At 34.6% G+C, this 42,225-nt stretch carries 43 protein-coding genes, 2 pseudogenes and 1 riboswitch; of the genes and pseudogenes, 39 read left to right on the forward strand and 6 right to left on the reverse strand.

All coding sequences use genetic code 11. The annotated features are described in order from the left end of the window. Positions 1-73 precede the first annotated feature (73 nt). Positions 74-643 (forward strand): HAD-IA family hydrolase, encoded by a 570-nt coding sequence (locus BK137_RS06400; protein WP_038186719.1) that lies wholly within the window; start codon positions 74-76, stop codon positions 641-643. Between the two features lie 71 nt (positions 644-714). Continuing rightward, on the forward strand, positions 715-1,065 hold the full coding sequence (locus BK137_RS06405) for a hypothetical protein (protein WP_038186717.1): 351 nt from the start codon (positions 715-717) through the stop codon (positions 1,063-1,065). A gap of 27 nt (positions 1,066-1,092) precedes the next feature. Here the strand turns inward: BK137_RS06405 and BK137_RS06410 are convergent, their stop codons facing one another. Together BK137_RS06410 and BK137_RS06415 are read right to left on the reverse strand one after the other, a co-directional pair. Beyond that, entirely contained in the window at positions 1,093-1,488 is a 396-nt protein-coding gene (locus tag BK137_RS06410) for a DUF3139 domain-containing protein (RefSeq protein ID WP_038186714.1), read from the reverse strand. A gap of 112 nt (positions 1,489-1,600) precedes the next feature. Continuing rightward, positions 1,601-2,479 (reverse strand): DUF1385 domain-containing protein, encoded by an 879-nt coding sequence (locus BK137_RS06415; protein WP_051448794.1) that lies wholly within the window; start codon positions 2,477-2,479, stop codon positions 1,601-1,603. A gap of 181 nt (positions 2,480-2,660) precedes the next feature. On the opposite strand from BK137_RS06415, the gene BK137_RS06420 reads away from it, so the two are divergent. The 22 genes and pseudogenes from BK137_RS06420 to BK137_RS06515 all read left to right on the forward strand — a co-directional run bounded on the left by BK137_RS06420 (position 2,661) and on the right by BK137_RS06515 (position 25,033). Then, positions 2,661-3,110 carry a hypothetical protein gene (locus BK137_RS06420; protein ID WP_038186708.1) on the forward strand — a complete coding sequence of 150 codons (450 nt, stop codon included), beginning with the start codon at positions 2,661-2,663 and terminating at the stop codon, positions 3,108-3,110. Positions 3,111-3,137: 27 nt separating this feature from the next. Next, positions 3,138-3,566: a type II 3-dehydroquinate dehydratase gene (aroQ, locus tag BK137_RS06425; protein WP_038186705.1), complete on the forward strand. Its 429-nt coding sequence runs from the start codon at positions 3,138-3,140 to the stop codon at positions 3,564-3,566. Between the two features lie 18 nt (positions 3,567-3,584). Further along, positions 3,585-4,646 carry a M24 family metallopeptidase gene (locus tag BK137_RS06430; protein WP_038186704.1) on the forward strand — a complete coding sequence of 354 codons (1,062 nt, stop codon included), beginning with the start codon at positions 3,585-3,587 and terminating at the stop codon, positions 4,644-4,646. Between the two features lie 21 nt (positions 4,647-4,667). After that, positions 4,668-5,225 carry an elongation factor P gene (efp, locus tag BK137_RS06435; RefSeq protein WP_038186701.1) on the forward strand — a complete coding sequence of 186 codons (558 nt, stop codon included), beginning with the start codon at positions 4,668-4,670 and terminating at the stop codon, positions 5,223-5,225. Between the two features lie 105 nt (positions 5,226-5,330). Next, positions 5,331-5,573: a SpoIIIAC/SpoIIIAD family protein gene (locus tag BK137_RS06440; protein ID WP_051448760.1), complete on the forward strand. Its 243-nt coding sequence runs from the start codon at positions 5,331-5,333 to the stop codon at positions 5,571-5,573. Positions 5,574-5,577: 4 nt separating this feature from the next. Beyond that, positions 5,578-5,952 carry a hypothetical protein gene (locus tag BK137_RS06445; RefSeq protein ID WP_038186698.1) on the forward strand — a complete coding sequence of 125 codons (375 nt, stop codon included), beginning with the start codon at positions 5,578-5,580 and terminating at the stop codon, positions 5,950-5,952. A gap of 87 nt (positions 5,953-6,039) precedes the next feature. After that, positions 6,040-6,948, forward strand: a complete 909-nt coding sequence (locus tag BK137_RS06450) for a stage III sporulation protein AE (RefSeq protein WP_051448759.1) — start codon at positions 6,040-6,042, stop codon at positions 6,946-6,948. 10 nt (positions 6,949-6,958) lie between these two features. Beyond that, positions 6,959-7,108 (forward strand): hypothetical protein, encoded by a 150-nt coding sequence (locus tag BK137_RS22225; protein WP_155981195.1) that lies wholly within the window; start codon positions 6,959-6,961, stop codon positions 7,106-7,108. 91 nt (positions 7,109-7,199) lie between these two features. After that, the gene (locus tag BK137_RS06455) at positions 7,200-7,637 is read left to right on the forward strand and encodes a hypothetical protein (protein ID WP_038186695.1); all 438 of its coding nucleotides are present in this window, start codon (positions 7,200-7,202) and stop codon (positions 7,635-7,637) included. Beyond that, the gene (locus tag BK137_RS06460) at positions 7,634-8,182 is read left to right on the forward strand and encodes a SpoIIIAH-like family protein (protein WP_038186693.1); all 549 of its coding nucleotides are present in this window, start codon (positions 7,634-7,636) and stop codon (positions 8,180-8,182) included. Before BK137_RS06455 ends, BK137_RS06460 begins: the two co-directional genes overlap by 4 nt. A gap of 119 nt (positions 8,183-8,301) precedes the next feature. After that, entirely contained in the window at positions 8,302-8,793 is a 492-nt protein-coding gene (gene accB / locus BK137_RS06465; RefSeq protein ID WP_038186691.1) for an acetyl-CoA carboxylase biotin carboxyl carrier protein, read from the forward strand. A 15-nt stretch (positions 8,794-8,808) separates the two neighbouring features. Beyond that, the gene (gene accC, locus BK137_RS06470) at positions 8,809-10,164 is read left to right on the forward strand and encodes an acetyl-CoA carboxylase biotin carboxylase subunit (protein WP_038186680.1); all 1,356 of its coding nucleotides are present in this window, start codon (positions 8,809-8,811) and stop codon (positions 10,162-10,164) included. A gap of 16 nt (positions 10,165-10,180) precedes the next feature. Next, the gene (locus tag BK137_RS06475; protein WP_038186672.1) at positions 10,181-10,588 is read left to right on the forward strand and encodes an Asp23/Gls24 family envelope stress response protein; all 408 of its coding nucleotides are present in this window, start codon (positions 10,181-10,183) and stop codon (positions 10,586-10,588) included. 555 nt (positions 10,589-11,143) lie between these two features. Then, positions 11,144-11,228, forward strand: a riboswitch (cyclic di-GMP riboswitch). Positions 11,229-11,375: 147 nt separating this feature from the next. After that, on the forward strand, positions 11,376-17,195 hold the full coding sequence (locus tag BK137_RS06480; protein WP_051448758.1) for an NPCBM/NEW2 domain-containing protein: 5,820 nt from the start codon (positions 11,376-11,378) through the stop codon (positions 17,193-17,195). A 470-nt stretch (positions 17,196-17,665) separates the two neighbouring features. Further along, positions 17,666-18,358 carry an AIM24 family protein gene (locus tag BK137_RS06485; RefSeq protein WP_038186669.1) on the forward strand — a complete coding sequence of 231 codons (693 nt, stop codon included), beginning with the start codon at positions 17,666-17,668 and terminating at the stop codon, positions 18,356-18,358. 358 nt (positions 18,359-18,716) lie between these two features. Further along, on the forward strand, positions 18,717-19,847 hold the full coding sequence (gene dnaN, locus BK137_RS06490) for a DNA polymerase III subunit beta (protein ID WP_038186668.1): 1,131 nt from the start codon (positions 18,717-18,719) through the stop codon (positions 19,845-19,847). A 350-nt stretch (positions 19,848-20,197) separates the two neighbouring features. Then, positions 20,198-20,296, forward strand: a pseudogene (locus BK137_RS22870) (GNAT family N-acetyltransferase); the annotation flags it as partial. Between the two features lie 63 nt (positions 20,297-20,359). Continuing rightward, on the forward strand, positions 20,360-20,800 hold the full coding sequence (locus tag BK137_RS22875; protein ID WP_327192132.1) for a hypothetical protein: 441 nt from the start codon (positions 20,360-20,362) through the stop codon (positions 20,798-20,800). Between the two features lie 278 nt (positions 20,801-21,078). Further along, positions 21,079-22,263 (forward strand): sensor histidine kinase, encoded by a 1,185-nt coding sequence (locus BK137_RS06500; RefSeq protein WP_038186666.1) that lies wholly within the window; start codon positions 21,079-21,081, stop codon positions 22,261-22,263. Beyond that, positions 22,260-22,934, forward strand: a complete 675-nt coding sequence (locus BK137_RS06505) for a response regulator transcription factor (protein ID WP_038186664.1) — start codon at positions 22,260-22,262, stop codon at positions 22,932-22,934. Before BK137_RS06500 ends, BK137_RS06505 begins: the two co-directional genes overlap by 4 nt. Positions 22,935-23,404: 470 nt before the next feature. After that, the gene (locus tag BK137_RS06510; protein WP_038186663.1) at positions 23,405-24,436 is read left to right on the forward strand and encodes an alpha/beta fold hydrolase; all 1,032 of its coding nucleotides are present in this window, start codon (positions 23,405-23,407) and stop codon (positions 24,434-24,436) included. A 249-nt stretch (positions 24,437-24,685) separates the two neighbouring features. Continuing rightward, positions 24,686-25,033 carry a VOC family protein gene (locus tag BK137_RS06515; protein WP_038186661.1) on the forward strand — a complete coding sequence of 116 codons (348 nt, stop codon included), beginning with the start codon at positions 24,686-24,688 and terminating at the stop codon, positions 25,031-25,033. Between the two features lie 254 nt (positions 25,034-25,287). Here BK137_RS06515 and BK137_RS06520 read toward each other — a convergent pair whose 3' ends face one another. Further along, positions 25,288-26,031 carry an alpha/beta fold hydrolase gene (locus BK137_RS06520; RefSeq protein WP_235175753.1) on the reverse strand — a complete coding sequence of 248 codons (744 nt, stop codon included), beginning with the start codon at positions 26,029-26,031 and terminating at the stop codon, positions 25,288-25,290. 545 nt (positions 26,032-26,576) lie between these two features. Here BK137_RS06520 and BK137_RS06525 point away from each other — a divergent pair. The 5 genes from BK137_RS06525 to BK137_RS06545 all read left to right on the forward strand — a co-directional run bounded on the left by BK137_RS06525 (position 26,577) and on the right by BK137_RS06545 (position 30,537). Continuing rightward, positions 26,577-27,230, forward strand: a complete 654-nt coding sequence (locus tag BK137_RS06525; RefSeq protein WP_038186657.1) for a nitrous oxide reductase accessory protein NosL — start codon at positions 26,577-26,579, stop codon at positions 27,228-27,230. Positions 27,231-27,291: 61 nt separating this feature from the next. Next, entirely contained in the window at positions 27,292-28,581 is a 1,290-nt protein-coding gene (locus tag BK137_RS06530; protein ID WP_038186655.1) for a right-handed parallel beta-helix repeat-containing protein, read from the forward strand. After that, the gene (locus tag BK137_RS06535; protein ID WP_038186652.1) at positions 28,578-29,033 is read left to right on the forward strand and encodes a nitrous oxide reductase accessory protein NosL; all 456 of its coding nucleotides are present in this window, start codon (positions 28,578-28,580) and stop codon (positions 29,031-29,033) included. The genes BK137_RS06530 and BK137_RS06535 overlap by 4 nt, the downstream gene beginning before the upstream one ends. Continuing rightward, positions 29,030-29,845 (forward strand): ABC transporter permease, encoded by an 816-nt coding sequence (locus tag BK137_RS06540; protein ID WP_235175752.1) that lies wholly within the window; start codon positions 29,030-29,032, stop codon positions 29,843-29,845. The genes BK137_RS06535 and BK137_RS06540 overlap by 4 nt, the downstream gene beginning before the upstream one ends. Further along, on the forward strand, positions 29,842-30,537 hold the full coding sequence (locus BK137_RS06545) for an ABC transporter ATP-binding protein (protein WP_051448756.1): 696 nt from the start codon (positions 29,842-29,844) through the stop codon (positions 30,535-30,537). Before BK137_RS06540 ends, BK137_RS06545 begins: the two co-directional genes overlap by 4 nt. 101 nt (positions 30,538-30,638) lie before the next feature. Here the strand turns inward: BK137_RS06545 and BK137_RS06550 are convergent, their stop codons facing one another. After that, complete coding sequence (locus BK137_RS06550) at positions 30,639-30,947, reverse strand: hypothetical protein (RefSeq protein ID WP_143691000.1); 309 nt, start codon at positions 30,945-30,947, stop codon at positions 30,639-30,641. A gap of 609 nt (positions 30,948-31,556) precedes the next feature. Beyond that, positions 31,557-33,119: an alkaline phosphatase family protein gene (locus tag BK137_RS06555; protein ID WP_038186649.1), complete on the reverse strand. Its 1,563-nt coding sequence runs from the start codon at positions 33,117-33,119 to the stop codon at positions 31,557-31,559. A 359-nt stretch (positions 33,120-33,478) separates the two neighbouring features. Here BK137_RS06555 and BK137_RS06560 point away from each other — a divergent pair, with 359 nt between their 5' ends. Next, a complete protein-coding gene (locus BK137_RS06560; RefSeq protein ID WP_051448755.1) occupies positions 33,479-33,754 on the forward strand; it encodes a hypothetical protein in 276 nt (91 codons plus the stop codon). Positions 33,755-34,024: 270 nt separating this feature from the next. Beyond that, positions 34,025-34,339 carry a hypothetical protein gene (locus BK137_RS06565; RefSeq protein ID WP_038186647.1) on the forward strand — a complete coding sequence of 105 codons (315 nt, stop codon included), beginning with the start codon at positions 34,025-34,027 and terminating at the stop codon, positions 34,337-34,339. Positions 34,340-34,525: 186 nt separating this feature from the next. Here the strand turns inward: BK137_RS06565 and BK137_RS06570 are convergent, their stop codons facing one another. Beyond that, complete coding sequence (locus BK137_RS06570) at positions 34,526-34,705, reverse strand: small acid-soluble spore protein H (protein WP_038186645.1); 180 nt, start codon at positions 34,703-34,705, stop codon at positions 34,526-34,528. 357 nt (positions 34,706-35,062) lie between these two features. Between BK137_RS06570 and BK137_RS22590 the strand changes: the two are divergent. From BK137_RS22590 to BK137_RS06610, 8 genes and pseudogenes are all read left to right on the forward strand, one after another. Beyond that, a pseudogene (locus BK137_RS22590) lies at positions 35,063-35,161 on the forward strand (HD domain-containing protein); the annotation flags it as partial. Positions 35,162-35,317: 156 nt separating this feature from the next. Next, positions 35,318-36,100: an ABC transporter ATP-binding protein gene (locus BK137_RS06580; protein WP_038186643.1), complete on the forward strand. Its 783-nt coding sequence runs from the start codon at positions 35,318-35,320 to the stop codon at positions 36,098-36,100. Further along, positions 36,090-38,156: an FtsX-like permease family protein gene (locus BK137_RS06585; RefSeq protein WP_038186634.1), complete on the forward strand. Its 2,067-nt coding sequence runs from the start codon at positions 36,090-36,092 to the stop codon at positions 38,154-38,156. The genes BK137_RS06580 and BK137_RS06585 overlap by 11 nt, the downstream gene beginning before the upstream one ends. Before the next feature lie 10 nt (positions 38,157-38,166). Further along, positions 38,167-38,844 (forward strand): response regulator transcription factor, encoded by a 678-nt coding sequence (locus BK137_RS06590; protein WP_038186632.1) that lies wholly within the window; start codon positions 38,167-38,169, stop codon positions 38,842-38,844. Beyond that, on the forward strand, positions 38,841-39,863 hold the full coding sequence (locus BK137_RS06595; protein ID WP_038186630.1) for a sensor histidine kinase: 1,023 nt from the start codon (positions 38,841-38,843) through the stop codon (positions 39,861-39,863). The genes BK137_RS06590 and BK137_RS06595 overlap by 4 nt, the downstream gene beginning before the upstream one ends. A gap of 367 nt (positions 39,864-40,230) precedes the next feature. Next, the gene (locus BK137_RS06600) at positions 40,231-41,085 is read left to right on the forward strand and encodes an alpha/beta fold hydrolase (RefSeq protein WP_235175751.1); all 855 of its coding nucleotides are present in this window, start codon (positions 40,231-40,233) and stop codon (positions 41,083-41,085) included. Between the two features lie 391 nt (positions 41,086-41,476). Beyond that, positions 41,477-41,875 carry a hypothetical protein gene (locus tag BK137_RS06605; RefSeq protein WP_038186628.1) on the forward strand — a complete coding sequence of 133 codons (399 nt, stop codon included), beginning with the start codon at positions 41,477-41,479 and terminating at the stop codon, positions 41,873-41,875. Positions 41,876-41,887: 12 nt separating this feature from the next. Continuing rightward, positions 41,888-42,091 (forward strand): helix-turn-helix transcriptional regulator, encoded by a 204-nt coding sequence (locus tag BK137_RS06610; protein ID WP_038186627.1) that lies wholly within the window; start codon positions 41,888-41,890, stop codon positions 42,089-42,091. Positions 42,092-42,225 lie beyond the last annotated feature (134 nt).

The following is a 42,225-nucleotide window of genomic DNA, read 5'->3' on the forward strand; positions in this document are numbered from 1 at the left end:
ATACATTATGTGAAATTACAACAACTTTTACGAGGACATACTAAATAAATTTATAGAAATCAGGAGGGTTTATGTGAATATCTTATGGGATTTTGATGGTACTTTATTTGATACATATCCAGCATACACAGAAAATTTATATAAAGTACTAAATGGCACAGTTGCTCGAGAAGATATTTATCGTGAATTGAAGATTTCAGCGACACATGCATTTAATCATTTTAAATTAACAGATGAACAAATAAAAGAAGTTAAAAAGCTTAATCTAGAGTTACCACCAAGTAGGATAAAGCCGTTTCCTGATGTTGAGAAAATTTTGCGATTTGCAAACAAAAATGTCATTATGACACATAAGGAGAGACAACCGGTTCTGGATATTCTCCAATACTATGGTTTTGAAAAATACTTCGTTGAAATTGTGACTGTTGAAAATGGCTATCCACGCAAACCTCACCCAACTTCGTATCAATATTTACATGATAAATATGATTTAGATATCGCGATTGGAGATAGAGAACTCGATTTAATCCCGGCAAAGAAAATTGGACTGGTGAGTTGTATGTATCAGGGGAATTGTGAAGTGGCAGATTTTCAAATAAATGATTATGATGATTTTTTTAAAGTAGTAAAATTAAATAGATAAACGTAATTTTTTATTCCTCACCTATGTGAACATTCATGATAAAATGAAGACAATTTGTTAGGAGTGATCATGTGAGTAATAAAATTGCGGGTATTTTCTTCCCGGCGTTTGCGATGTTAGGTGTTATCGCGATGACATTGACAGGGGCTTTTGGAAATGATGAAGCAAATAAATCCTATTTTCTACTTAGCTTAGTCCTTATTTTCCCATTAACTTTTTTAGTGCAGGGAATTTCATGTGCTTTAAATAATATTAATCCATGGATTGCATTAGCAGTTTCTTATATTGCTTTTATCATTATCCTGTTTACGGTATTAAACAGCTCTGCATGGGGATATGGCTTATATTTTCTTGTATTTTGGATTATTGGTTACTTTGGAGCAAAAGGCATTCAAAAGCTTCGCGCTAATAAAAACAAATAAATCTGTGCAATTTCTGCACAGATTTTTTTAGTTTTTATAGGCATTTGCACAAATTTCTTCACTATGTTTCGCCTTTTTAAAGGTGCGTACAACTAACGGATTCTCTTCGCAAAATTGAATGATTGCTTTATTTTCTTTATGTAGTCCGTAATAATAAGTAATTTGCGGTTCATCTTTAAATCGTAATTGAAATAAGCCGCGATAATAATCTTTGTGTACTACTTGTTTAGGTTCTATGTAACCAGATTTATCGAGAATTAACATTTCTGTCGTAATGTCGTTTCTTTCCATATGTTTTTTTATATGATATTGAACTAAAAGCATCGTATAAGGATTGCCATTTTTAATAATATAAAAATATAAAAAAGACAGACTACTAATAAGTAACAAAAAAGCAGAAATAAGAAAAAGTCTCTTCTTCAATAGAAAGAACCTCCTTTATTAAAATATACCAATTAAAACCATTTGTGTAAATTATCGTTTTGGGAACAACAATAAAAACGCAGAAGAGCTCCTGAGTTCTTCTGCGTTTCTATTAGTTTACTGATATATTTTTTGGGTCTTTCTCGATTTCTAATAATTTATTAAACGAAGCGATAGCGACTTCTACTTGGTCGTCTTTGGGTTCTTTTGTTGTAAGTAATTGAAGCCATAAACCAGGATAACCTAAATAGCGCAGTACTGGTACATTCCGACAAGCATTAGTCCATTGCAATACTTCAAAAGCCACTCCAAGTACAACTGGGATTAATAAGATACGATCCACAATGCGTAACCAAAACGGATCTGTTGGTACTAAGAAGTAGATGAACATACCTACGATAACTGTAAATAACATAAAACTACTACCACATCTGTAGTGTAAACGTGATTGAGCTTGTACATTTTCTACTGTTAAAGGTAGACCGTTTTCATAACAATTTATAACCTTATGTTCAGAGCCGTGGTACTGGAAAACACGTTTAATAAGTGGAGTCAGTGATACAAAATAAATATAACTGAGTAGCAATATTAGTTTGAAACCACTCTCTAACAAAATTTGTGCAGTTTTTCCTGGAAGCCATGTATGGAAAAGCTGTGCCAAGAATACAGGAATCAATGTGAAAATAAATTTACCGAAAAGGAATGAAAGTACGCCAATTGCAGCTACTCCTAAAATCATTTGGAGCTTCGAACCTTCTTCAGTGGATTCTTCAACTTCTTCACCTGGATTGACATCATAGCGATCACCTGCAAATTGTAAATGCTTGGAGCCGTTTGCAGCTGATTCAATAATAGCAACTATCCCTCTAATAAAAGGGATCTTTTTCAGCCTTTGAAGCGCTGGCTTTTTTTCTTTTTTAACATAGAAATACTCTATTGAGTCATCATTACGGCGAATAGCGGATACAGTATGTTCTTTACCGCCCATCATTACGCCCTCAATCAATGCTTGCCCCCCATAAATTGGAGTCTGAGGTTGATCCTTCACTTGCCACACCGCTCTCTTTTTGTATATTCAACTGTTCTTATTGTACTAAAAATTATAAAAAAGCTCTAGGAAAAGAATAGCTTTTGAAAATGAGGCAATGCTTGTAAAAAAGGAGTGTTGTGTTTTGAAAATACATGTCTTGTTTTGGACATCCATTTTAAGTGCCGTGTCGTTCACGGTTTGTTTACGATTACTACAATTATTTTCAATCATTCATTGGAGTCCAATCGGGTGGTCTAAGAGATGGCATTTATTCAGTGGACATATGCCATTATTTAAATGGACAACATTAGCGGTCATGTTGTTTGTTTTAGCAATAGTGATTTATTATTTAAGTGAACTCTGCATTGCTATTCGTGCAGATATAGCGGCGATGGGATTGAGTGTTATTTTTCTATTTGGATTACAGTGGTGGATGTTCGGTACGGTAGAGTTAAAAAAAGTATCGATCCCTATCTTCGTTTTAATCGCCATGCATTTACGTTTTATAGTAGAAACTGCAATGTTCCATAAAAAAGCAGAAAGTTTAGACACCCGAAGTAAAATGCCTTATAATACTGATGTGGTAAAATAAATTCATTCAAATCGGAGGGGGAGAGATATGAAGTACTTATGTTTAAATGGGCCTAATTTAAATCGATTAGGTAAAAGAGAGCCAGGAATATATGGCTCGGAAACTCTTCAAGATATAGATAAAGCCCTTCAAAAGCTAGCTGGTGAGTTTGGTGCCACAATTGAATTAAAGCAGTCTAATCACGAAGGCCAGTTGATAGACTGGATTCATGACGCTGAAGACAATGAAATTGCTGGCATTGTCTTTAATCCAGGTGCATATACACATACAAGTGTTGCGATACGTGATGCTATCGCTTCCGTAAATGTACCTGTTATCGAGGTGCATATCTCGAATATACATAAACGTGAAGAATTCCGTCACCACTCATATTTAGCACCAGAGTGTGTGGGACAAATTTCTGGATTAGGGACTAAGGGGTACCAACTTGCATTACGCATGTTTTTAGAAAAATAACAGGGGGAATTGATTATTATGGAAAAGCTAAAAAAATTAAGAGCAGCATTACAAGAACAAGGGCTTGATGCAATGCTTATTACAAATGACTATAATCGTCGTTACATGACTGATTTTACTGGAACTTCTGGGGTAGCAATTGTTTCACAAAATGATGCAGTCTTTATTACAGATTTCCGTTATACAGAACAAGCTGCTAAGCAAGTGCAAAATTATCGAATTGTACAACACCAAGCTACAATCATTGAAGAAATAGCTAATCAAGTACAAGAAATGGGTATCAAAACATTAGCATTTGAGAAAGAAGATGTTAGTTATAGCACATTTGAAATATATTCGAAACATCTAAAAACTGATTTAGTCGGAGTTTCAGGTTTAGTAGAAAAAATCCGCTTGATTAAGACGGAACAAGAGATTAATATAATAAAGGTCGCTTGTGAAATAGCAGATGCTGCATTCGAGCATATACTAACATTTATTAAAGCTGGCAAAACAGAATTAGAAGTATCAAATGAATTGGAATTCTTCATGCGCAAACAAGGAGCAACTTCATCTTCTTTTGATACAATTGTTGCATCAGGTGTACGCTCGGCATTGCCACATGGCGTTGCAACTGATAAAATAATAGAAACTGGTGATTTTGTCACCTTAGATTTTGGTGCGCTCTATAACGGCTATATCTCTGATACAACACGTACAGTTGCAGTTGGAGAGCCTTCAGATCAATTGAAGGAAATTTACAACATTGTATTAAATGCTGAATTACTTGGATTAGAGCAGTTTAAACCAGGTATGACAGGTATTGAAGCTGATGCAGTAACACGTGATTATATTAAAGCACATGGATATGGTGAGGCATTTGGCCACTCAACAGGTCATGGAATTGGTTTAGAAGTACATGAAGGTCCTGGATTATCATTCCGTTCACCTACTGTATTAGAACCAGGTATGGTCGTGACATGTGAACCTGGTATTTATCTACCAGGAATCGGTGGTGTCCGTATTGAGGACGATACATTAATCACAGAGACAGGTAATGAAAAACTAACTCATTCCACAAAAGAACTAATCATTTTATAAAGTAATATTGGAGGAACATTCATGATTTCAGTAAACGATTTTCGTACAGGCCTAACAATCGTAGTAGACGGTGGACTTTTCCGTGTACTAGATTTCCAACACGTAAAACCTGGTAAAGGTGCAGCTTTTGTACGATCAAAACTTCGTAACCTACGTAACGGTTCAGTAATGGAAAAAACTTTCCGTGCAGGTGAAAAAGTAGAGAAAGCTCAAATTGACAATAACAAAATGCAATATTTATATGCTTCAGGTGATAATCATGTGTTCATGAACACTGAAACTTATGACCAAATTGAATTATCTGAAAACCAACTTAAAGACGAATTGAAATTCTTATTAGAGAACATGGAAGTTTCAATCATGTCTTACGAAGGAGAAATCCTTGGTGTTGATCTTCCAAATACAGTTCTTCTAGAAGTAATTGAGACTGAACCAGGTATTAAAGGTGATACTGCTTCAGGTGGCTCTAAACCAGCAACAGTTCAAACTGGATTAGTTGTACAAGTACCATTCTTTGTTAATGTTGGTGACAAATTAGTTATTAACACTGAAGAAGGCACTTACGTATCTCGTGGATAATTAAGTCATTCTTTAAAATCGACCCTTATAGCTTATGCTATTGGGGTCGTTTTTTTTTGTCTAATTCGATGTTTGTATGATTGGAAATCATAACTCTTTCTAACTTTGCATAGATTAGATTATACAAGAGGAGGGGCAGCTACGGAACTTCAAGACATTCTACGCATCGCCGGTATTGGACTTGTGATTGCGCTTTTACATATCTTCTTTGAACAAACCGGTAAAAAGGAATTTTCTTTTTTTCTTTATTTTCTTGCCTATATGTATATCGCAGCGGAACTACTTCATTTTTTGCGTTTGTTCTTTGATGAAATTCTCACCTTCTTCCAATGGTTAACGGCTACCTGAGCTTATGACGATATTATTTTACGCTGTGATTATGCTTATTCTTTTAATGTTCATTCAAATGGCAATTCCTGCTTTGCATCGTGTCTTTTATACGGTGTTTTTTTTCTTATTAATGAGCTTTTTATTAATGCGTTTATTCATACCGTTTCTTCAAAGGTTATTGCATGCATTTCCAATTGAGATCCCATATTTATCGCTTATCCTAGGCAGTGCATTTATATATTTCGTTTCAACAGCCGTGTCACAACATTTAAATGACCAGGATTATGAAGCACTTGCCTTTTTATCACATACAGCGGTAAAGCTTGTTATTTTATCGCTTTGGCTAAAAGAGATAATTGAATTATTTTCAATTTGGCAACGTTTGATCGAACCATAGTAGATAAAGGTTGTCATTTTTATGGACAAACTCAATTTAATAGAAGAGATTTTTGGGTAAACGTCAAAAAAAGATAGGAGGGCAAGATTGGACTGGTTACAGGAGATTTTGGTCGCCCCCTTCAAGGACACATTATTTACACTCGTTTCATTACTTTTTTATGCACTACTCTTTTTATTATTAAATTTTATAATGCCTCAATTTAAAGAGTGGACAAGGGTTTTCTTTTTTATCGCTATACTTACTACGACATTAAAGCCAGTTTATCAATCATTTACTATGATGCAGGCATTATCTGAGAATATGATTGCATTCTTTAGTGCCCTTTATCCAATATTAATGTCTGCAATGGCCATCTCAGCAGGAGCTATGTCATTAATGGCGTGGCATCCTATGTTATTACTACTCATTCAATTTGCTGTATTTTTAACGGGGAGATGGCTAATTCCTCTGTTGACGGCATCTTTGATTTTTGATTTTCTATCTCGTTTCATGCCAGAAATATCTTTTGCTCGAATGGCTGACTTTATACGAGTACTTGTATTAAGCGTCGTTTCTGCTACAGTCATGTGCTATTCGATGTTTCTAGTTATGAATAGTGTAGTTTCAGTATCTTTTACCGGAGCTGCACTAGGACCATTGAAAAAGATGATCCAACAAAACATTCCATTCATAGGTTCTTTTATAACTGAGAGTTTAAGTACATTTAGAAAATATTCATCAACTACTGCAACGGTAACGAGTACAGGTTTAATGATAGGTATATTTACTGCTGCTATTATCCCGACATTGAAAATTTTAATGACAGGATTAAGTTTTCGTTTCTTGGCAGCATTGATGGAACCTTTTTCTGATAAAGATATTGCGAGTTTTTTAGATGATATAGGCAAAACATTATTTGTTTTGTGTGCAGTATCTTTTATTATTGCATTTGCCTTCTTTTTCACAGCGATATTAGCCGTTATACTTCTGAAACTACAAATACAAGAAGGATAGGATTGGGGTTGTGGAAGCATTTTTACTTGGTTTAGTCGTCATTATATTCGTTGGCAAAATTGTAAGTTTACTATTGGAGGACCCAGAAGAGTGGGTTATTCTATTGAAAATAATCGTTGCAATATGGATTTTAAAGTTTGTTTTTAATTTTTGGCATTAGTATCTCATAGATTAGAGTTATGCTTCATACAATGATGTAGATAACAGGAAAGATGTGAAGAGGGGGATGACTAGCTCGGGCGGTGCAGAATATGAAAAAAACGTCAATTTACTATGTAGGAATATTGATGGCAATTGTCATCATTATTGTGGCCATGTTTTCATACAATAATGAAAATCCTATGAAAACATCGTCTAAAGGAGAGAATGTATCTACTAATGAAGCGGAACAGCTAGCAGTCATTTTATCTAGGATTGACAAAGTCGGGAAAGTTGAGCTTTATTTTTATGCAGGTGGACAAACGGCACAAGATGTAAAAAAAGATTCTTCATCCTTAGAGAATTATTTCAGCTGGTCTAATACAACTGGACAAGAAAGTGGGCAAGTAACCGGAGTATTAGTTGTTGCGGAAGGGGCGAATGACATCGCTGTAAAGAATGAATTAGTAACTACGCTGACAAAAGTGCTGGAAATTCCTGCACACAGAATTGTTGTAATGCCTATGGAAAAGAGAGGGGAAATAAAATGAGAGTAAAAAAGAGAGCAGTTTGGTTTTTAACATTATTGAGTTTAGCAGCAGTTATTTCAGTGTACTATCTTATGAATCCAGCACAACCATTTAATGGTCTTAAAATCTTCTCAGATAGCACATTAAATAGCACAGCAGTTGATGATATTGCTAAACTAACAGGCAATGATAAAACACCTGTCACAGCACAAAGTGACTTATTTGAAGAAATGCGTATGGAGTTAATAAATGAACGTAGTCAATTGAAAACAACTCTAACGCAAAAAATAGCTTCAGATAAGTATACAGCTGAAGAAAAGAATGAAGCATTTAACGAGATGGATGTTATTGTTAAGAAAGAATCTAATGAAGCGATGTTAGAATTGCTCATTAAAACTTTAGGTTATTCAGATGCATTTGTACGAGCTGAAAATGATCAAATTCGTGTTACAGTACAATCTGCTGAATTATCAAAATCAAAAGCAGATGAAATCGTATACACGGTTAAAAAAGAGGTACCTACAGCTGGTAAAATAGTAGTCGACTTTAAATCTGAGTCTTTTTAACGAAAAAATAACGATATTGTCTTGAATAATTCCTATTTTCAATTATCTATTTAAAAATACCCCAAAACACGATAGAATAAGTAGTGTATTATATTTCACAAAATTAAGGGGAGTAATTTATGTTGAAAATTCAGGAAATTCGAGAAATTATTAAATTAGTAGATTCATCTTCAATCGACGAGTTCGTTTATGAGGTAGCAGATACAAAAGTGAAACTTAAAAAACATGGTGGTGTGGCAGTTGTAACTGAAGCGCCAGTAGTTAAAGTAGCTCCAGTTGCAGCGCCAGCACCAGTTGCGGCTCCTGCAGCACCAGTTGCAGCACCTGTTGTAGCTGAAGCAGCGCCAGCAGCACCAGCAGTGGATGCATCATTATACAAAATCACTTCACCGATGGTAGGAACTTTCTATCAAGCTCCAAACCCTGAATCACCAGCTTTCGTAAAAGTTGGAGATAAAGTAGGCGAAGAAGCAGTAGTATGTATCGTTGAAGCTATGAAATTATTTAATGAAATCGAAGCAGAAGTTAGTGGCGAAATCGTTGAAATTCTTGTTAAAGATGGCGATCTAGTTGAATATGGTCAACCTCTGTTCCTAGTAAAAGAGAACTAAGGGAGGCCTATCCAAATGAAAAAAGTATTAATTGCAAACCGTGGAGAAATCGCGGTACGTATTATTCGCGCTTGTAAAGAATTAGATATTCAGTCTGTAGCTGTGTACTCAGAAGCAGATCGTGATGCACTTCACGTTCAATTAGCTGACGAAGCATATTGCATCGGACCAAAACTTTCTAGTGAGAGTTATTTGAAAATTAGTAGTATACTAAGTGTTGCTCAAAAAACTGGCTGTGATGGAATTCACCCAGGATATGGCTTCTTAGCAGAGAATGCTAGCTTTGCAGAAGCATGTGAAGATGCTGGTATTACTTTCATTGGACCAACTTCAGATGCCATCAAAATGATGGGTATTAAAGATATAGCAAAAGACTCAATGATTAAAGCCGGTGTACCTACAGTTCCAGGTTCAGTTGGTATCGTTGCAGATGCAGCTGAAGCAGCCGAAGTTGCGAAAGGTATTGGTTACCCAGTAATCATTAAAGCAACTGCCGGTGGTGGTGGTAAAGGGATCCGTGTAGCACGCACTGAGGAAGAATTGATTAAAGGTGTTCAAATCACTCAAAAAGAAGCTGCTGCAGCATTCGGTAACCCTGGCGTATACTTAGAAAAATTCATCGAGGATTTCCGTCATTGTGAAATACAAATACTAGCGGACAACTATGGCAATACAATTCACCTAGGTGAACGTGATTGTACAGTTCAACGTCGTATGCAAAAACTTGTTGAAGAAGCTCCGTCTCCTGCACTTTCTGAGGAACGTCGCGTTGAGATGGGTGAGGCTGCAGTTAAAGCTGCGTTAGCTTGTGGATACCGCGGTGCTGGTACGGTAGAATTCATCTTTGACTACCATGAAGACAAGTTTTACTTCATGGAAATGAATACACGTATTCAAGTAGAACATCCAGTAACTGAAATGATTACAGGTATTGATCTTGTTCAACAACAGCTTAAGATTGCTTCTGGCGAGAAATTAGTGTATAAACAAGAAGATGTGAAAGTGAATGGTTGGGCGATGGAATGTCGTATCAATGCTGAGAATCCATCTAAAAACTTTATGCCTTCACCGGGTAAAGTAGAAGATTATATAGCTCCGGGTGGTTACGGTGTCCGTATCGACTCTGCTATGTATCCAGGATATAGTATTCCTCCGTTCTACGATTCAATGGTTGCAAAATTGATTGTACATGCAGATACACGTGAAGAAGCAATTGCTAAGATGAAACGCGCATTAGGTGAATTCATTGTTGAAGGACCAGGCATTCAAACAACAATTCCTTTCCACGCTAAATTAATGGATCATGAGGTATTCAAAAAAGGTGATTTCAATACGAAGTTCCTTGAAGAAAATGACGTCATGAATTCATAAGAAAGGGGCGAATTCTATGGCTGAAAAAGTGATACAATCTTTACCTCAAAGCACTCCTGCTGGTAAGGAAGAGCTAGGTAAGATTGAAGTAGCGCCTGAAGTTATTGAAGTTATTGCAGGAATTGCTACTACAGAAGTGGAAGGCGTTTCTGGTACAAGAGGAAACTTCGCTACAGGCGTAGTAGAAAAATTCGGTAAAAAGGTTCATGGGAAAGGTATTAAAACCGAATGGACTGAAGCGGGCTTAATCGTAGATGTATATTGCTTCGTGCAATATGGAGCATCTGTTGCGAAAGTAGCTCATCAAGTTCAAACCCAGATTCGTGAAGCTATCTTTAATATGACATCTCTTGCAACGCAAGAGGTAAATGTACATATTACCGGCATCCAATTTGATCAAATGAACGATGCAAAAACTGAATAATGTAAAAAAACACCACTTCCAATGAAGTGGTGTTTTTTTATTGTGTTGAAAATCAAACTCGTCATTAGAAAGAATCAAATAATCTCGTTAAAAACTCTTTGGTATAAATAAATGAGAGGTTTTTATTTGTTTAAAGATATCCCACAATCGATTACTAATGAATCTATGATCCAAATAATAAAATAATTTTGCTATAGCTAGCAATTTAAACGATTTAAAGTTAATGCTCATAACTACTAGAGGATAATGAATAGTTTAGGAGTTTTTTCTTATAGTTTAATGAATGTATAGTGATATAGGTAAAAAATATAAAGGTAAAATATTTAATGCGATACATTATTACTATATAAGAAAAAACACAATTCAAGTAAAGTTTAAGTAATGCGACTTTTTCGATAATGAAAATGATATTTTTATTATAAAACCAATAAATAGGAGATAAGTTTTAGGTTGTAATAACTAGAGTGAGGGAAATAAATTGGAACTTATTAGATGTAAAACAATTCATATGATTCATGATGTAGTGTAAGATATCATGGTACTTTAGATTTATAAAAATTGAATAGGCAAACCTAGAGAAATTTAGGGACGCAAAGCTAGAGGGGCTAAGGTTGAAAAACTATGCCAGCCAGTTGCCAAAGAGTACATTATACTTTTTGTTATTTTGGGTTAAATAAAAATGTCTTAATCATTTTTATTTAGACGTTATCAAAAGTTAGATACTCTCTTATAGAGTAGCTTTTTTAATGAACTTCTTAGGGTTTTATTCATCTGGAGGAGAAAGCATATGTCGAAGAAAATGTCTAAATTAATTGCTATTGCAACATCAGCAGCGTTGTTAGCAAGTTATTCGGGGAGTGCTGTGAATGTTTTGGCAGCACCGAATACCAATGCTAATAAAACGGCATTAGAAAGCAAGATCAATGAGGCAATAAATGCTACAGTTAGTAAATTTGATTTATACGGAAATAGTAATTTAAGTGAGTATAATGAAGTCTTCAAAATGAATAATACAAACATTAAATCGATAACAAACAACGGGGGAAATTATTCAGGCTCTCCTATTAATAAAGCAATAGATGGTGATATGAATACACATTGGGAGACTGGAAGAGCGAATACTGCGCAGTTTACTAACGAGGTAGTATTCAATTTAAATGAATCGACTGAATTAAATAGAATTGTTTATGCTGCTAGACAAACCAGTGCTAAAGGCAAAGGATTTGCGGAAGAGTTTGAAATTTATAGCTCTATCTTGGATGAAGGTGATGATTATACTTTAGTATCTCCTGGAGAATATAAAGGTTCAACCAGTGATGTTGTTGAAATTCAATTTAAACCAACTGAATTCAAAAGAATCAAATTTGTGTTCAAAAAGGCCAATCAAGATTGGGCAAGTGCAGCAGAATTTAGTTTTTATAAAGAAGACCAAGTAAAAGAGAGTATGAAAAAACTATTTACTGATGAAAACCATAATAAAGTATCTGATGAGTTCAATACAGTAGAAAAGTTAGAAGCATTAGAGAAAAAGGTTCAATCACACCCTTTATATGATGAATTTAAAGAAGATATAGAAGATGCATTAGTATTAATAAATGAATCAAACATAGAAGCAACTAAAGCCAAAACAAAACCTTTTGAGTATTATTCTAATGAGGAATATTCTAAGTTGTTTAGAATGGATATTGAAAATATTAAGAGTATCCGAAATAATGCTGGTCAGTATCTTAGTCAAGTAATCGGGAATGCCGTCGATGGCAACCTAGATACTTACTGGGAAACGAATAAAAGTAATTCAAATGACTTCACAAATGAAGTAGAAGTAGAATTTAAAAAATCAGTGGAATTAAATAGAATCATGTATGGAGCAAGAAAATCTGATCGCAAAGGATTCGCTGAAGAGTTTGAAATTTATGCTTCTCAAACGTCTAAAGGAGATACATATCAACTAGTTACAACAGGTAAACATAATATGGTAGAAGGATTAGTCGAAGCTAAATTCGAATCTACTAAATTTAAAAGAATTAAATTTAAGTTCAAGAAATCAAATCAAAATTGGGCAACTTTATCGGAATTAGCTTTCTATACTGAAGATGTCATAGAAGATAAGGTGAATAGTATTTTCACTGATGGAACAATGAGTAAGGTAGTGCCAGAATTCAATAGTGTAGATAAAATCAACGCACTGGAGAAGGAAGCGAAAGGACACCCACTATATTCTATTCTAAAAGATCGACTAGATTTAGCTAAATCTATTGTGAATGGAGAAGTTCAAATCGAAGGAACTCTAGTTGTAGCAGAACAACATGGAGATATGGTGAAACATGCAAATCAAAACCTGAAGTTTGGCTTTGGTAACAATCTGCAGCCTACAGGCTTCGCTGCTCAACCAGGAGATCAAATTACTGTTTATGTTGATGCGGATGCAACAGGACCATTACCTAAGTTATCTTTTGCCCAGCAAGAAGGTTCTTGGTCTAGTTGGAGAAAAGATGTCAGCCTAGTACCAGGTAAAAATGAAATCACTGTACCAAAGGTTAATAAAGATAGCTGGTATAACAAGGCTGTCACTCCTGGTGGAAGTATTTATATCATTAATCCATATACGAAAGAACAACAAGAAAAAGCGCCGACAATCCGATTTGAAGGTGTGAAAAAAATTCCTTTCGCAACAGCAGATACTAATGTAAAAGAGTTCAAATCATTCTTAATTGATTACAAGAAAAAATTAGATGAAGATAAAGCAAAACATCCAAATGTTGAAGATAGAGAAATGCTAGACGTATTCGAATTCGTGAGTGACCATATTTTCTGGACGGGTACAGTAACAGGTGCGTACAAAACGTATATAGAAGATTGCTATAGCCCACTTGAAACAATCAAGTCGTACAATACACATATGAAAGAAATATTTAAATATTATGGACTGGATGCTAGTAGTGAAAGTCATGACCCTAAATATATTCGAGATAATGTACGTCTTGCTCAACCATATGCGTATATGTATGCAGCTGGCGACCATATCGGTACTTTAGATGATGTTGTTGCTAATCACTTAATTCCATTTGAAGTAAGAGGCCCATCATGGGGCTTAACACATGAGATAGGTCATAGAATGGATGTAAGTGTTAGGTTATACGGTGAAACAACGAACAATATGTTACCACAATACATGTCTGGCTATTACGGTAAGTTAGATAATAGAATCCCATATGAAGCAAACATTTATAAAAATGTAATAAAAGAAAATTTAAAAGATTATAATGATCAAGGAGTTTTCGAGAAGTTAGGTGTGTATTGGCAATTAGAGATGTATAGCCCTGGCTATTGGGGGAAATTAAATAGACTTTATCGAGAAAGAGATGTAAAGCTTACAGATGGAGAAAGCTCTAAACAACAATATTTGGTTGAATTCTCTTCTGAAGTATTGGAGTTGGATTTAAGTGAACATTTTGCTAGACATGGATTTGTGGTTAATGAAAAAACAAGAGAGAAAACTGCCAAGTATAAGAAACCAAAGAAATCGTGGTATTTAAATGACTCTGTAGTAGGCTATGAAGGAAGAGGAATAGAAGACAAAAATGCTTCGGTTAAAGTTAGCATTGCTTCGAATGCTTCCGCTAAATCAAAGACGTTAAGTTTCAAAATGGATAAGAAATATAAGGACGATTTCTTAGGCTTTGAAATTTATAGAGACGGTGAATTAGTTGGATTTACTAGTACTGATCAATTTGTAGACCAAAAATTAGACATGGATCAAAACTATACTTACAAAATTATTGGCTATGATAAGAAACTAAATAGTTTAAAACCAGTAGAAGTGAAGGCGTATCAGCCAACTCTGTCAGCTGAGGAACATGTAACCCTAAAATTACGCCAAGAATTTGATCCAATGGATTACGTAAAAGCGGCTACATATCAAGGTGATGATATAACGAAAGATGTAGTTGTAAAATCGAGTAACGTCGATGTAACAAAAAAAGGGAAATATGAAATTATTTATGAAGTGAAGAATGCTGGGACTACAGAAACAAAAACAACAAAATTTACTGTGGCAAGTGATTTCACATTTATCTCTGATTTGGATGCTAAATCAGCTAATATTGCATGGGGAGGACTAAAGAAAGATTTAGCACCTGCTGGTGGAGCAATTACATTAGTTAGACAAGGCTTAGATACTACCTATGCAAAGGGAATCGGCGCACACGCAAATTCTGAAGTGGTTTATGACATTGAGGGCAAAGACTTTGACGTCTTCGAAAGCTATATAGGAATTGATCAAGCTATGAAAGGTAAAGCTTCAACTGCAACATTTGAAGTATGGGTTGATGGCGAAAAGAAATTCGAAAGTGACGTATTCAATGCGAACACAGAACATGAATTTGTAAAGGTTCCTGTTACTGGTGCTAAAGAGATAAAACTAGTGACAACAGATGCCAAAAATAACGGTAACACAGCAGATCATACAGTATGGGCAGATGCTAAGTTCACGAAAAATTCTAGTAAACCTTCATTAGCTGTACCGAAAGAAATAGTGACAGTTAAATTAAACGAAGACTTTAATGTATTAAAAGATGTAGAAGCATTTGATACTGAAGATGGCGATTTAATAGAGCAAGTTGAGGTTAAAATAAACGGCTTTAACTCAAATAAAACAGGTACTTACAATGTAGAATATTCGGTAACAGATAGTGATGGGAATACAATCTCTAAAACTAGAACAATAGTTGTTTATAGTGCGGCTTCTTACTTAAGTGATATCGATTGGGAATCAGCACGAACTGATTATGGAACAGTTCGAAAAGATAAATCTAGCACAAATAACAATATTAAATTACTAGTGAATGGTAAAAACAAAGAATTTGAAAAAGGTATTGGAACACATGCAAATGCTGAAGTGGTTTATAACCTTGCTAATTCTAACTACGAATATTTTGAAACATTTATAGGTGTGGATAGAAATATACAAGAACAAAATAATTCAAGTATTAAGTTTAAAGTTCTAGCTGATGGAAAAGAAGTTTATGACAGTGGGCTAATGAAATATAATACAGAAGCAAAACTAGTAAGAATACCTGTAAAAGATGTAAATGAATTAAAACTAGTTTTAAATGATGCAGGTAATGGAATTTCTTCAGATCATGGTAGTTTCGGTGACGCAAAATTCTTAACTTTAAATAATGCACCAAAAATGACAATAGCTAAATCCATTTCAACTAAAGTAGGACAAAAAATCGATTTAAATGAAAGCTATTCAGCAATTGATGCAGAGGACGGGGACTTAACATCTGAAGTAAAAGTTACAGGAACAGATCAAGTAAACTTTGATAGAGCCGGCAAGTATAAAATTGCGTACACAGTTACAGATAGCGATGGAAATACAGTGACAAAAACTAGAACAATCGCAGTGGTGGATATGGATGATTATAAGTACTTAACGGATTACGATTGGAAGTCAGCAAATACAGGTTGGGGAACACTTACGAAGGATAAGTCTATAAGTGGTAACGCATTAAGACTTACAGATGATTCTGATGAAGTAGTATCATATGAAAGAGGTATCGGTACTCACGCGACATCAACAATCGTCTACGATTTAACGGACAAAGACTCTGCATATTTCAGTTCATTTGTTGGAGTCGATAGACAAATGTTTGGATCTGTAGGAGCAGTAAGTTTTGAAGTATATGTAGATGGTGAAAAGAAATTTGATAGTGGCGTAATGAATTCAAGAGACCCACAAAAATTTGTAGAAGTAGATATAAACGGAGCGAAGGAACTTAAACTAGTAGTTAAAGACGGTGGAAATGGTAATGAATCTGACCATGCTACTTGGGGAGATGCTAAATTACATTTCGCAAATGCAGAAAGACTATTCACGAAAGATCTAGAAAAAGCAATTGAAGAGGCAAAAGGAATTGATAAAGATGATTATACCTTTGAAAGTATGGAAATTCTAAAAACTACGCTAACTAAAGCAGAAGAGGTTCTAGCTAATAAAAAATCGACTCAACAAGAAGTAGATGAAGGGTTAGCTTTATTAAAAGCTGCTAAAGAAGGTTTAGTTGAAATAGATTTAACTCAAGTGATTACTATAAAAGATAAATATTTAAGTAATTCTATCAAGAAAACGTTAGGATTAACTGGAGATATTACGCTTGGTGATATGTATAAACTGACAACTTTAACAAGTGAATCAAGAAGAGCTAGATCTCTTGAAGGTTTAGAACATGCTAAAAACTTAGTAACGCTAAATATTACAGAAAATGAAATAACAGATTTCTCTCCATTAAAAGGTTTAACTAAATTAGAAAATTTAATAGCTGATCCACAATATGTTGAAGTAGGAGAATTAAAAGGGTCAGTAATTGAAGTAGAGAATCTTGTTTTAGGAATAGATGGAAAGAAAGTCAAACCGCATTTAGCTGGGGTTAGAAACACTAAAACCTTTAAAGAAACAGAGATTGATATCAGTGAGTGGGAGCAAAATCCTGATAAGCTAATGATAGATATTTCAAAAGAGGATAAAGGAATCTACATGATGACATTAGTCTATAAAGTAGAAGACAACCCTATATATTTAATTTATGTTATTGATAATAATTAGTTTAAAAATTTTTATGGTAGAAATATTATTGGATAATAACAGGGAAATTTAATTTTGTCTATTGTATTATTTTGTAATTTAACAATATGAAAATGGGCTGTTCTAAAAGTCGGAGAAAACCGTCTTTTGGTGCGGCTTTTTTTCTTTATATTTGTGATATGTTAAATAACTCTGTTTAGTGGTGGCACCTATTTACTAACGGGGCGGGTTACTTCAAGAAGAAGATATTGTGTATTTGGCATTTTTTGGGGGGTAGGGGACATACCTTCTTAACAGGAGGGATAAACCGAGCAGGGGGTATTGAACCAGTTAATATGGACTTTATTACATTTGATTTGTGAGATAGGTGAAAGGTGTAGCCTTGTTTAATAACTATTATATATATGCATCTATGTTTTAAAAATGGTGGATTAGTTGAAACCTAGGTGTACATTTTTACGTATATGTAAAAAAATGAAAGGTTGTGTGGCATGAATAAATACTCGATTACTGAATTTGTTAAAAATACGGAGCAAGAGGACAAAGGAGAAGGATTTTTTGAATTAGAGACGCCTCGTTTGCTGGAGGTAAATCTTGATGGACTCGTTTGGGCAAAGGCAGGTTCAATGGTCGCTTACAATGGAAAGATAAAGTTTGAGCGAGAAGGTATTTTAGAACATGGAATCGGGGCTATGTTCAAAAAGGCTTTGACTGGTGAAGGTGCTGCCCTCATGAAAGCAAATGGGCAAGGAAAGTTATATCTTGCTGACAGTGGGAAAAAAATCATAATTCTTTATTTACAGAACGAAGCAATTTATGTAAATGGAAATGATCTACTTGCATTCGAACCCTCTATCAATCACAATATCAAGCTTATGAGAAAAGTAGCAGGTATGATGGCAGGTGGTTTGTTTAATGTTCGGTGCGAAGGGACTGGTATGATTGCCATTACAGTCCACTATGAACCACTCACATTACGTGTAACACCTGGGAAACCAATTATTACAGATCCAAATGCAACTGTAGCGTGGTCGGGGAACCTTCAACCAGAATTTCAAACGGATGTTTCACTAAAAACTTTCATTGGAAGAGGTAGTGGAGAATCGATCCAAATGAGGTTTGAAGGAGACGGTTTTGTCATTGTTCAGCCTTATGAAGAAGTTTATATGCAGGAAAAGAGTTAATAGTATTTAAGCACATAAAAGCCTTCATTGAGCTACCAAAAGAGGCATTAATGATTCCAAAACTCCCGAATCAAGAATCGAATTGAAATAAGGTTAATTCTCTAAAGCGATGTCTAGATAAAGCTAATAAAAGTAAGTGTAGTTTAGTTTTATAAAAAATAAAGTTTGCTTAAAATCATCTCACCTCTTCAGATTTAGGTTGAGGTGATTTTTCATTGGAAATGTATGTTAAATTTATTATAAAGATTGTGAAGAAATGTACTACATTAACGAGGCAGTATAGTTGAATAATAAAAAGGGAATTTCAGGTATTTTGTCGAAATAGTTCACTAACGATTAAAATGAGGTGGATTTTATTATGGAATTTATAATAGATAATAAATGTTTTAACAAAGCAATTTCAGATGTTAATAAAGCAGTCTCATTAAAAACACCTTTTCCTATTTTGTCAGGTATTAAGATAACTGCTAATAATAATTGTATAATCCTTGTCGGCAGCAATTCTGATATTGTTATTGAAAAAGTTATTCCTTTAACGATTGATGGTGTAAAAGTATTGGAAGTTTATCACGAGGGTAGTGTTGTTATTTCTGCAAAACATTTAAGTGAAATTGTTAAGAAACTACCAGATAAAATACATATAAAAGTAAGCGAAAAACAATTAGTTACCATTCAATCCGATGAAATTGTGACCAAAGTATACGGATTTAATGCTGAAGAATACCCAAGTCTTCCTCAAATTGAAGAAGTTAAATTCATTAAAATCCCCAGTGTTGAATTAATAGATATTATTAAACAAACTGTATTTGCAGTCTCAAAGAGTGAATCTAAACCTGTCTTGACAGGCGTAAATATGTCATTCAAAGATAACCACCTTTCGTGTGTTGCAACAAATTCCCATCGTTTAGCGTTAAGAGAGCTTGCAGTAGAATCAAATGTAAGTGGTTCATTCATTGTTCCAAGTACAAGCTTAAATGAGCTTATCAAGTTGATTGATAAGGAAACTGGTGTCATACATATATTTGTAACAGATAGCTATATTGTATTTAAATCAAATACTAGCTCACTTTTTTCAAGGTTAATTGATGGTAATTATCCTAACATTTCAGGATTATTGCCAAATGATTCGAAGACAATAATTACTCTCAACACAAATCAGCTATTAAAGGGTATTGATAGAGCTTGTCTTTTTGCAAGCGAATGGAAAAATAACAATGTTCATTTAGAAATTAAAAATGATACAAAAATAAGAATTTCCTCAAACTCATCAGAAATAGGGAAAATAGAAGAAACTCAAAATATTAAAATGATTAATGGTGAGACTAATTTAAGTATTTCAATTGATGGAAGCTTTTTAATGGACGCCTTAAAAGTAATAAAAGAAGAAGAAATCAGAATAAGTTTCGGTGGTTCAATGAGGCCAGTCTTAATTGAACCTATTGACAATTCTTCTTATCTTCATCTTATTTCACCAGTACGTTCATATTAAATAGACCAGGTTCTTATTGCACTAACGTGGCAGGAGAAGATCTTTGAGTTGTTTAAATGGCTCTCTTTTCTTTGTCAACTAAATGGGCAGGTTAGTGGAAGAAGGAAATAACAATGGAGAAATAATAAAACAAATAGAAATAGATATATATAGAAAAAAGGAGGGATTTCTTTGGGAGATTTCCAAATGGTTGAACTAGATACCGAAATTCTCGAAGGAATGGGGAGTTATTGTCTTAGAAGTAAAAAAAATCACTTGGATACATAAACAAAAATAAGTGGCTAAACGAAAGTTTTGAGAGAGGTTTAAAGTATATTCAATTACTAGAAAATAAAAAACAAGTAGGTTTTATTGAATATACTGACGCAGAGTTTTCCTCTAGGGTGGTTCACGCTAATAATTATTTGGTAATCCATTGTCTATGGGTAAGTCAAACTGGAAAAGGATACGGGACTAAACTGATTAATAAATGTCTTCAAGATGCAAAAAGCCATTCTAAGCGAGGTGTAGTAGTGGTTACAAATCCTGAAACTTCTTGGACACCAAGTAAGGATATCTTTTTAAAGAATCATTTTAAACTGGTAGATACAGCACCTTATAATTTTGAATTACTTGTTTATCAGTTTGAAAATAGCAGCTTACTACCAGTCTTTCCTGCTAATTGGGATGAAAGAATTAATAAATTTGAAAACCTTACTATACTACGCTCCTTTCAATGTCCTTACGTAGAAGTCGCAACTGAAAATATAATTATGGGTGCAAATGAATTAGGTATAGATGTCAAAATCATTGATTTGAAAAGTAGAGAAGAACTGATGGAGTTATCCCCAACTCCTTATGGAATATTTTCAGTCGTTTTCAAGGGGAAACTTATCTCATTTCACAGATTAACAGTTCATTCGGTAATGAAACAGCTGAAAGCGCTTATGAAATATGAGACCGTGAAGGATTAATACCTAAACTAACGGGGGTACTTTAGAAGAAGAGCATTGAACTGTTCAGGCAGCTCTTTTTTTATTCTAGTAACGGCGCACTAAATTTCTCAAAAAAAGTACTGAAGAGATTACTTTTTGGATGGAAAAATATGATTATTATGCCTGGAAGCTTTAAAGAAAAACTATACTAGTTTCTCCCTTAAAGATAAACTAAACATAATCAATTATACGAAAGAGAATGGCGAAGTAGTTTTAGGAACGATGAAATAGACGCCGTAGTTGGGGGATATAAAAGTATGAGAGCAGTAATGGATCAAAGGAAATGGCATTGGTTGGACTATGTTCTATTTCTCATTCGTACAATATGGATTACGAATATTGGCTACGTGATATTCATAGGTACGACAGGTTTGAACAAGTGGATTTTACTTTTGTGGGCTATTAGTTTATACATAATACCTCACCTATTTTATAGGCCCGGGCTTATAAAATTCCCAAAGTATGTATTTGCCGAGGTATTGCTAACGGGTTCAGCGTTTATTTACCTATCGATCCAATATGAAATATCAGAGACTTACGGTTTTCTATTCTTGCCTATGCTTACTGTAGCTTATGCTTGTCAAGTGAAGCCGTTAATTTGGTTAGGACCTTTCTTATATATTTCTATTTTTTTTGCTGGCACATTGGCCGGCGATCTCTTCGCTGATGAGGGTTTCTTTGCTCGCTTTATTGATACAACTATTTTTTATGGTATCGGGTTATGTTTAGGAAGGATGACCATTGTCAATAACGCCAATAAAACGTTAATTGCTTCTATTGAGGAAAAAAATGAGGACTTGGAATATTACTCAAAAAAGATTGAGGAACTGACGATTAAGGAAGAACGAAATAGAGTTTCACAAGATTTGCATGATACAGTAGGCCATATTTTCACATCAGTCATAACGAGTTTAGATGCTCTTCCTTTTCGATATCGGGCAGATAAAATAGAAGCAGAAAAAAATATAAAAGAGATTTCGGATTTAGCACGAGATGGATTGCATGATGTGAGAAAGACAATTCACCAGATGTCGCCCATGACTCATCAAACACTTATTGAATCTGTACAAGAATTGATTGTTGATTTTATGAAACATACATCAACGGATATAAAACTGATTGTCGAAGGAGAAGCGACCAAAGTCGGCGAAAGGATAAAGTTTGCCATTATTCGTTGTATACAAGAAGGGCTTACAAATGCGAAAAAACATGGGCAGGCTACCATTATTAATGTAACTATTTCGTTTAATCAAAAAGAATTGATTGTTCTCATTGAAGATAATGGAATGGGCTTTAGTGAATTGCATTTAGGGTTTGGCTTACGTTCAATGAAAGATCGAATATCGGCATTGGCAGGTACAGTGGAATTTTATTCGAAATTGAATGCTGGTATGAGGATAACGTGTCACATACCTACGGCAAAGGAAGTGTCATTATCATGATAAAAGCGGCAATCGTCGAAGATCAAGAGATTTTAAGAAAGAGCTTAAAAATTGTGATTGAAAGCATTTCTGACATTGAGATTATTGGAACTGCGGAAAATGGAGAGAAGGCCATTGCTTTATGTGAAAGGGAAAATATTGATATTCTTCTAATGGATATTCAAATGCCGGTGATGGATGGTGTAAAGGCGACAGAAGAAATTAAAAAACGATGGCCCAATATAAAAATTATTATACTTACTACTTTTCAAGATGTTACACACGTTTTGAATGCCTTAAATGCTGGTGCAGAGGGTTACATATTAAAGGCTGTTGATCCTGAATTTTTGGTTCAGGGAATTAAAATGGTGTATCACGGAGGTTCCCTCATTCCTCAACAATTAGCAAAAGAGGTGTTTGGTCAGATACAATCAACTAAAAACGAACACTCGAAACAACTTGACCATAACTCTATGAAAAACCCATATGAATTAAATAATCAAGAATTAAAAGTATTAAAATGTTTAACTCAAAGATTATCCAATAAAGACATTTCAGAAAAGATGTTTCTTTCAGTCGGAACTGTGAAAAATTATGTCTCTAACATTTATTCGAAATTAAATGTAAAAAACAGATCCTCAGCTATTATGAAAGCAATAGAAGAGAGTCTTATAGAAGATAAGAAATATTGAAGTAAGAGAGTGAAGACAAAGTTAAATTAACTTTGTCTTCACTCTTTTTTAATCGCAACGAACTGAAACGTTATTTTGAATTTGTTTACTTCATGGGCAATTCATAAGGTCCACCATTCAAAAAAGCTTACGTGAATCGCCTATTAGATTATAGCCAATCGTCATAATTAGTCATTTTTTTTAAATAGTTATGACTTATTAATGACTTATTGACACTACAGTATATGACCTTTCATCTGTAGAGTAGAAATATGAAATGAAACAGGCATGTTAGTTAGGGAAATCAACTTTCTGCTTTAATAGTAGCGGTGAAAATCAGTTAATCAACACGTCTGGAAATGAAATTAATAATAGAGGTCAAAAAGCATGCACAAATCAATACAGTATGTATTTTTGATGAAGTTGGAGAAGACGTAAATAAAGATTCGACAATTCAACTTACAAAAAAATGAGAAGAAAGGGAAGAACAGATGAAAACCATAAAGAAGCTAATAAAATATATCGGAGCCATTATTATAATAGGACTAATCATTGCACTTTTTTGCCCTACTTGGACTTCGCATATAAAAGGTGATAACAGTATAAGTGCATTAGAACAAGTAGAGATAAATGGAAGTAATCATGAAATAATGATACGTGGCACTGATAAGGACAATCCTGTTATTATTTTTGTACATGGAGGACCTGGGTGTTCGGAAATACCATATGCAGAAAAATACCAAGACTTACTGGAAACTAAATTTACGGTTGTTAATTACGATCAACGAGCAAGTGGAAAATCTTATCATTTTTTTGAGGACTATTCTAATCTTTCTTCAGACTTACTGGTGGAGGACTTATTGGCTTTGACGGATTATATATCAGAACGGCTCGGAAAAGAAAAGGTAATACTAATTGGTCATTCTTATGGTACATATATTGGCACGCAGGCTGCTCATAAAGCTCCTAATAAGTATGAAGCGTATATTGGTATTGGACAGATGAGTAATCAAGTAGAAAGCGAGATTGAAAGTTTGAACTACGTTATAAATCAGGCTCGAAAAGCTGGCAATACGGATGATGTTTTGTATTTACAAGGGTTAACTGAAAAAATTGAAAAGGGTGACATGTTTACCCCACGAAATTCTGTTATGAAATATGACGGAAGTGTAAGACTCATTGATAACCCCGATGGAGATAACTTAGGTATATTACTCAGTAGCGAGTATAACTTATTAGATCTAATCCGTTATAACTGTGGGGTGTCCTATTCTCAAAAGGTTTTGGTAGAGGATATATTTATAAATCCATTACCAACTATCGTAAAGAAACTTGAATTACCTTTTTATTTTGTCATGGGTAAACATGATTATATGACTACATCAAATCAAGCAAAAAAATATTTTGATATGATTGAAGCTAATAAAAAAGAATTTATTGCTTTTGAGCAATCGGCTCATTATCCACAATTTGAGGAGAAGGAAGAATTTTATGAATGGATGTGCGATACATTTTTAAAATAAATAGTATAGTTTTTTCTTGAATTAGAAGAGATTGTAAATAATTGTACTTAAGCTAACGGGGGATTTAGTCAAGTAGAGCAACGCCTTTAAGATGTTGCTTACTTTTACATTTAAAAGTAAAGGAATTATTGCCAACTTAATAGAATTATAGACATAAGGGGTGTTTTTACTAAAGCAGCAGTTTAGTTGAAGAAAACTTAACAATAATCGAAAAACAAAAAATTTAAAGACAGACAGGAGTTAGATACGATAATAAAAGGTTTTGGAGGAATATTTTGGAGAACTAAGGACCTTGAGGTTATAAAAAAATGGTACAGTGAAGTGTTGAAGATTGAAATAGAAAATTGGAATGGGACTGTGATTAAACCCCAATTAGGAAATGAGACTATCTTTTCTTTCTTTACCGAAAATGACAGTTATTTTCCGACAGAACAACAAGTGATGTTAAATTTCCAAGTACATGATATAAACGAGACTATTAAGCATCTTGAACATATTGGTGTACCTCTTGTAAAGAAAAAAGAGATTAGTGAATTTGGAAAGTTTATTTGGATTAAAGATCCTGAAGGTCGACTGATCGAGCTTTGGGAGAAATAGCGGGTTGTAATCATTTGCTATTAAACTGACGGGTGCTTTAGTAGAAGATCTTGGAGCTGTTCAGACAGCTCTTTTTTCTTCTTCAACTAAAGGGGCTGGTTAGTTGAAGAAGAGAAGGGGAGTTTTTAAGTCGCATTTGAACATTTAAAGTGTATTAAACAAAAATTGTAAGATAAGAACGAGAGGAATGGAATATAAAAGACTTTTACTAAATTACATGTAATACAAGCTGATATTATCTTTAATCATCAAAATTATTGATTATCCTTTGAATTAATCTGTTTTGCACAATCTTTGATAGTATTTATGACGACTGTAGGCTCTGTTAATTGAGGAAAATGTCCGCTTTTTTCAGCGACAATATGTTTGCTATTTTTAGACAATGAAAGATATTCCAATTGATTCTCTACTCGTTTTGTTCGAACTTCCTCTGGTATCATTCGATTTTCCTTTCCACCTGTAACAATAAATACAGGTATTTCGGGAAAAATCTTTATTTGTTGTATTTGATTCACAGTATCTTTCACATAATTAACTTCATCAAATTGTTTATGTGAAGACAACGAATCAAACATTTTGAACAATTTGTTTATAGTTTTTACTGTATTACCTTGGTATTCATTTAGGCTTAAATCTTTAGGATGGCTAGATTCTAAAAAAACTATTCCAGCTACCTCGTTCGGATAAAGTCGAGCAAACAAATTTACATATAATCCGCCTAATGAATGTCCAACTAATAATAATGGAGGTTCAATCCCCGCTATAGTAAGTGCTTCATGAAGAGTTTTTACTATCGTTGTACCATCTTGTGATTCGTTTGGTTTATCACTGCCACCAACTCCAAACCGATTATAAGAAAATACAGTAAAATATTCTGAAATTTCTGTTAGTATTTTCATCCAACCTTCAATAGGACCTGCCCCACCATTGATTAAAACTATATTTGGTTTACCATTTCCACTAATATTATATTGTAACTTCCCTTTTGATGTTTTCATTTCATATTTCTCTATTTTCAATAATTACACCACACTTCATCAAATTATTCTTTTAACTTTATTTTAATAATTGGTTTATTAACATATTCTCGTTGGATTTCTATAATTCCTTCTCCCACTAACTGTGGATTGAAAATAAAGTTCTTAGTATGTCAAGGGGTGCTGTGGTTAAAGATTATTAAGTTGCATAGGCAATTCTTTTTTCCTTTCTTGAACTAGCGGGGGCTTTAGTAGAAGATCTTTGAGCTGTTCAGACAGCTCTTTTTTTATTCAACTAACTGGGCAGATTAGTTTAACAAAAAAGGCTATTGAATGACGTTCTTTTTTGTATAGGAACCGGAACAGGGGACATTTAAGCGTAGATAGGATGTAAGAGTGATAAAACATCGGGGGTTGTTAAGACGCTAACGAAAGAGTTATTGAAAAGAATTTGAAAAACTATTGATGTTGCCAAAATAAAAATTCCCATATTATACATATTTATTTTCATCTTATTTCACATTTATCTTGTAAAATTATCTCTAATTGGAGGGAGAGAATAAAATATGAAAAAACAATTAGCCTTAACAGTTGTCATTGCGGCAGCCCTACTTGGTGCATGTGGTCAAGAAGACAATAAAACTACAGGTAAAAGTACCACATCAGAAAGTATATCAACAAAACAAAGCACTGTGGATTCTGAAACTACTACCAATGCAGTAGAAGATCATTTGCATGAACCAACAAAAGATACGGTATGTGAATTTTGCAATATGAAAGTTTATGAAATAGATCATGAAATGGGAGCATTTTCAGCACAAGGCATTAAAGAAGATGGATCAGGTGTTTTCTTTGACGATGTGGGTTGTATGCTAAATCAAGAACGTAAAGATGGATTAGAGTTAGAAAAGTTTGTACGTGATAATAATTCAAAAGATTGGTTAAAACTAGAGGATGCCGTTATTGTGAAAGCGGACATTAAAACACCAATGAATTATGGTTACGCCTATTTCAAAGATCAAGAAAGTGCGGATATCTTTATCGCAGGAAATGATAGCTCAAAAGTAGTAGCGCTATCAGATGTTGATAAAGTTTCAAATGATCGTTACAAGAAAATGAAAGATCGTCATTCTAGTAAATCGAAGAATATGGATATGGATTCAGAATCAGGAGATAGTGAATCGATGGATATGGACATGAAATCAGAGGATAGTCACTAACCGTATGCATAAAGGGCTGGAGGAGACTCTAGCCTTTTTGTTGTTAAATGGAGGTGGAAAGATGAAACATCTGTGTACAATACTATACTATTTTGTTTTGTTATGGCTCATTTTCGCAATGCCTGCTAAAGCAGATCAGCTAACTTTACAGGAACAAATCGATGGGACACCAGCCGGTAGCGTGCTAGTACTTGAGGATGGTGTTTATACAGGACAGATTACTATTACTAAACCAATTACATTAAGGGGTTCCAAACATACCATGCTAGAGGGCAATGGGAAAGAATCATTAATGAAGATTGAAAATGTGCAAAATGTAACGTTAGAAAATATTAATATTGCCGATGCCCATGTAGGCATTGTCGTGAAAAATACTTCGCAAGTAAATTTACACAATGTACAGCTTCAAAATGTTTGGAGCGGTGTACAAATTCATAATTCTAAGCACGTGGTAGTAAATAATTTAAAAATTAAAGGAATTAATGGGCATTATTCGAAAAAAGGAAATGGTCTGGATGTGTTTAACAGTAACGATTTAACTATTTCAAATAACAAAGTGCAAGACGTACAGGATGGTTTTTATATTGAAAAGGCTCAGGCAATCAAACTGACAGATAACGCTATTAAAAATAGTCGTTATGGCATCCACTTTATGTATACTGAAGATGCACTTGCCGAACAGAACGATTTCAATCAAAATGTGACGGGTATTATGCTCATGATGACGGAAGATGCGCAGTTACAAAACAATCATGTGACAGAGCAAAATGGCTTGAATGGTTCTGGAATGGTGCTGTTTGAAGCAAAAAATATCGACGTTCTTTATAACCATTTCCAGAATAATAGAACAGCCCTATCTACACAAAAACTAGCGACTTCAACGGTGGAGTATAATACATTCCAGATGAATCAAACCGCAATTGAACTCCTTCGTTCTAACAAGGAGAACACCGTATATGCAAATGACTTTGTGGGTAATATTGTTAATTTACGGTCCGATGGAACCAGTAGTAGCATTTCTCAAAATTACTACGATGATTATGATGGCATAGATTTTGACGACAATGGTATTGGTGATAGTCCTTATGTGGCATTGCAAAGCTTTGGGCAATGGATGGTGCGCAAGCCCAGTTATCAATATTTCATCGAATCACCAAGTGTAGTGCTATTAAATAAAATGGATCGCCAAACCAATGCAATAGAAACTGAGCAATTAGTAGATAAAGAACCGATGATGTATAGTGCTCAAAAAGCGACAACTGAAGGGAATATACAACTGTGGCAAGTAGTTACCGGTCTTACAGGACTAGTGCTCGGATTATGGTTATGGAGAAAGGAAGCAAGTGTATGAAGAAAAGAGGGTTAGTTGTCTTATTAGCTGCAGTCTTATTATTACAAGCTTGTAGTAATAAAGACTTTAAACCGCGTGGAATCGTTAGTGAAACGGATGTCTGTAAGGTGTGCAATATGAGTATTGTGCATGAAGAATATGCCGGACAAATTGCCTTATCGAATGGGGACTATGAAATGTTTGATGATCTAGGTTGTTTGATTGAATATATGAAGAATCTGAACAAAGGCGATGTTGGTAAAGCCTTTATCAAAGATGAGGGCGAAAAGAATTGGGTCGATGTTAAAACAGCTTCATACGTGTATGACAAAGATATTTGGACACCGATGTCATATGGCGTCATTGCCTTTGAATCTAAAGATTCAGCACAACAATATATCGATAAAGTAGGCAAAGGGCAATTGCTGAGCTACTCTGATTTAGATTCATTTAAATGGGGTGTCCATCATTGATTAACGGACTTTTCATACGTCTTGAATGGAAGCAAATGCTCCGAAGTCGTTGGATGCAACTAGTGGCTGTATTATTTGTTTTTGTCTTCGCAGCGATATCGATAATACAGCAAATTGCTTTACCTGATATGAATAATTTCACCAGACAAACAGCTAGCTTCTTAAATTTACTCCTATTCCTATTGCCTCTGTTCATCTTAACAATTGGAAGTATGGGGATAGCGAATGATTTGGAATCAGGCTGGTTCTCATTATTAAAAACATATCCAATGACAATAAAGAATTATATTTTTGGGAAGTATGTGGCACTACTATTATCCTTCATGCTCATTTTACTATTGGCTTTTAGCATTGTATTAGGCATGAGTAGTTTAGCAGGTCAAGTTCATTTGCCACTTGTCTTCGTTGGCTTATCCAGTGTAACAATCCTAATTTTTTCAGCGTTAGCGATTGTTTGCGGGGTTGTGGCCAAAAGTCGTCTACATGCGTTAGCGTTGTCGCTTCTAGCTTGGGCATTTGCATTGTTACTGTTGTCTTATGCGTTAATGGCAGTGGGTACAGTAGTAGCTGGTCATACTTTACAAAAGTTAACAATTGTAATGATTCATTTAAATCCAGCCGAATGGATTCGTTTTGGCTATTTCATCTTTTCTGGACAACATTCAGTTCTTGGTCCTTCTTTTTATGAATTCACTGAATTTTATAGCTCGCTGGCAGGTCTTGTTGTATATGTCCTAGTAACGATTTGTTGGATCGTATTGCCTTTATTGTTTGCTGGGTTTTTATTACGTAGAAAGGGGGACCAAGTATGATTGTAGAAGGTAAGTCTTTAGTAAAAAAATATTCCGAGCATCAAGGCTTGTTAGATGCGTCTTTTACCTTAAGTGAAGGACGTATTATTGCGTTAGCTGGTGGTAATGGTGCAGGAAAAAGTACGTTAATCCGATTACTCATTGGTGAAGAACAGCCAAATGGCGGAGAACTTCATTGGGCTAGTGTGCCTTCTATTCGTTATATGCCAGATGATGTGAATTTTCCCCCAGCACTCACTGCTGAGGAAATTTTACAATTACTAGGCAGTTTGAAAAAGGAGTCAGCAAAAGAGCGTGAAAAAGTGTTGAAACGAGTAGGACTGTGGGATTTTCGTAAGCAAAGAGTGAGCCAATTTTCAAAAGGGATGCGCCAGCGTTTAAATTTGGCACAAAGCTTATTAGGTAAAGAACAGTTACTTATTATGGATGAACCGACAAATGGTTTGGATATACTGTGGATTGCTGAGCTAAAACAAATTTTACAAGAACAAAAAGAACAAGGTAAAACGGTACTTTTTTCAACGCATTTATTGTCATTCGCAGAGGAGCTAGCTGATGATATACTTCTCATACATAATGGAAGAGTGCTTATGAATGGAGCTATTCAAGATGTTCTGTCAGAAACATCTTGTGAACATTTAGAGGAGCTATTTATGCAGAAAATTGGGCTAGATAAAGCCGCGAAACGTTGATTTAACAACATTCGTGGCTTTTTGGTGTATTTCCAAACTTTGATTTGTGAACATTTTTTCAGCTGCGTATGTATAATTATTCTTCTTATTTTTTCAATAAGCTACTCACCTGTGTGTGAATCCATAAGCTTTCCTGTCTTTAAATCGTAAATTTTATAATCCATTTCCCACATATGGTCTTTGGTCACCGTAATCTCACAGTAATAAGGAATTGATTTGCCATAAGCATCAAGTTCAGGAATCTCATTGAAACTAAATTGTTCGTCTGTATTAAGCATATTAAAAGTCGAATCAGAAGAACGACCAGATGAAGATATTTCTATCGTGCATTTTCCATTAACAACATCAAAATCTTTCGTTATTACAGATTTTAGACTTGGAATGGTCATCCATAAAAGTAGGAGTCCCATTAGAAAACCGCCCAGCATTTTAATAGTCGGCCAAAACTCAATTTCTCTCTCTATACACAATAGAATAAAAATAATCACTGTGCCTATAACTAAAAGCCCACCTAAACCAAATAACAAATAATAAATTAAAATAATAATCCCTTCCCTACAATAAATAATTACTATATTTACGTTAATTCAATTATAAAAGTTTCAAAAGTTATCATTATAACCTTTCCAAAGCGAGATTTAGGGGCTTTTTATGCTTAACGTTGTAAATCCGCATAAATCTGACGCCATCCCTAATAGAAAGGCTATTTTCTCAAATGTTGTTGCTATTCAACTAACGGGGCAGTTTAGTTCAATAACAAATGGAAGTTATACTAGGAATCCTATTTACACGTCTTTGAACCAAGAAAAACATTAAATGTAGAAGAGGATTAATCTGATCTGATTTTAAACATGAGTTCATAGGACTCGCACAAAAATAGGTAGTCGCTTTTTTGATTCATGACTTTTATTAACTAAATCGGGTTCATGATGCGAAATAAGTATTTCAAGCAATACAAGCAGCTCAACTTGAAGATTTATTCTATAACTTACCAGATGGGCTAAAACAGTAATTGGGAGTCACTTTGTTAATTTTATGATCCATTTTTTAATGTCAACAAGTCTATTGTATTCAGGTTTTTCTTGTGTACCAGCGATTATGAGCGGAACAAGAGAATCGACTTTGTGTAAAGAACCATGTGCTCCTCCACCAGCATGGTTGTGACTATGTTTTTCTATGAATTCAAAGTGTGGTTTGGCATCTACAATAATAAATTGACCTTCATGTGAATGCAGAGCACCATTAAGTCTTGCGAGAGCATCTGGATAATCGCCATATTCGATAAGCCCTTGATTATCAATTTCCAAATTTAAAATAGAATGATCACCTTCTAACTTCCATGATTGGTTATACAGATCCTTATAGTGACCGTTTGGTGAAAATGTAAAAATCTTATCGGATTCTGGAGAAGTAACATAGTTTGTTCCTCCCTCTTTCCATGCAATAATACTAATTCGGTTATCTTTTTTTAATGTCTTTATTATTTTTGAAATTTCAATGTTTTCTTTAATTAAGTTAATGTACGCCATTCTCTCGTTTATCGCGATTGCAATTTCGCCATTCTTCTTCTTACGTTCCCAAAAAGTATAGCTTTTTAAAACATCATTTAAATCAATTAGGGAAGTGTTCTTATCTTTAATAATCTTAGATTGGGCACTATCTCCATGCACAATCCAAATTGCCTGTTTAATCGCTTCCTCCCAAGTCGAATAGGAATTGAGTAGCTCTTGAAGATATTGATCTGCTTTTTCAATTGGCTCTATATCCTCTGGCCCGTTTTTGTGTAAATCTTTATCTGCATCTGGAAGATAGGCCAGAGTAAATGCAGGTACTTTATTATGTTTAATTAAAAATTTTAACTCGTTAACGGTAAATTGATTATTTACGCCCATACTTCTCCACGCAAACTTTTGACGATCATTATTGGGATCATATTGAGACAATGTTCCCAAAGAAAGTAGTGATGGTCCGTTGATATCTATTTCATTTGGTAGAAGTCCCACTGCTGATATTAGTTTTGGGACATTTAATTGATGGTGAAAAGTTCCACGATATAAAAGTCCGTTGATAGAGGCAGATTGAATGTTATCCTTTGAGAGTTCTTCATGAATGGTCTGAACATTTTTGCTTAAATGCTCTTTGTTTAAATTTACAATACCATCAAAGGCAACATTTTTAACTCCAAGGCTCCATATTTCACTAATCCCACTTCCATAACTAACAATGCGATTTTCATCTTTCTTAAACCAAATGAGACCTGGAATCTTATGTTGATCAGCATAAGTCCCAGTCAACAAAGTGCTGTCAATCGCAACGGACATTGTAGGATAAGAGCTAATTACTTCTGGGTTGAATTGTCCGTTTTTTATTAAAAATGATAAGGCAGGTGCTTTTCTTTCTTGAATAGCTTTTTGAATGGACTGACTCATAAGAGAGTCTACAGTAATGAGTATGACTGGTTTTTGCTTTTGATTGATAACAGTGTTTTTAATATCTTTGGTAGGAGACATTGAAAAGGCAAATGTAAGGCTAACTATTAAGAAAATGAATACGATAACGGATACCACTATTTTATTTACCATGTTTTCACCCTTTTTCTATAATGGACAGTTAGTGTGGTTTATATTGGAAGGAAGATACGTCAAATTAAAAAAATTAAAATTTAGTGTTATTAAGATGGTGACAGGTTAAGTTTCTACTCAAAAAGTTAGGTTTTGTTACCTTACCAATTTCTTTATATTCTTTTTCAGGAGAACCTCCTATACAGTTTGTCGGGCTCCTTTTAATAATTTGGTTTGCCACAGCATAGATAATATTTTTACTAGATTATGTTAAATAACTCTGTAGGATAATTAATGACAGCTTAAAAGTGGTTTGGTGATATTTGTATAAATGGTGTTTTAATAATATGGCAGGTTTGTTTGAAAGGGAGGTTGATACGATGAGAAGATACTTGAGTATGATTTCATTGGTGTTGTTAATCACTTTTATCATTTTAGGTTTTATTATCCCGCAAGTATTGAATCCCTTACCTGATTCATGGGACATATTGATACTATTATTACTACTAATCGGTTCATTTTTTACTGCCTTATTTAGTGTAAAAGGACTTTTGAAAATAATTACTTTACTTATTTCTTCTCTTGGTATGTTAGCTTTATTAGTCATAACTATTTTCGCTATCTGTATGATGTTGTTTGGTAACTTTGGGACTTAGAGATAGTCATTTTACTCAGAGGAAGTCTATTAAATAATTTATAGAATGTGAGTCTTCTTTTTTCGTAACTCGAAAGAATAGACGTATTCGAGATTTTTTCGTATTTTACTTATTCAACTAAAGGGGCAGTTTAGTGAATAAAGGTATTAGGGAAATTGTGATAAAACTAATTGATTGAGAGGTGTGTTTTCTGTCAAAAAATTAACTTTAGCAACTATATTTTTGGTAATCCTATTATTGTTTGCATGCCAAGTAAATGAGAGTGACTTAATGTTTGTTGGAGAGGGTGAAAATTGGTCCTCTAAAGTAACTGTTAATCAGACTGACGGAGACGAAACATATCACATTCAAATAAACTACAAAGGGCATAGCATTCAGGATATTGAAGCTTTTAGTTACGATGTTGAAACAAAAAATAACGGAGAATTTGATTTTAGTCAGAATGATGCTTTTTTAAATAAAGAAGGCATATATAAAAAAAAATTATCGGTTTCGAATAGCCCATCTACAACTGTAAAAGATGAGTTAGTAATAAAAGTACTTTGGAATGGAAATAGCGAAGATTTTACTTTAATAAACAAATGATTTTTTACTAAAGGGGGCTTTAGTAGAAGATCTATGAGCTGTTCAGTCAGCTCTTTTTTTATTCAACTAACGGGGCAGGATGGTTCAACAAGGGGATAGATTGATTAATTAATAAGATGGGACTTGAACTTAATCGAACAATAAACCACCACCCGAAAGTGGAGGTTTATTATTGAATCGAGGGAATTACTGTTCTTTTAAGCTGGTTACAGAAACACTTTGTTTTTTATTTGGTTCATCAAGGGGATGGATTGTAGCTGTTCCATTTTGTTTATCCACGTGCTCAATGTAGATACTTTCCTCATTATAGGTTACATTAGCCATAATTGGTGAAGAAGCAATTTCTTCTGCTCGTTGTGCGTTCATTTTATCCACCTCCTTTGGGTTTGCAACAGGTATAATATTTGTTTCAAATTACTTAAATATACTTGTTGTAAATAAAATACTTCCTAGAATCACTAACACCTTTACTGAACTTACAGGTGCGTTTGAAGATCGGCAGTTTTTTTAGGCAGCTTTTAATTATTTCCACTATCGGGGCAAGTTAGCGAAAATTGTAAATAAATGTTCTTATGCTAACGGGGGCTTTACTTGAAGATCATTGAACTACTTAGGCAGCTCTTTTTTCTTATTGAACTAACTGGGCAGTTTAGTTCAATAAGCATAAAATGTTCACTCTTTATAAAAAAAATACAACGACCACCCAATAAATTATAGGTGGTCGTTTTTCAAGGTGGAGCAAGTTACTTGGTAAATGAAAAATGGAATGTCACTTTTGAACACTCAAAAGGTGTTATGTTGTTAATAAGAATACTTGGTGGCTAAGTAGAAGAGCAGATAGCAGGGTTATTACATGATGTTTCCATAAAATAAAGGAGATATTCCTCTCATTTCAAACCTTACAACAGATGTAAGAGTAAATTACTAATTTTTTATTGTATGGTATTACTATAGAAAATTTACGTGGGAGAGAATTATATGAATATTTCAGATAAACTACTTCAAGTCAAAGAAGTACATAAGATATTTGGTGAGGGACAAAGTGAAACTGTTGCGTTGCAGGGGGTTTCCTTTGATGTTCTGCCAGGAGAGTTTCTTGGAATCATGGGAACCAGTGGATCGGGCAAGACAACATTGCTTAATTCCATTGCCACTATGCTAAAGCCAACAGCTGGACAAATCTTATTAGAGGGTCAGAATATATCATCATTTAAAGGGTCAAAACTAGCAAAATATAGAGGAAGTAAGATAGGATACTTATTCCAAGAATTTGAATTGATTGATAACTTAACAGCTAGAGAAAATATCATTCTACCGTTGTCCATACATGGTGTAAATCCTAAAGAGCAAGAAGCGCAACTTCAAAAATTAACTAAACAATTCGATATAGATCCTGTATTGGATAAATTTCCGTCTCAGTTGTCAGGAGGTCAGAAGCAGAGAGTTGCTGCAGCCAGGGCTTTGATTTCAAATCCGAGCATTTTATTAGCAGACGAGCCAACAGGAGCCTTGGATACAAGAAATGCAAAAACCTTAATGGATAAATTATATGCTAACAATCAGGAAGAGGGGTCCACAATTTTGATGGTTACGCATGATGCAAATGCAGCAAGCTATTGTTCTAGAATTTTATTTATCCAAGATGGGGTGATTTTTCATGAGCTTCGAAAGAAAGTGCCTGGAGAAACCCAAAATGCTTTTTATGAGCGTATCCTAACTGTTTTGGCGCAGCTAGGAGGAGGTAGTAGCAATGTTCTTTGATTTTATCAAGCGTAATAGTCGTAAAACGCGAAAAGAAAATGGGGTTTACTTCGCCTCACTCGTTATTTCGATTGTTGCTTTTTATGTCATCCTGTCACTTGGTGAGCAAGATGTGCTTGTATATTTGAAAACCGTTGAGAGTGATGCGGTAGATCGGCTATTGTTAATGATTCCGATTCTCTATGGCGTCTCACTGTTCTTCGTATTTTTCTTAGTTTATTTTGCAAATAGATACCAACTCCAACAACGTAGTCATGAATTTGGCATGTATTTGATGATGGGAATGAGGCAAAGTAAGCTGTTCTCCATGATTATGGGAGAAACATTGTGGAATAGCTTAGTTGCTCTATGCATTGGCGTTCCCATTTCGTTATTTTTAACAGAGCTAATTAGTCTGGCAACTTCAAGGCTTATTGGCATGGGGATAATTGGTCACGAATTTCGCATTTCCTGGGTGGGGCTAGGATTAACGGTATTTGGATTTATTGTCGTGCAATTATTGGCTGTGTTTGTTCTTAGCTTAACAATGAGCAGGAAGGAACCAGTAGATTTGCTGAATGACCAAAAGGAAAAATCGCAACGAGTACTTTCACCTGTGTGGAGTAAGGTTAGCTTCCTGACTGGAGCAGCATTACTCCTTGGAACCATTTTCTTATGTGTAGCTTATGGATTAGCCGTATTATATTTGCGTAGCCTGGATTATAGGCTATTTGCGTTAATACTACTAATAGGAATCTGTGGAACTTTTATCCTGTTTCGTGGCTTGGGAAGTTTAATTGGAGCATCGGTAAAACGTAAAAGCAGTTCTTCTACCGGTTTATTTGTATTTACAGCTAGACAACTTCAAGAGAATGTTTTGCATCAATGGAGCTCCCTTGCCATATCATCACTGTTAATTTTAATGGCGATGGTTTGTTTTGCTTTTGGAACTTCTACTGCTTTAAATAATAGTACTACATTTAGTAGAACTGCTGACTTTACGTTTAAAGGATCAGAAGAAGAAATTGTTGCTGCACTCGTATCTGATCAAGTGACGCCATACGTCAACAGCTATTACGAGATGAAAATAGGGAATTTTGATCCTACAGATGCAGAAATGTCTGCAAATACAGCTGTACATACTTTTTCTTGGTCTGGATTAGAAGAAACCATCTCCAAAGAAAAAAGTTCAGAAGAAAAAGAGCGTTTATTAAGTAATTTATCTTATCAAGATGAGCCTTATTTCATTGCACTTTCTAGTTATAATGCAATGCTAACATCTATTAACAAAGCTCCTATTATATTAGGAGACGATGAAGTTGCCCTGTATTCTGATGAAGAATTCTCGCACTCTTATGATATATTAAGAAGGGCACTCCAGGATAATCCAACAGTTAGTATAGGTGAACTACAATATGAATTAATCTCGACATTATACACAAGCAATGTCGTTGCAGATAGAGCGATTACGCTTTCCTATGCATTGATTGTACCTGATGATATTTATCATCGATTCGTTAGAAGTTCTCAAGATTCATGGCTATGGAATATGGTGCTAAAACCTGAATTTGTTCAGGAAAAAGGGTTAATGCAGGCGACCTATGAAGTAGATCAGTTGATGAATACTTACGGTTTAGACTATGAAAGCTATCTTTCTAGCATGGGAAGACAGTTGTTTTATACAGTTGCAGGAAGCTATACAACATTTTATCTAGGCTTTATGTTTCTTATTATTGCAAATACGGTACTGGGTTTAAACTTTCTTATGCAACAACGGAGTACAAGACATAGATACTATACATTAGCTATGCTAGGGGCAAATATTGAATCACTTTGTTCATCAGCAAGGAATCAAATTTGGTTGTATTTTGGTTTAGTTATTTCGGTAGCATTAGTCAGCAGCATTTTTGGTATTTGGTCCCTGTTGACTACCTTTCCTTCAATGACCCTGAGCTTAGAAAATAGTATGGTGATAGCCATTATTCTTATTGCGTTTATCGTTTTTGAACTTTGTTATATATGGATGATTCAACGAAAGAGTAATGAAGAAATAAAGAAATTAAAAGAGATTGAGTAGGAGTGAAATCATGGCAAAGATCGTCATTGTTGAGGACGACGTTTTCCTACGTGAAGAGTTACAAAGTATTTTAGAAAAAGAGGGATACTCTGTAGAGAGTATCTCTTCTTTTGATACGGCTTTGGAAGATATTATTTCAGCTTCTCCAGCGCTCATACTACTAGATTTAAATTTACCAAATCTATCTGGATTCCAAATTTGCCGCGCATTAAAGGCTAGAGGAATAGGCCCCATTTTAGTGCTAACCTCACGCAATCAACTTCGTGATGAGCTACATGCATTGGAATTAGGTGCAGATGATTATTTAACAAAGCCATGCCATCCGAAACGGCTAATTGCTAGAATTCAAAAACTGCAGCACCTCTATGCAAATATGCATATTCTTTTAGATGCTGGTGATTTTCAACTCGATGAGAAGACAAATGTGTTGTATGTTGGCGACAATTCGATTTCATTATCGGAGAATGAAGGAATGATTATGAAGCTCTTAGTGAAATGTGCACCTTCAGTGGTAAATAAAGAACAGTTATTTAATCAGTTATGGGGAAGTAGCGAATATGTAGATGAAAACATATTGCAAGTGAATATGACCAGATTACGTAAGACGCTTGATGAAGCTGGCTTGTCAAATCGAATCAAAACGGTCAGAGGAGTAGGTTATCAATTACTAGTGGGGGCTTACAAATGAAACTAAGGGATTGGCTAACTCTGGTCAAACTATCACGTGCTTGGATAGTACTTCTTTGTATAAATAATGCTTTTTTTATTTTTCTAGCGTGGGTAGCGTATCCTGAAACATTCAAGCTTTTAGTGGGCATTATGATTGTTTTTTCAATCGCGAGTATTGTGTTGGCCATATTCCATGTTTGGAAAGGACAGACGAAGCAAGACAAAGTATTTTATAAATTTCTAAGAGATCCTTCACCGGAGCAAGAATCTGGATTGATACAATCGATTGGCGAAATACAAAAGGAAAAGGTCAATGATTTAGCCAATAAATTACGGATGCTCAATGACCAAATAGATGAGGTTAAATTACGGTCACTAGATTATGAAGATTTTATCGAAAGCTGGGTACATGAGATAAAGACTCCGATTTCTTTATTAAACTTTGTTTTACATAATCGCAAAGAAGAAATGTCAGAATTAGTATATCAAAGGCTTGAACATGCAAAAATTAATATAAATGATAATGTAGAACAAATACTATTTTATGCAAGATTACATGCAGCGCATGTTGATTATAAGCTAGAGAGAGTCTCAATCAATCACTACTTTGAAGATGTACTGTTGGAGCTACAATCATTACTGGATGAAAAAGATGTGAAAGTTATATCTCAGATGGAAGATGTACCAATTGTGTCAGATGAAAGAGCGCTCCAGTTTATTTTCAAGCAAATACTTGTGAATGCAGTTAAATACTCTAATGAAAAAATTGAAAGCTTTATCTGGTTAAAAACTGGTTTTGATATCGTGAAAAATCAGTATTATCTAAGAATATGTGATAATGGTATTGGAGTGCTTAATTCTGATCTTCCTTTCATTTTTGATAAAGGATTTACAGGAGATAATACTAAAAGAAAGCAGTCTACAGGGATAGGTTTGTATCTAGTAAAGAAATTATGCGATGAATTGCAGATTGAAATTTATGTTGAGTCTAAATATGAGGATGGTTTTGTCATTCAATTTCTATTTCCTGAAATTTAGGTTAGATAGACATTAAATCATTTTATTTTAGATATTGTAAAAACTTACACTTAAACTAACGGGTGCTTTAGTAGAAGAGCGTAGAGCTGTTAAGACAGCTTTTTTTTTCTTATTCAACTAAAAGGGTAGGTTAGTTGAAAATCAATTACGGTGCGACGTACCATGTTGGGGTTGAGGCAGGGGTTAAAACAATTGCCTTTTATACATAACATAATTATAACTTTTATCCTTTGGAATCAGTACGGGTATTTTAGTTTCTCGGCCGTTCTCTCATGCGACTTTGTTTGGGTGGGTTAATTGTGGGAACCACTCAATCGCAGTGGGCATAAACTGAAAATATATATTGATTTGAAAGGAAGTCATGTACATGTTTCCTTATCTCCAAGAAATTAATAAATTCCCATACCACGATTATAGGGTTATGCCCCACGGGTGTTATTACTCTCCTGCCCTCGTATCGGGTGAAAGATATCGTTTACCCGCACAACAACGGCTTACCTTCGTACTTGTGCATGGTTCTTGGGCTGACGCTCACTTCTGGGACGGCGTAGCGGCGGTGCTGCGCAGTCACGGGCATGCCGTCTATACACCAGAGTACGCAGGTCATGGCATTGATCCGAACAAAGATGTAACGCATGCGATGATCACTAAGTCCGTCGTTGATTTTATAACGAAACTGAACCTATGCAACTTTGTTCTCGTCGGGCACAGCTTTGGCGGAACTGTCATCCAAAAGGTTGCAGAACAGATACCGGATCGCATAAAGCGCCTTGTCTTCTGGGACGCGTTCGTACTGAAAGACGGCGAGTCGGTTGTCGATGAGTTCCCGGCTCAAATGAGGAAAAGTTTCGAGCTACTCAGGGCCGGCTCAATGGACGATACGATCATGCTTCCATTTCCACTGTTTCGAGATTTTTTCGTCAACACGGCCACTTTAGAGGAAGCGAAACAGATGTATGCGAGCGTCACTCCGGAACCGGCTAAGCCACTTTTCGAGAAGCTGAATCTTAAAGCATTCTACGCGCTGTCTACGCCCAAAAGCTATCTCTATTTCTACCAAGACAACGCATTGCCTCAAGGAGAGGGCTTCGGCTGGCATCCTCATATGTCAATACGTCTTGGTCAGTCCCGTCTAATCGTCGGCGACGGTGATCACTTTACGGATTCGCGTACAAGACCGGCTATGCTGGCGCAGAAGTTTTACGAGGCGGGCAGGGACTGAAGTGCTCTTATTGTATGTCAAGCGCAAGATCGATCCCTAATCAGTCAAGATTTGAAAAAATAGCTACTGAGGGCGATAAATTTGAAATGAATGATAAGAAGTTAAATTTTGCTTATTAAATATAGAAAATTTGACAACCTTATGAACTAACGGGTGCTTTAGTTGAACAAACAAGTTAAAAAAAACACCTTATTTAAGATGTTTTTTTATTTTTAAATGTATAGCAACGAACATTTAAAGTAAAAGGTCGATTCCTTAAAGGATTCGATTTTTTTTTTAATACTTGACGTTTGTCTTGTAATAGAATAACATGAAATTAACTTCACATGAAGTTAATTTCACATGAAGTTAGTTTCACTAAAGGGAAATAAGTTGGTTAGGAGAGGGATTTTTGAAAAATCTATTCATACAGCGTTTTTTATTCTCAACCTTGGTAATTATAGTGGGAATCATTCAAATCATTCTCGATACATCAGTAGGATTTAATTTTGGCTATATCATAGTACTCCTAGGTGGAATACTTTTGTTGTACTCAACAATTTCTTACATTACATCTCGAAAGAATAAATCACTAGAAAAGGAATTAGCAAAGGAATATGACGAAAGAGATGCATTAATTGATGGAAAAGTTGCTCGCTTTTCCATGTATATTCTGATATCCGAAATATTAATTCTTATGTTTTTAACTAATTTTGTGATAATCCCGACAAATACTGCATTATTTATTGTCTTAATATCTTTAATAATTATTGAATTTGGGTCTAGAAAATATTACAATCATTTTCTTTAATCAGGAGGATCTATGGAAAATAGAGTAAAAGAATTGAGAATAGAATATGAGATAACGCAACAAGAATTAGCTGATAAAGTAAGTGTATCTTCTAGAACAATCATCTCATTAGAAAAACAAAAGTATAATCCATCTGTGCTACTTGCGTATAAAATAGCTTCTGTTTTTAATTTATCAATTGAAGAAACTTTTATTTTCGATGAGGATGACAAATAATCCATTTCATTAAGATACACATATTAAACAAACAACGGAGGAATGAAAATGCAATTTATATTATTTATTTTTGGGATAGTTTTAACGGTTTGGGGTATTTATCGTATGAGAACAGATGATGGCTTATTTGGAAA

Origin of the sequence: Viridibacillus arenosi (assembly GCF_001955655.1) — a bacterium.
In the GTDB taxonomy this organism is placed as follows: Bacteria; Bacillota; Bacilli; order Bacillales_A; family Planococcaceae; genus Viridibacillus; species Viridibacillus arenosi.

Excerpts from the sequence above, each read along its gene's own strand:
- BK137_RS06415 (WP_051448794.1), bottom strand. The coding sequence starts at position 2,479 with ATGATGGGCGGTAAAGAACATACTGTATCCGCTATTCGCCGTAATGAT.
- aroQ (WP_038186705.1), top strand. The coding sequence starts at position 3,138 with ATGAAGTACTTATGTTTAAATGGGCCTAATTTAAATCGATTAGGTAAA.
- BK137_RS06430 (WP_038186704.1), top strand. The coding sequence starts at position 3,585 with ATGGAAAAGCTAAAAAAATTAAGAGCAGCATTACAAGAACAAGGGCTT.
- efp (WP_038186701.1), top strand. The coding sequence starts at position 4,668 with ATGATTTCAGTAAACGATTTTCGTACAGGCCTAACAATCGTAGTAGAC.
- BK137_RS06445 (WP_038186698.1), top strand. The coding sequence starts at position 5,578 with ATGACGATATTATTTTACGCTGTGATTATGCTTATTCTTTTAATGTTC.
- BK137_RS06455 (WP_038186695.1), top strand. The coding sequence starts at position 7,200 with ATGAAAAAAACGTCAATTTACTATGTAGGAATATTGATGGCAATTGTC.
- BK137_RS06460 (WP_038186693.1), top strand. The coding sequence starts at position 7,634 with ATGAGAGTAAAAAAGAGAGCAGTTTGGTTTTTAACATTATTGAGTTTA.
- accB (WP_038186691.1), top strand. The coding sequence starts at position 8,302 with ATGTTGAAAATTCAGGAAATTCGAGAAATTATTAAATTAGTAGATTCA.
- accC (WP_038186680.1), top strand. The coding sequence starts at position 8,809 with ATGAAAAAAGTATTAATTGCAAACCGTGGAGAAATCGCGGTACGTATT.
- BK137_RS06475 (WP_038186672.1), top strand. The coding sequence starts at position 10,181 with ATGGCTGAAAAAGTGATACAATCTTTACCTCAAAGCACTCCTGCTGGT.
- BK137_RS06480 (WP_051448758.1), top strand. The coding sequence starts at position 11,376 with ATGTCGAAGAAAATGTCTAAATTAATTGCTATTGCAACATCAGCAGCG.
- BK137_RS06485 (WP_038186669.1), top strand. The coding sequence starts at position 17,666 with ATGAATAAATACTCGATTACTGAATTTGTTAAAAATACGGAGCAAGAG.
- dnaN (WP_038186668.1), top strand. The coding sequence starts at position 18,717 with ATGGAATTTATAATAGATAATAAATGTTTTAACAAAGCAATTTCAGAT.
- BK137_RS06500 (WP_038186666.1), top strand. The coding sequence starts at position 21,079 with ATGAGAGCAGTAATGGATCAAAGGAAATGGCATTGGTTGGACTATGTT.
- BK137_RS06505 (WP_038186664.1), top strand. The coding sequence starts at position 22,260 with ATGATAAAAGCGGCAATCGTCGAAGATCAAGAGATTTTAAGAAAGAGC.
- BK137_RS06510 (WP_038186663.1), top strand. The coding sequence starts at position 23,405 with ATGAAAACCATAAAGAAGCTAATAAAATATATCGGAGCCATTATTATA.
- BK137_RS06520 (WP_235175753.1), bottom strand. The coding sequence starts at position 26,031 with ATGAAAACATCAAAAGGGAAGTTACAATATAATATTAGTGGAAATGGT.
- BK137_RS06525 (WP_038186657.1), top strand. The coding sequence starts at position 26,577 with ATGAAAAAACAATTAGCCTTAACAGTTGTCATTGCGGCAGCCCTACTT.
- BK137_RS06530 (WP_038186655.1), top strand. The coding sequence starts at position 27,292 with ATGAAACATCTGTGTACAATACTATACTATTTTGTTTTGTTATGGCTC.
- BK137_RS06535 (WP_038186652.1), top strand. The coding sequence starts at position 28,578 with ATGAAGAAAAGAGGGTTAGTTGTCTTATTAGCTGCAGTCTTATTATTA.
- BK137_RS06545 (WP_051448756.1), top strand. The coding sequence starts at position 29,842 with ATGATTGTAGAAGGTAAGTCTTTAGTAAAAAAATATTCCGAGCATCAA.
- BK137_RS06550 (WP_143691000.1), bottom strand. The coding sequence starts at position 30,947 with ATGGGACTCCTACTTTTATGGATGACCATTCCAAGTCTAAAATCTGTA.
- BK137_RS06555 (WP_038186649.1), bottom strand. The coding sequence starts at position 33,119 with ATGGTAAATAAAATAGTGGTATCCGTTATCGTATTCATTTTCTTAATA.
- BK137_RS06560 (WP_051448755.1), top strand. The coding sequence starts at position 33,479 with ATGAGAAGATACTTGAGTATGATTTCATTGGTGTTGTTAATCACTTTT.
- BK137_RS06565 (WP_038186647.1), top strand. The coding sequence starts at position 34,025 with ATGTTTGTTGGAGAGGGTGAAAATTGGTCCTCTAAAGTAACTGTTAAT.
- BK137_RS06570 (WP_038186645.1), bottom strand. The coding sequence starts at position 34,705 with ATGAACGCACAACGAGCAGAAGAAATTGCTTCTTCACCAATTATGGCT.
- BK137_RS06580 (WP_038186643.1), top strand. The coding sequence starts at position 35,318 with ATGAATATTTCAGATAAACTACTTCAAGTCAAAGAAGTACATAAGATA.
- BK137_RS06585 (WP_038186634.1), top strand. The coding sequence starts at position 36,090 with ATGTTCTTTGATTTTATCAAGCGTAATAGTCGTAAAACGCGAAAAGAA.
- BK137_RS06590 (WP_038186632.1), top strand. The coding sequence starts at position 38,167 with ATGGCAAAGATCGTCATTGTTGAGGACGACGTTTTCCTACGTGAAGAG.
- BK137_RS06595 (WP_038186630.1), top strand. The coding sequence starts at position 38,841 with ATGAAACTAAGGGATTGGCTAACTCTGGTCAAACTATCACGTGCTTGG.
- BK137_RS06600 (WP_235175751.1), top strand. The coding sequence starts at position 40,231 with ATGTTTCCTTATCTCCAAGAAATTAATAAATTCCCATACCACGATTAT.
- BK137_RS06610 (WP_038186627.1), top strand. The coding sequence starts at position 41,888 with ATGGAAAATAGAGTAAAAGAATTGAGAATAGAATATGAGATAACGCAA.